The sequence below is a fragment of the Pseudoalteromonas sp. PAB 2.2 genome (genome assembly GCF_001938575.1).
In the GTDB taxonomy this organism is placed as follows: domain Bacteria; phylum Pseudomonadota; class Gammaproteobacteria; order Enterobacterales; family Alteromonadaceae; genus Pseudoalteromonas; species Pseudoalteromonas lipolytica.
In genome coordinates this window covers 173015-230685 of the sequence record NZ_LYPI01000011.1, presented here as the reverse complement: position 1 = coordinate 230685, position 57671 = coordinate 173015, and the positions used below count along the sequence as shown (strand labels likewise).

Below are 57671 nucleotides of genomic sequence, written 5' to 3'. Positions count from 1 at the left end.
ATTGTTGCAAAGTAACGCCTTGATATTAAGCACCTGTGAAACGCTGAATTCTGCATATTGAGGTCGTTTAGGTATATTGCTACAGACATCATCCAAAAAAAACACTAAAATGCTCGGCGATGAATACCAATACCGCAATGACTAACACCCCCGTTCGATCACCACAAGCCGTACTCAAACAAGTGTTTGGTTACAAGGATTTTCGTGATGGTCAAGAAGCGATTATAGCCGCAGCGCTTGACGGACAAGACTCGCTCGTCTTGTTACCAACAGGTGGGGGAAAATCACTTTGCTATCAAGTACCCGCCTTGATCCTTGATGGTGTCACTGTCGTCATTTCGCCGCTTATTTCATTAATGCAAGACCAAGTTGCACAACTCAAAGCACTGGGCGTTCAGGCCGCTTATATTAACAACAGTCTGCCATTCGAAGAGCAGCAAGCGGTGTACCAGCAACTGCATTACGGGCAAATAAAGCTGTTGTACGTTGCACCTGAAAAAGTCTTACAACACGAATTTTTAGAGCGCCTTAGTCACCTAAAACTCGCTCTGTTTGCTATTGATGAAGCGCACTGTGTCTCGCATTGGGGCCATGATTTTAGGCCTCACTATTGTCGGCTTAATGAGCTAAAACAGCGTTTTATGCATGTTCCGATGATGGCATTAACTGCCACAGCCGATAAAGCGACACGTTACGATATTATTGAGCAGCTACAGCTTAATCAGCCTTACGTACACACAGGCAGCTTTGATAGGCCCAATATTCGTTACACCATCGAAGAAAAATTCAAACCCATGGTGCAGCTGCTGCGTTATTTAAAAGAGCAGCAAAACCAAAGTGGAATAATTTACTGCACCAGCCGTAAACGTGTTGATGATGTTGCCGAAAAACTCGCTGATGCAGGCTTTAATGCCGCGGCTTATCATGCGGGGATGAGTAACGAACAACGACAATTTGTGCAGTCAGGTTTTGCCCGTGACGATATTCAAATTGTAGTAGCAACGGTTGCCTTTGGTATGGGAATTAATAAACCTAATGTACGCTTTGTTGTGCATTACGATATTCCTAAAAGTGTTGAAGCTTACTACCAAGAAACAGGCCGTGCTGGTCGTGATGGCTTAGCCGCTGAAGCGATAATGTATTTTGATCCGGCCGACATAGGACGCGTTCGTCGCTTTTTTGAAGATATCGAAGATGAGCAACGCCGCCGAGTAGAAGAGCAACGCTTTAATGCGATGGCCAGCTTTGCTGAAGCCCAAACATGTCGCAGACAAATCCTGCTCAACTATTTTAGCGAGTACAAACGTGAAACCTGTGGCAACTGCGATATTTGCTTAAATCCACCGACAAGCTTTGACGGCACGTTGGTCGCGCAACAAGCACTCTCGTGCGTATATCGTGCAGAGCAGCGTTTTGGTATTGGTTATATTGTTGAATTGCTGCGCGGGGCAAATACCAGCCGTATCCGCGATAATAATCACCACCAGCTGAGCACTTACGGTATAGGCAAAGATCACAGTGTGGAGTTTTGGCTGAGCATTTTAAGGCAGCTTATTCACCAAGGCTTATTAAGCCAAGATATAACTCAGGGCTCTTCACTGCGCTTAACCGAAGCAGCTCGTGCAGTACTTAAAAGTGAATACGCCCTGCAATTAGCCGAGCCACGCTTACAAGCCAAACACGTTTATCAAGATAAACTCGCGCAATTTAATTACGACAAAAAGCTGTTTGCTAGATTACGGGCTCTGCGTAAGGAATTGGCTGATGCGGATGACGTTCCTCCGTATGTCGTTTTCAATGATAAAACGCTGGCTGAAATGGCACAGCTCATGCCGACCAATGATAGCGAATTTTTAAAAGTATCAGGCGTGGGGTTTACGAAGCTAAACAAGTACGGTTCTCCTTTTTTAAACACCATTCGCGACTACCTCGCCGCCCACTAGGATTACGATGACTGACCTTATTTATGACGCCGAGTATGAAATAATTGTCATTAACTCACGCGACCTGCCTAACGACGAAGATTTTGAACTGTGGGCTACCCTCTTTTTGCACGCCCCCGCAATTAAAATTGCAGACTTTGATGCCGGTGCCGATCGTCATCAGTTAAGGTTTCACTTTACAGATCATAGTTTTAATCTAAACTTTGAACATTATAGCGAAAGTGTTTGGATAAACGCTGAAGGCGTTGAAGCGGCGAGTGTTTTGCCAAAACTTCATCAGTATTTAGTCATGCAGTTACAATAATAAGCTAGACTTTTTCTCACGCTTAGTATGTAGTAGTTGCATAGCAAATAAACAACTAAGGGTGTAAATGGGATTTAAGCAGTCGCACTTTGTTGCTCAGATTTTACCAATGGTGTTACTTAGCGTAACATCGCATGCCTATGCAGAGCAGGTACTCGCTGACAATAATAACTACTGTCACAACCAACGCACTCTTAAAACGCAAGACAACAACTTACGTCGCCAGCTCGATACTGACAATCCCCTCCCCGAAGCCGGCGATAACCGCAAAATCACTTCCATTAAGCTTGAACAGCTCAATGTGTTCAATACCGCACTTGAAGAAGAAAACAACGCGTTATTTCGCTTTGCGAATCGTGCTCATATGACAACCGAACCCGAAGTGATTCACAGTGTACTGCTGTTTTCAGAAGGGGATATTTATCAACCTCGTAAGTTACTAGAATCAGAACGACTCTTGCGTAAACAAGGTTATTTATACGATGCACGCATTCATGCTGAACTTGATTGCGACGGCAACGTGAATGTTAAAGTCGTTACGCGTGACTTGTGGACTTTGCTGCCCGAAATTAGCTTTAGTCGCAGCGGCGGTGAAAACGAATCAAGTATAGGCTTTCGTGAATCAAACTTTTTAGGCTGGGGTAAACGGGTGTCTTTCTCGCGTACGCACGATGCAGACCGCACCGGGTATTTATTTGTATACGATGACCCTAATATCTTTTCGAGTCGCTACCGTGGTCGACTCGAATATTCAGATAACGATGATGGTAAACGCCATTACATCGATGTTAGTTACCCATTCTACTCAATTGATACTCCTTACAGTTACGGTGCAACCAGTTACTCAGACCAGCGCCGTGAGCCACTTTATTATCGCGGCGAAGTTGTCAGTGAGTTCGAGCAAAAAACCACCCTCAATCGCGCTTACTTTGGACATTCAAGTCAACTTGCCCGAAGCTGGACACAACGAATCAGTTTAGGAATAGAAAACCGTGAAGACACCTTTAAAGCCATTGCTACCACCCAGTTACCTATCGCAGATGATCGCAGCCTAAGTTACCCGTTCATCAGTGCGCAATGGTTCGAAGACCATTATGTAAAAGTAAGAAATTTCGACAGTATTTATCGTACTGAAGACCTAAATCTTGGCTGGAATATTCAAGCATTACTGGGTTATTCAAGTAAAGATTTTAGCGATGATGCCAGCCGGACTATTTATTCTTTGTCTCTGTCAAAAGCCCATTACAGCGGAGATAATCAGCTATGGCGCTTTAAAGCTGATATAGATGGTTATTGGAACGAAGAACAAGACGATGTCGAAAATCTCATAACCAGTAGCCAAGTACAATACTATTTGAATACCAGTTTACAACAAAGCTGGTATGCCAAAGTGCGCCTGCAATATGCCAAAAACCTAACAGCCGATAAACAACTCACCCTTGGCGGCGAAAATGGTTTACGTGGCTACCCGCTTGATTATCAAATTGGCGATCGTAGCTTTTTAGTAAGTCTCGAAAAACGCTATTATTGGGAATATGACTTACTGCAACTATTTAAAGTCGGTGGCGCGGCTTTTTACGACATCGGCCGCGCTTGGTATAACGACAAAGATAACGGCACGAATGGTAATGTACTGCAAAATATCGGTGTTGGCTTACGGTTAGCACCAAGTCGAGCAAATGCCGGAACAGTCATTCACCTCGATATTGCTGCGCCTATCAACAAAAAGGACAGCGACATTGATTCTGTGCAATGGCTTGTCACCGTTAAAAATACTTTCTAAGATAGTGTTATTCGGTTAGTAAAGAGCTAAAATCTCGACGCTTAACATTAATGTAGGATCCCCCTTGGACTTCGAAACACTCTTTAACGAGCAATACCATTTAATCGTGACGATTATCGCGATTTTACTTTACCCATTACTAAGAAAAACCACAAAGAAACTGCTGTTAAAAGCCATCAAAGGTAAAGCAGACCCTCATCGTGTTTATCGTGCAGAACTGCTACTAAACATTATTCTCGCCATTGTAATGCTGTGCCTAGTGTTAGTATTTTGGGGCATTGAGCTGCGCGGTTTATTAGTTTTAGGTTCATCACTATTTGCTATGTTAGGTGTCGCCCTATTCGCAGCGTGGTCGTTATTGAGTAATTTAACCGCCTTTTTATTAATGTTCATTCAAAACGACTGTCGTGTGGGCTATTGGATACGTGTCATCGATGGCGCAAACTTTTTAGAGGGACGTATCATTGAAATGGGCTTGATGAATGTGGTGCTTGAGCATGTCGATGGTCACAAGGTTATTTACCCCAATAATATTTTTGTTACTCGCCCAGTAATGGTGCTCAATAAAGCCCCGACTCCGAGTAAAACGCAATCAACAAAGCGTATTCTGGGACCCAAAAAATAAAGCCGCAAATGCGGCTTTTATTTTATGTATTGACGATGTCAGCAACTAATTATTGAGTTCAGCCGTTTTAAGCTCGTCTTCAATATCGCTTATTTCGTCAATAAAGGTTTCTAGCTGTTGCTCTACCAAGCTATTCGCATGCGCAAAGTAAGCAAGATGGAATACCGCATCGCCCTCATTTACAAGCGGCATGGTTTGCTGGCCAATTACAATGCCACTTCGTGGCGCTAATAGCTCAAGCTCAGCATCACCAAGTGGACTGCTGATATAAGCGAGCACTTGCCCTTTCATGACGCGCTCACCAAGGGATACTTGCGCACGGACAATACCATCAACCTCTGCACGCACCCAACTTGTTGAACTTGCAATCACCGGCTCTGGGAGTTTTTTCGCCCGCTTACCGCGCACCATTTTTAAATGACGCATAACATAATCAACGCCTTGCACACCGGCTGCAATCGCAATGGGGTCAAATCGCAACGCTTCACCCGCTTCGTAGGTTATCACTGGGATACCTAAATTAGCCGCTTCGCTGCGTAAAGAGCCATTGCGTAATGAGGCGTCTATCACCGCTGGTGTACCAAATGCTTTTGCCATAGCCGCGGTATCAGGATCACTTAAGTTAGCCCTAATTTGCGGTAAGTTAGTACGATGAATCGCACCGGTGTGCAAATCAATAATGTGCGTACAGTGCATTGCCACCTGCGAGAAAAAGGCATTCGCCATTCGCCCAGCTAATGACCCCCGTGTTGAACCAGGAAAACTGCGATTCATATCACGACGGTCAGGTAAATAACGCGACTTATGGATAAAGCCAAATACATTCACTATTGGCACCGCTATAATTGTGCCGCGTAATTGTTCAGGCTCAATTTTTGCGAGCAATTGCCTTACAACCTCAACACCATTGAGCTCATCACCATGAATTGCCGCGCATACCATTAACACAGGCCCTTGCTGGACCCCATTAACGACTTCAATTGGAATATTAAGCGGTGAGTGGGTATAAAGCTTTGCTGCTTCAATAGAAAACGTTTTACGTTCACCCACACCAACCGTATCACCTAAAATTGAAAACGGAGTATTTTTCTTAACCTTTGCCACGCACTTTTCCTTTTACTAGAGCGCTTGTAAATCTTAGCCTTTACCACGTGTTGCAGTTCTTTTCGTTGCTGCATTTTTTTCAATAAAATCAACAATCATGCCTGCAATATCTTTACCCGTAGCGACTTCGATACCTTCAAGACCCGGCGATGAGTTAACTTCCATCACTAATGGTCCTCGTGCTGAGCGAAGTAAATCAACGCCCGCTACGTTTAAGCCCATTGCTTTTGCTGCAGCAACGGCTGTTTTTCTTTCTTCAGGGGTAATGCGAACCAATGTCGCACTGCCGCCACGGTGTAAGTTAGAGCGGAACTCACCTTCTTGTGCTTGACGCTTCATCGCTGCGATTACTTTATCGCCCAAAACGAAACAGCGAATATCTGCACCGCCCGCTTCCTTGATGTACTCTTGCACCATGATGTTCGCTTTTAAGCCCATGAAAGCTTCGATTACACTTTCTGCCGCTTTGCGCGTTTCGGCTAACACAACACCAATGCCTTGTGTACCCTCTAGTAACTTAATAACCACCGGTGTACCACCAACCATGCTTAGTAAGTCTTTAACATCATCAGGCTTGCTTGCAAACCCTGTGACAGGCATGCCTACACCTTTACGCGATAATAGTTGCAATGAACGTAATTTATCGCGAGAGCGTGAAATAGCCACTGATTCATTTACAGGGAACACACCCATCATTTCAAATTGACGTAATACTGCACACCCATAGAAAGTCACTGACGAGCCAATACGCGGAACAATAGCATCAAAATCTTTTAAATTTTCGCCGCGGTAATGAATTTCTGGTTGATCAGAATTAATGTTCATATAACAACGCAATGCATCAATCACTTTTACTTCATGACCACGTTGCTCAGCTGCTTCAATTAAGCGACGTGTTGAATATAAGTTTTGGTTGCGAGATAAAATACCAAGTTTCATAGTTAAAACCTTTACTGACAAACTCACACACTGAGCGTGCTATGAGCGCCTTTTATAATAAATGAGATAAAGCCGGATCGACGACTATGCGATTTTCCATTGCTGTACGCCCTAACAACATTCTAAACTTCATTGTTGAACGGTTACTTAAAGTCACTCTAACGGGCCAGCTTTGGCTTCCTGCGACTAACGTTGTTTCTATAAAGTAACGAAGCTCTCTTTGACCACTTGAACTGGTCACATACTTACGCTCCATCACTTTTGCACGACAGTGGACCACAGTATCCACATCATCCTGCAGAGGCTGGGTTGTGAATTTCACCCAGTTTTCGCCATTTTCTGAAAACTCTTCAATATCAAAAGCATGAATACACGATGTACGCGCCCCCGTGTCCACTTTTGCTTTGATTTTATCAATTCCTAAATCAGGAAGGCTTAGCCATTCGCGCCAGCCAACGATAATTTTTGCACTCATTAATGTGCCCTCTATAAAAAAGTGTCTTATACGCTACAGAGCTAGAAACACCAACAAAATATATTCATCTCATCGATAAATCGATTTCATTAATATAGTCTTGACTATACTAATGTATATACTCAACTATATCGCACTATTTGTAAAATGAGAGTTCAATATGATCAATGGGTTACTTCATGTCTTAATTTTAGACGAGCAAGGCGGTGCACGTGCTATTGACAATAGTACCGAGCTGGAGAATTGGCAACCCGAACATGGAAAACTTTGGGTTCATATGGATTACAGCCAAGCTGATGCTGTAAAGTGGCTTGCTGACAGTAATTTACTGACTGACTATGAATTAGCATCCCTGATTGCGGATGAGACGCGTCCACGCCTAACAAAAGTAACCAACGGTTCGATGCTCTTTTTACGTGGCGTTAATTTAAATCCCGCACAAAGCCCAGAAGACATGGTGTCTTTGCGCTTATTTATCAACGAAAACGTTATTATCACAACCCGCAAACGCCGTTTACTCTCAGTGCAAGATGTTGTTGCAACATTTGATGACGGTAACGGTCCATGTTCAATTTCAGAGCTTGTGTGTCAATTAGCGCAAAATCTTACATCGCGTATGCAAGGGGTCATTGATAGCCTTGATGACACGTTGGATATATTTGAAGACGAAATTGATGAGCCAAGCAAAGGTTTTGATAACCAAGCTTTAGCACAAATGCGCCGTCAGACCATCGCCCTAAAACGCTATTTAAGGCCACAAAAAGAGGCCCTTATTACGTTGTTAAACAACAAATACAAGTGGTTAGATGAAGACGACAAAGCCCGTTTAAACGAAACAACCAATATGTTGATTCGCTTTTTAGAAGAGCTAGACAGCTCAATTGAACGTGCACAAATTATTCAACAGACTATTGCTAACCAAGTGTCTGAACAACTTAATCAGCGTATGTATGTGATGTCGGTCGTTGCAGCATTGTTTTTACCATTAGGCTTCTTAACGGGCTTACTTGGTGTCAATGTGGGCGGCATTCCGGGCACGGAAAGTCCGTATGCATTTAGCCTATTTTTAATCTTCTTAGTGGTCCTTACCGTTGGTATTGGTATCTACTTTAAGAATAAAAAGTGGTTATAAGCCTACCTTAGCGTGGCTCAACAGATTTGATTAAATCAAGGCGAACGGCGTGTTCGCCTTTTTTTGTGCTCAAAATTAAGTGCTCACCTTCAGGACTTATAATCTGTAAGTTAATCGCTTTGCCATTTACTTGCTCGCCTGAGTGCAATGTAATCTGTAATTCTGTTGAGTGCATACACCACAATTCGAATTGGTCGTAATCACCACATGCAATGGGTTGATAAGTCATGTTTTAAAATCATGAAGATAAAAAGGATATAAACAGTGTAGAAAATAACAAAAAAAGGAGCAAATGGCGCTCTCGGCAGGGATCGAACCTGCAACTCAAAAAACAAACAAGTAACATTAGCTGACCTTTATGATTTTTGGATGCGCCCTCCTTTTGGTTTAACCGCAGGTTTATGCCGTATTTACGGCTTAGCTTTATTAAAGTCTCTCGAAGGGCAAGTTGCTTTTTACGATTGGGATTCTACAAATCAGTTTATATTCATTCCTGAACTTAATGAAGAGCTAGTAAACAAAATTTACAAACACCCAAATGAGGCAGGGGTTCGTTATTTCGATATATCTGAAATACAAAGTCACTTACTGGACAATTTAGCTCAGGCGACACTGGGTGACGCTAAAAATGATGCTGCTATTTTAAATATAGCTAAACATATTGTAGGGATTGTTCATAAGCTACCTGCATGGGTTAAAAAAACCAGTGGCGAAAGCTTTACTGGTGATAAAGGCAATGGTTTAACAAAGCAAGCTCGTGATTTTAGAAATAAAGTTATTGCAGCAAACGATCCTTACAAATTAATTTTAGATGATTTACCTGCTGTATTTGGGTTTAAGAAGGATGATCCTACCCTTGAAGATAAGCTTGGCAATTATTTAAAAACTGCTATTGAAGATTTAAGTGCTCAGCACGATATTTTATTAAGTGGTTTTAAGCAAATCATAGTTCAAATGTTAGGTGAAGACTTTAATCAAACTCTAAAAGAGCGTTGTGACTTTGTTGAAAAGATTGCTAAACGACCAAATGTAAAAGAGCTTGCAAAGCGTATTTCACAGCACATTGTTGGTAAAACAAAATTTGAATTTATTATTAATTTAGCCGCAGGCACACCAGAACGAAATTGGACCGATAAGCATTTACGTAATGGCCTTGATGAATTACAAAATTTATGTGTTCAGTTTAGAAGAATTGAGTCTTTTGGAAATATTCAAACTCAAGGAAATTCTAAGCCATTAGCATTTATTACCACCGATACTGAAGGTAACCATCAAGAATTTGGTGGTTTTATTAAGCACAATTTAGAGCAAGATAAAGACGTAACAGCTGCTGTTGATCATATTCAAACTACGATTGCTACTATGTCGAAAGAGAAACAGCTTGCAGCATTAACGAGTTTGTTAACGAACTTGATGGAACAGAGTGAGTCAGAGGTGGCTGATGACTGAAAAAGTTAAACACGTACTAGGACTTTCTGGCGGTAAAGACAGCAGCGCTTTAGCGCTTTTTGTAAAGGAAACATACCCTGAATTAGATGTAGAGTATTTTTTTACAGATACAGGGTATGAATTACCTGAAACCAATGAGTTTATCGACCAACTTGAAGAGAAGTTAGGTTATATACATAGGTTAAATGCTCGTTCATTAAATAATATTGAAGGGCGTGGTGAGAAAGATTTTGCACACCTTCTAAAAGAGCATGGTAACTACTTACCTTCACAAAGAGACCGCTGGTGTACCGTACAAATGAAGCTAAAACCATTTGAACAATGGTTAGATGGTTTTATAAAGGATGGATACAAAATAAAGAATTACGTGGGCATTCGTGCTGATGAACCTGAACGTACAGGTTACATGACTATAGAGAAGCCTATCGAGTCAGTATTCCCATTTAGAGAGCATGGCATTGTTCGTAGTGATATCGAAAATATATTACAACGTAATGGTTTAGAACTACCTGATTATTATAAGTGGCGCTCTCGCTCAGGATGTACTTTTTGTTTTTATCAAAGGAAAATTGAATGGGTTAAGCTTATGGAAAAGCACCCAGACCTTTTTGAAGAAGCTAAAGCATTTGAAAAAGGTGATGATGAAAATACTACTGTTGGCGAACGCTTTTATTGGATGGGCCAAGGTCAGCCTTTAGAGACTCTAGAAGATCCCGCTGTTCAAAAGCGTATTATTGAAAATCATGAGAAAAAAGTAGCTCGTTTCAACAAAAAGAAACGCCGAAATGCTTTGCTAGGTGATTTTGAAGGTTATTGCGAGTTTAATGAACTCGATGATATTTATGACGAAGCTGAAGGCGGTGGAGCCTGTGTAACTTGTTATAAATAATAGGAAGCGGCTCAATAAGCCGCTTTTTTTATCGCTGTGATTAAGAAATCAATATTAGCGGTTGTGATTTCATGGGTAAAACTAATTCTAAAGGTATGCTCAGCTTGCTCTCGAGTTAAGCCTAATGCGGTTAAAACATGTGAAGCTTCTATCTCTTTTGAAGAACATGCTGACCCTTGAGCAAGACAAACAGAATTCTCATTATCACGAACCAGTACACCTACATTAGTCTTCGGAAGAGATAATGAAAGTATGTGAGGTAAAATATTACCTTGCCCGTTTATGAGGTATTCGATTTCATTTTCTTGTAATTTTTTTAAGAAGTAAGATTTAAGGGCATCATTCTCAAAGTTGCTATACGCTTGTGGAAATACTTCAATTGCTTTACCAAAACCAATAATTAATGGCGCTGCAACAGTCCCACCTCTTAGGCCATCCTCTTGACCTGCGCCATGTGTTACAGGTAGAAGATTGCGTTTTCTGAGGTCACGAATATAAACAGCACCAATTCCTTTTGGTCCACCAACCTTATGAGCAGAAAATGACATTACATCAATATTCATCTCATCAACGTCAATATCTGTTTTACAGAAGCTTTGAGCTGCATCTGAGTGAAATATAATACCTTTTGAAAAGCAAAGCTCACCGATTTCAGCTATAGGATTAATTGTGCCAAGTTCATTATTCACATGCATTATAGATACAAGAGCTGTATCTTCTTTTATTAGTGCTTTAACATTTTCAGCTGTGATCACCCCATTAGCATTTGGTTTGACAAGTGAAATGTCATAACCTAGTTTTTGGAAGTAATCGCAGATTGCAAAAATACATTTGTGCTCTATTGATGAAATCACAATGTGTTTTTTAGTTTTTAGGTTTTCATCACCAAGCAATAAACTTTTAAAAGCTATATTGTTTGATTCTGTTGCACCACTGGTGAAAACTATTTCACTTGGAAAAGCCCCAATTTCATCAGCTAGCAGCTCTCTTACATCATTGACCTTGGCTAAGGCAGATTCACCTAAAAGGTGACTAGAGGCAGAATTCGCATAACAGTTTTCAAATGCCTGCATTAGTGATTCTTTAACTTCAGAAAGAAGTGGGTAAGATGCGGCTGAATCTAGGTATATCATAATGCAACTCCTTAGCTAGATGTAAAATGTGCTAGTTAAAGTATTAGATTAACACTTTTTAAAAATTAATGGTGCGTTTAAGTCAACGTTTTTAACTTGGTCACACTCAGGTCACCATTTACTTGGATGTTAGTATTTACTATCAAGAAAAGGTAAGGGAGCAAATGGCGCTCGGCAGGGATCGAACCTGCAACTTAGCCTTAGTAAAAACCTATACCCTGACAATCGATTATAGGAATAAAATATGCCTAACCTTTAAATTATTAATTACAGGTATACCCTAAATATTTAATACTTATGAGTCCCTTTTATTTGCATCACCACTTTGAGAAAATACTATAGTCAACCAATATTTAAAAGGGAAAAAGATTTTCCAGTTGTCGTAAGCTATTTTAACTTTTACAAAATAAGATACATTTTTTAAAAAGCTAAACTACACACTTTAAGCAAACACCTTAACCTGCTCTCTTATTATACCCAATTCAGATGTGGATTAAGAAACTTGAAGCTATAAAAATAATGCCCGAAAAAAGCCAAACTCCACAGTACTTCACCCAGTAATTACTATTCAGATAAGTGACATTAGGATTGTTAGAGTCAATTAAAATTGTACAATCAATCCCATTTTTAAACTGGGCTATAAGCTGATGATCAAATGCAATATAAACACTATAAATCTTGCTTTTAAATTCATAGCTGACTAATATTTTTTTGTAGTAGAAAAGCTCTAAATTGCGCACGTTATTATCAATTACATTGTTAATGTTTACAATTTTACAAACTCGCCAATGGTGCTTATCATAACGAATCCTGAGCCATCTTATAAATGTTAATAAGCTCAACATAACGAAACAAAGCCCTAATAATAAAAGTAATAAGCTACTCATTTTTTTAATGACTTATAAATATAATGTGCAGTTATAAGATCACTTAACGCTGTGCCAACAGACTTAAATACTGTTATATCGGATTCACATTTTCTCTCATAGTTATTTTTTTTAGCTAGATCCGCAAGCTCGCCGGATATATTAGCTTCATCAAAAACTCCCTCAGAAATAGGAATCAACAATTCACCAGCTTCAGCAAGAACATTCTCCTTGCTATCTACATATACCTTACTTTGTGCGATAGTAACACTGTCACATTCGCGCGAGTCGCAGCGATGATTACCAATCAAATCAACATGCGTACCAGGCTTTAACCAACCACCTTTAAATAATGGCGTTGGTGAACCTGTTGCGCAGCTGATCACATCGGCACTTTTAATAACTTTTTCACAACTTTGTCCGATAACAAACTTAATATCAGTAAATGCACGCTGTAAGCTATTGTGTAAAACAGCAACTTTATCTTGATTACGCCCAATTAACGTTACACATTTAAAATCGCGCACACTCAAGTGTGCTCGAACCATATACTCAGCTAAATTGCCGCTGCCAAAAAACACTAAATGCTGGCTATCTTTTCGCGATAAATAGTAGCTTGCCAAAGCAGATACTACAGCTGTGCGCCAAAGTGTTACACGTGTACCATCAACTAGAGCAAGAGGTTCACCATGAGCGCGAGAGAACAGCATTATTTTTGAATAAAGTGACGCATACTCACTATCAGTATTACTTGGAAAGTAGGTAAATGCCTTTACTCCAATAACCTGTTCATTCCATGCTGGTAATACGGCAAATGCGTCATGGTTTGTGTCTGTTTTATCTAACTCATACACATGACGCTTGGGCATAGTAAACTGCTGAGCAAACCCTTTTTGTAAAGCAATGCGAAGCGAGTCAAAATCTAGGACAGCATCAATTTGCGTTTGATCTATTACTTTCATCCTACCCCTCCAATTCGAACGGCTTAGGAGCCTGGGTTAATACTTCATAACCATTTTGAGTTATTAAAATATCGTCTTCTATTCGCACACCACCAAAATTCGGAATGTAAATACCAGGTTCAATCGTGATCACATTACCTGCCTCTAATACATGACGGCAATTTTTATTAATAAAGGGCAACTCATGTAAAAACAAGCCAACTCCATGGCCCAACCCTTGCCCTGCCCATTTACCAAAACCAGAGTCATCGAGTACTTGCTGTGAGATATTTTGTAAGTCTAGACAGTCAACACCTGCTTTGAGTAGGTTGATCGCTGCTTGCTGAGCATTACTTACGCTTTGATAGATTGCTGATTGTTTCTTTGAAGCTTTACCAAGTACATAACTGCGAGTCATATCAGAGCGGTAACCATTCACCACTGCGCCAAAGTCAAGAGTAATAAAATCACCTTTAGATAGAGTACGTTCACTCGGGCTGCCATGAGGCAGTGCAGAACGCTCTCCAAACATTAAAATAGTGGCAAACGACATTCCTTCAGAGCCTAGTTTTTGCATTCTGAATTCAAGTTCCAGCGCTAGGTCTCGCTCTGTTACACCTTCTTTAAAATAGGGTAATGTTTGTCTAAGCGCTTCGTCAGCAATGGCCGCAGCCGCTTTTATTTGCTCGACTTCCCAATCATTTTTAACCATGCGTAAACGTTCAACCATACCGGTAACTTGTGTAACTGTATGACTAGTTAACTCACTTGCCACTTGCTGCCAAAGTGCAACATCAATAAAAGCGGCATCAAAACCTAATTGACTATTAGTCGTTAAAAAACGATTTATGCACTGACCTAATGTTTCACTATCACGATCACGGCTGACAACCTCAAAGCCAATAGACTCTTCTTGAGCTCGGCCAAAATAGCGATAATCGGTTATTAGTACACTTTCCTCCGCAGTTATTAACGCGTAAGCAGCATTACCGCTAAAGCCACTTAAGTAACGAATATTTTCATGGCCTAATACGAGTAGCGCTGTTAACCCATTTTTTTTTAATGCCTGCTTTAGTAATTGTTGGCGAGAGGTAAATTGATTTTTCATCGAAATATAAATCCTTGCTTTAGGGGATCATTTGGATCAATTAAAAAAGTATGTTTGCCAGTGACAAAAGCTTCACCGCTCACTCTAGGTATTACTGCATGGGTATCAGCTAACATGCGTTGCGCTTTTAGCTCAACTGAAAATATAGAGCCTAAAATACTCTCTATTTTTATTTGCTGTCCTAATTTAAGCCTGCCTTTTGCAAACTCTAATGCAGCTCTGGCACTCACGCCGGTACCAGTAGGGCTGCGATCTAATTCGCCCTCAGCAAAAATGCAGACATGGCGGCTAAATACAGAATGACTTTTTTGTGAATTTGAATAGAAAATCACCCCATATAAAAAACTTAATGCATCATCGGTCGGGTGTTTTGGTTGGTAGTGGCTATTAACATCCTGCTTAATGATTTTTCCTAAGCTAATAATTTGTTCATGATTGTTGGGCGCCAAACTTACATCCAAAGTATCAGCATCTACAAAAGCATAATAAGCGCCGCCATAAGCAATATCACAATTGACGGTACCAAACAGAGGTATCTCTATTGGCATATCAAGTTTTTCTGCATAACTTGCAACATTATCAAAACAAACACTTATTAGTTGGTTATTTCGAAGAGTAATATACGCCTTGATAAGCCCTGCAGGTGTATCTATACGTAATTCATTAATGCCTTCAATAAAGTTGCAAATGCTGCTATCTTTAGCTGCTGTGGCAAGCGCAATGATAGCGTGACCACACATTGTGCTATAGCCTTCATTATGTAAAAACAGTACGCCAAAATGGCTATCTTTACGTTCAGGTTTTGTGATCAACGCGCCGTACATATCAGCATGACCTCGGGGTTCGAACATCAGTGCTTTACGTAGGTGATCGAATCTTGTTAGGCAATCAGCTCGCTTTTCAATCATGGTTTGCCCTTGTAGTTCAGCAAACCCATCAATGATTATGCGTAAAGGTTCACCGCCGGTATGCATATCAAGAGTATCCACTTGCAGCCAACCATCTTTAGGCTGTTGCCAATGAGAATATAAACTGTTCGTCATAGTTAACCTTAAAATTTATACGAAAAATGCCAAGCAGTTTCCTGCTCAGCATCAAGGCTGTATGGCTCAAATGAGCATGTGCTTAAACATCAAAACAACACACTAAATTACCCTAAGATAAATAGCTTAGTCCGCTGTTTTCAAACAGCTGTTTCACTAGGGAGTTAAAACTCTATACGTGCAAGTAAAGACACATAACGCGCGCCTTGACGCCCCGTCACGAGTCCATAGTCTGGATTCAGTTCTAAGCCATTATCACCGTACTGCGCACGCTCTTCATTGATTGACATAGCACTATCACCATCAAATAAGTTATAGACGGTGCCTTTTAAAGTCATATTGGTACCAAAAAAGTCCGTGTTATAAGTCAATGACATATCGACATTCGTTAACCAAGGTAGGTTTCCTTTGCTACCACGAGGAGCTGGATTACCATTTTCATCGTAATGTGATGCTTGATCATAGTATTGGCTAATACACGCATCCCAAGGATTCCCCTCTGCACAGCTATCTACGCCCGCTGGATGAACTGAAAAGTAACTTTTAGGACGGCCTGATGTAGTACGGGCAACAAGACCAATGGTCAGAGCTTCTGTGATGTTGTATGCACCACTGAATTTAAATGCATGGCGGTGGTCGTTAGGTAAGTTACCGTAGCCGTGATCCATCAAATCGCCATAGTCATAAGAGGTTGTCCAGCCTGGATCAGCTTGGTCGTTATCCGTTTTCACAAGCCCTTCGGTGTTACCATAACTATGTGACCAGGTATACGAAGTATTAATTCGTAAATCATCCGTCACATTGCCATCTAAGGTAAACTCAAGTGCTAAATACTTACGCTGCGCCTCTGGTAAAGCAAGTTCATCAGTACTTAAATTAACCTCATCAACCTGACCATCACCGTCAAAATCATATGACATTTGAATAGCTTCACCTGGGTTATTAAGCACATAGTAAGAACCTTGACCCACGTTATCGGTAATGCCCATTTCTGCAAGCTTTTTAGCTAATACTGGGCCGACATCAGTGTCTTCAACGCTGCGTCCAAGATCACGATAAATCGCTCGTACACCCGCTGACATAGTATCGAATACTTCTTGCTGATAGCCGATAGTAAATTCATCACTGTACATTGGTTTTAATGAAGATGAAGCAATCAACCCTGGTTCAGTAATACCACGCTGGCGCCAACGCCTATCTCGCAACATATCTCCTCTGCTTGGCGAGCCATCAGCCATTAAAGTTGGTGCACCGTTTGCATCTAGTTCATCTAACTCAAAGTACTCAAACCATTCAATCGAAGCAGATCCTTGGGTGATATTCATGTTCGCAGATACGGGTTGGAAATAACGTCCATATGTAGCAAAAATCTTAGCGCTGCCATCACCCGATATATCATAAATAGCTTGCAAACGCGGTGCTATTTGATTGTCAATATCAACGAAGGCACGACCATCTGATACCGTGTTTTCAAACTGGCTATAGCGTAGCCCCATGTTAAGCACTAAATTATCGGTTGCTTGCCATGAGTCGTTAATATAAAAAGCTAATGAAGTTGTATCTGAATCGACTTCGCGACTTCGAACTCGTCTTTCTATAAAGTCACTTCCTAAAGAAGCTCCCGATATATCATTATCACCGGCAGTTTTAACCGTCCACCAACCTTCTGCATCACCAATGCCGTTTTGGCCCTCAAAGTAATCAACTTTTACATTAGTGTAATCAACACCAAACTGGATTGAATGCATATCTAGATCCCAGTTGAAATCAATTCTTGCTTGGTCACGCGTAAATTCTTGTTCTGTTACCGATGAATTTGTGTGTTGACTTAAAGTGACAAAACCATCACGTTCATCCCAAACTCCAGGATTTGGAGATGCGACTACATTTTCAACGTTTTCAGTCACTCGGCCAACAACTGCTGAAACAGAAAAAGTATCAGTTAGGTAGCCATTATAATTTAAGCTATATACTTTACCGCCATCTTCCCCTGGTGCATCCACACCTTGTTGCTCACCAATCACATTCTCTTGCCAGCTGTAAGCAAAGGTTTTATCAGTCCAAGTGCGCTTATTGTTCATTGCTGAAAAACCCACTGAGTGATCTTCATTTATAAACCAATCTACTTTTGTAAACCAGCGGTCTTCATCGCGCTCAAAATCAGAATAAGTTGTTTGTCCTGCGCCAGTTGACTCTTCACGGCGCGGTGCAAACAAACCATAAAAAAACAAGGTATCTTCGATGATTGCACCACTAGCCCATAACTGAAGCTCTTTAAAATCGTAACTACTTTGCTTCGTATTAGTGCTAATAGTCCCATTTTCTTGATAAATAGAGTCGTGCTGGCTACGTAAACTATCAGGATCCCAACGTACTTCTGCACCGAAGTTAAAGTCATTATCACCAGACTTAGACACCGCATTAACAATACCGCCAAGTGCTCCACCAAACTCAGGGCTAACACCACCCGTTTTCACTTGCGTTTGTGAAATAGCTTCCCATGGCAAGCGAATTGAGCCTAAACCTGTACGGATACTGGTTACGTTTAAGCCATTAAAGTAATAACCATTTTCAGCTGCTGATGAACCACCAAAGCTTGAAGCACCATTAAAACTTGCGCCACCCGGTGCCGCTGTACCTGGAGCTAATAACGCAATACTTTCAAAACCAGTGTTTACTGGCATAGCTTTTAATTCAGCATCACTGAATGTTAGACCTGAAGTAGACGAAGCCATATCTACACGGCGAATGGCGGATCCCGTAACAGCAATTCGCTCAATATCACTACCGGCTTTATATAATTGTGCATCGAGAATAATTGATTGACCAATCGTCACTGCAACATTTTCTTCAACTAACGGCTCAAAGCCTTCTTTACTTATAGTGACATCATATGTACCAACTGGCACATTGCGCAGTAAATAGTCACCATCATTATTACTAGTAATGGTATACACTAAGCCTTTACTTTTATGTTTTAAAGTTATTGTAGCTCCGGTTAAATCGTTGCCAGCTTGTGCCACTACATGACCTTTAACAATGCTACTACCATCAACTGCTTTTGCTGTAGGAGTCATTATTAATGCAGCCGTTACCGCCGTTGCTAACAGCGATTTAATGCCTATTCCCCGAGTTTGCTTTTTATTATTTGTAAACATGTGAATGTTCCCTTGTTCCTGTTGATTTTATTGCCTATTTAACTTAGACGACAAAAAATATACACCTATTACATATTGTATACAATATTAAATATACACATAATTCATATTCATCTTTAAGCAACTGATCTTATTAGTGAAAAATTCTTATGAACTTTCGACCCAACAGAAAGGATCTATTTATGGTGCTAATTGGAATAATAAAAAGGGAGGGAAGGCATCACTTCTGTATTATTGCTGCTGGAAAGCGAAAGCAATGCCTAAAGTTATAAATTAGAGTTTAATAGCCTGTACTAGTTGCTAGGTATATTTTTTAATTACTTTTTTCACCTTCTAATTTTATTAGTAATTTTTTTATATCGTTTTTAGCTTTAACAATATGATTTTTTAGAAATTCACAGGCATTTTGACAGTCTTTTTTTCTGCATAACTCAAGTAAAGTACGGTGCTCTTCAGGAGCTTTTGTTAAACCACCTGCCAATAAAATATGCATACGTACATAGCGCTCAGAGTTTTTACTATACATATCAACCAGCTCACGGGTTTGTGGGCGCGCGGCGCGGCTGTATAATTTAGCATGAAACTGACTGTTTAAATCTCCAGTAGCTAAATGAGTATCGCCAGCGTCCATAGCGCTTTCAAGCTCAGCTAAAATTAATTCTGCATCAATTAAATCCTGATCAGTTAAATTATTTATCGAATGTTTTAGTAGTTCCGCTTCGAGCAATGCTCTTAAATCAAAAATCTCATCAATTTGAGATGCCGAAAGCTGTGTAGCAGTCGCACCTTTATGAGCTTCAAAGTTGACTAACCCTTCAGCTTCGAGTTGAAGCAAAGCTTCACGTACTGGAATCCGACTTACGTTTAGCTCAGTGGCTAATGCTGCTTGACGTAATGGATCTCCCGCTTTGATTTCACCTGAAAGAATTTTTTCGCGGATAGCTTCTGCAACAAGCTGAGTTCGAGTTTTATGTTCTATGGCCATAGTAATTTCTATAAATTGCATTTAATATGCATTATACCTATGAAAACACGCATGCCAAGTTAGAATCCTTCATAATAAAGAGATAGCGGGAAATGCAATTTCCACTCCCGCTACAATTAACTAAGACTGATAGCAAATTGGTCGCAAAAATCTCAACATTGCATTTAACCCAACAGAAGTGCTGCGAACATCTGTGGAGCTTGGAAAAGGTCCACCATGGTTCATTGAGCCACATACTTCTACGCCGGTTGGCATTTGATTGTGTATTAAACGCCCTACTTTGTATTTCAGCTCTTCTATAACGTGTTCAGCTTTAGCTAAATCATCAGCGCTGTCATGCACACTTGCCGTAAGCTGCCCTTCAAGCGCTGCTACTAGTAAGCTTAACTGCTCCATGCTTTCATAACGAACCAATAAAGCGGCTGGGCCAAATACTTCTTCACGTAACATTGGAGTTGCTAAATAAGTATCAACATTACATGCAAATACGTGGGCATTACCATGAAAGTCTTCTGTGAGTTCCCCTTTAGCAATAAGCTCTACGTTTTCGAGCTCACTGCGCTGGCTAACTTGCTTTTTAAAGGTCTTCACAATACCTGGGGTTAATAAAGTATCTGAGGCGGCTGCACTAATGCAGTTGGCTACCTCGGCTTCTAATTCATCACAGCCCGTTGGTACCAGCCATAAGCCAGGACTGGTACAAAATTGGCCATTACCCATTAGCATTGATTGGCAAAGAGCTTCAGCCATAGCTTTACCTTCATTTTGCGCTTTATTGGGTAAAACTATTTGTGGGTTTATGCTACCTAGCTCACCATAAAATGGAATTGGCTCTTGGCGTTTCGCTATAGTAGCCTGCAGTAAGTTAGCCACATTAAACGACCCAGTAAAACCGACTGCTTTAATGGCCGGAGCTGCGACTAATTGATGCGAAATATCGTAAACATCACTTTGCAGCATTGAAAATACACCTAGCGGCATATCACATTCTTTAATCGCAGCAAGCGCTGCACGGGCCATTAACTCCCCAGTGCCTGGATGCGCAGTATGATTTTTAACAACCACTGGGCAGCCTGCTGCAAGTGCGGCGGCGGTATCCCCCCCGAGTGTTGAAAATGCATACGGAAAATTAGACGCACCAAATACAGCTACAGGCCCAAGAGGTAAGTAATTAAGCTCTGTACGAGGTTTAGGTAATGGCGAGCGATTACTATCAGCTTCATCAAGCAGCTTTAAACCTAGTGGTGAGTCTGGGTTTTCACGCAGTGCACTGGCAAATGCTTTTAACTGATTAACCGTGCGCATTCGCTCACCTTGTAAGCGTGCCATAGGTAAATTGGTTTCTTGCGCGGTTTGCGTTAGTAAATCATCGCCAAGTGCTAAAATTTGCTCTGCAATACACGCTAAAAAATCTGCACGCTGACTAAAACTCGTTTTTCTGTACTCGATAAAAGCATTATTAGCAGCATCAACTGCCATATTTAACTGAGTACTCGTTACATTAAAGTAGCGTGTCGATAATGGTTGATTTTTAGCCGGTGAAAAGGCTTGAAATTCACCTTGCTCAGCGCGACCTTGCCATTGTCCGGCAATTAGGCTTTGTCCTGTTAATGTCATGCTTTTCTCCTCGTTAAATTACTTGAAACCCATAGGCATATGGGTCGTCGTCATCTACTGTAATGGTGCTCGTTCCGGTTACCCGAGACCAGCCGCGAATGCTAGGTAAAATAGCAGTTTGACCTGCCACTTCAGACACCTGCTCTATACAGCCAATAAACTGGCTGCCAATATAACTTTCATGAATAAATGCATCGCCTTGCTGCAATAAGCCTTTACTAAACAACTGAGCCATGCGGGCGCTAGTGCCTGTTCCGCATGGTGAGCGGTCAATGGCTTTATCTCCATAAAAAACCGCATTAGCCGCATCTGAGTTGGAATTTTTGGGTGAGCCTGTCCATAACACATGGCTAGCACCTTGAACGGTAGAGTCGAGCGGATGGATACATTGTATTTTGGCATTAATAGCATCACGCACTAATGGGCTGTATTTGATTAATTGCCCTGCACTAAAATGTTCAATACCTTTAAAGTTGCCCTGTGGTTCAACAATAATATAAAAGTTACCACCAAAGGCGATATCAACCTTTAATTCGCCCAGCTCTGGAATATTGATACATATAGACTGATGCGCTAAATAAGCAGGCACATTGTAAATTTTAACCCACTGCACTTTACCACCAGTCATTTCATAATTGACCTGAACTCGTCCTGCTGGCGTATCCAGTTTTAAAGTACCGGGGGTTTTAGCATGTAGCAAACCATGCTCTAAGGCGAAGGTAACAATACCCATTGTACCGTGACCACACATAGGTAAGCAGCCTGAAGTTTCTACAAATAAAATGGCTGCATCACCATCTTCGCTAGTAGGTGGGTATAAAAAACCGCCCGACATCATATCGTGACCTCTGGGCTCAAACATGAGCGCTTGACGGATCCAGTCATGGTTAGCTAAAAAGTCCTGGCGCTTTTCGCTCATGGTATTTCCCTGTAACAGAGGGTGGCCACTTGTTATAAGCCGCACAGGGTTACCGCAAGTATGGCCATCTATACAAAAAAATGTTCCTTTGCGCATCACTTAATCCAATTTAGGTTTATTTACATCAACACAATACGCTTTCGCAGTATCGTTAAGCGTTGATGAAGAAGTTTTTTCATTTACAACCAGTAGTTTAAAATCTGCTATAGCTTTTACTATAGCGCTGCCAACTAGTTGCCATGTAGAGCTAACTAACTCATCACTATTAAACTGAGCGGCCATTGCTGGGTTTATGCCATGCCAATTGATTTTCATTTGCCTATTCCGAACTGAATTTATGCTTGATATGATAGGTATATTGTATACAATAATCAATATCCTATTTTAATATTAAATTTATAGGTACACACCCTTAAAAGATCACAAATAACAAATTACACATAACTAATTGAAAGTTATAACTAAAATGAGTTAGAAAGAGCTTGTAGAGTTTTTTCTTACTACTTGTCAGTAAATACAATATCGATTTATTTTTTAAAAAACGTATAGCGTTTTACTTTTATCATCAGGGGAAGGTAATTTTGACCAATACAAGAACTCAAAGAGTCGCCGTGATCGGTGCCGGTGTAATTGGTATTTGCACAGCTTTACAGTTACAACAAGCTGGCTTTGCAGTGACGCTATACGATGAAAATGGCCTAGCGCAAGGCTGCTCAAAAGGTAATGCTGGGCACTTTGCCACCGAACAGGTATTTCCTCTAGCGCAGGTAGCATTATTAAAAAAATTACCTGCTATGCTTTTTAACCCATTAGGACCATTGCGCATTGATTGGCGCTATGCAATAAAAGCTCTTCCTTGGTTTTGGCAGTTTATTAAAAATATGCCTAGAGCCAGATTTATTGCACATACACACGCTCTCAAAGCCTTAAATGAACATGCAATTCATGCTTATGAAAGATTATTAGCAAACTATCAACTGGACCACCTGCTTACTAAACAAGGGAGTTTACTAACCTTTGAAAAAACCCCATTGGTTGATGTGCAGCGCACCTTGGCTATGTATCAAGCGCAAGGAATTAAAGTAAAGCTACTTGATACAAAGCAAGTACATGCTCTAGAGCCCAGTTTATCCGATAAAATAAGTCACGCTTTATTATTTGAAGACGTTGCTCATAGTATTGAACCACATTTATTTTGTATCCAATTAGCGCAAAAGTTCAGTTTATTAAAAGGGCAATTTCGTCAACAGAAAGTAGTTGCTATCACGCCTAAAAGTAAAGGTTTTATGGTGAGTGATGAACAAGATAGTCTCAATTTCGATAAAGTCGTGATCGCAGCGGGTGCTTGGAGTGTCTCTCTCATCGAGCCGCTTGGGTACACAGCACCTTTAGATACCGAGCGCGGTTACCACTGTATGGTTAATATTAACCATGGCCTAACACGGCCCGTAGCTTCTGCTGAACGGAGTCTTATCTTGACCCCGATGAGTCAAGGGTTAAGAGTGGCAGGCACAGTGGAGTTTGCGGGTATAAATAGAAAGGCTAACAATAAACGTGCATTAGCTTTACTGCCCCATGCACAAGCGTTATTAGCTAGCCAGCCTCTTAGTGCCACGACTACATGGATGGGCTGTAGGCCATCATTGCCTGACTCATTACCTATAATAGGCCAAGCCCCCAATCACAATAACCTGTACTTTGCCTTTGGTCATCAGCATTTAGGGTTGACACAAGGAGCCATAACTGCCGAGTTAATTACAGATTTGTGTCTCAATAAAGCCCCCTTCATAAATTTAGAGCCATATTCTATAAACCGGTTTATGCGCTAATTCTTTAAAAATTATAATTAAACAAATACATAGGAGAACCTAATGATGACCAAAGGTATTAGTACTCAAACGAAAGAACAAGCACTTGCTAGTCTTTCCAATATGACTCGCGATTTAATTCCCATTCAAGCTGATGAGCATCTAGCCCGTATTGCCCGTGCTCAAGAGTATATGCAAGCCAATAATATTGATGCTATTTACTTAAATGCCGGGACTAACCTTACTTACTTTACGGGTATGCGCTGGTACGCAAGTGAGCGCATGGTCGGTGCTATTTTACCCGCTAAGGGCGAAGTGCATTACATTGCACCCGACTTTGAAATAGGCTCACTAAATGGATTTAAAGTAATAGATGGCCCTATTCACGGCTGGCTTGAGCATGAAAATCCATACCTATTATTTTTAAAAATACTAACCGAGTTAGGTATTTCCTCTAATGGTACTATCGGGATTGACGAAAGCGCGCAGTTTTTCATTTTCGATGGCATAAATAAAGCGCAAACAGGCTTAAACCTTTTTAATGCACAGCCTGTTACTGCTCATTGTCGCATGCATAAATCAGCAAACGAACTAAAGCTAATACAACGCGCGATGGATATGACCTTAAAAGTTCATCAGGCCACTGCCAGTATGCTATATGAGGGTATAAGCACGACTGAGGTAGAAGAATTTATTAAACAAGCCCACCAAAAAGTTGGCGCGCCAGGTAACTACTTTTGCATAGTTTTGTTTGGCCTCGCGACATCATTTCCTCATGGTGTCAAAGAACCACAGATTCTTAAAAAAGGAGATATGGTTTTAATTGATACTGGCTGTAAAGTACACGACTACTTATCAGATATTACACGCACTTACGTATTTGGTGAAGCTACGGACCGCCAACGCCAATTTTGGAATTATGAAAAAGCCGCACAAATGGCCGCTTTTGATGCAGCTCAAATAGGTCAAAGCTGTGAAAGTGTCGACCACGCTGCCCGCGCTTACTTAGCTGAGCAAGGCCTTGGACCTAAGTATCAAACTCCAGGCTGCCCACACCGTACCGGGCATGGCATAGGCTTAGACATCCATGAATGGCCTTATTTGGTCGGCGGTGACAAAACACCTCTAGCCGCTGGTATGTGCTTTAGTAATGAGCCAATGCTCGTTGTACCTAGTGAATTTGGTGTGCGTTTAGAGGATCACTTTTATATTACTGAAAATGGTCCAAAGTGGTTCACTGAACCCGCTCATAGCCTCGAAAACCCATTTGGGTTATAAGATAAATATACTCATTGCTGCACGGCGAATGCTTACCGTGCAGCTAATTAGTACTTGAAAGAACTAGAAAACGAATTAGCCTAACAAGTCCAAAGCTTTGAGTCTCTCTCTAGCTAAAAGATATCTTGCACAAACGTCATCAATTTGCTGTTGAGTTAATTTATTACCGAAGGTACGAAGTCCACCATCCTTATCGTCATGATGAATTCCAAATGCGCACTTAAGGTACTCCATAAGTAGCGGTTGAGCATCCAAGTAAGAGATGGAATTCATAGCCTGAGAAATTTTGTTAGCCTCAGCCCATTCCCCTTTATTTACATACTCCTGCATCGTCACACTCGCTTTTGGAAAGATACAACCTACACCTGTGATCCCGCCACATGCTCCTGCTAGTCCGGCATGCACAGTGACTGTGTCTACACCTGCCAAAATTTTAGCATCTTTGTTTTCTAACATTATCGTCTCAATGATTGAAACGTCTGACGTTGATATTTTTAGTGCAGTAACTTCTGGAAGCGCAGCAAGATTTTTAAGAAGCTCTGTTGACAGTGCATGATAGCCCGCTGCATCAGGGTTATTATAAGGCATAATAGTGATCCCCGCCTCTTTTGCGGCTGTTGCACAAAGCGCATAATACGCATACATGTCTTCATCACTAGGTGCTTCTTTGGTTTTTGGCGGCATAACCATAACGGTATCTACGCCAACAGATGCTAGTTGCTTTACAATTTCAGCTATTTCTTCTTTCGTTTCTGCCGCTGCGCCACTGATCAGTGGGACACCATATTCTTTTGCAACATCAGAAAGAGCTTCAAGTAAAGAAAGACGCTGATCAACACTTAGATAACTATTTTCACCTAATGTGCCTGAGCCAACAAGCCCCCCCATTCTACTACCGCCTTTCCCTTGCACTTTTAAAATTTCTGCAGCATATTTCTTTGTTGTATCAAAGTCTATTTCAAATGATCCAGATTCAGACTCTTTTAGCCATGTGAATACGGCCGGCATAACTGAAAAGCGCCAATCTGTGTTCGTTGTTTTCATCATATTTCCTGTTGCTTAAAGGTAACTCCTATAAATATTAACACAAATAGAATATTGTATACAATATTCTATTTGTGTTAATTCTCTTGTAATTTGTGAAGCTTAAGCAGTGGTGATTAATTTATCCCATAGTGTGATTAGTCTGGTGAACTGAATTAAACAGTGCCAATTATTGGCACCATTTACCTTGCTTTTGAGCAATTAGTAATAAATGTGCTGCGCTCCATGAAAAGTTAGGCGCTCCTTGTTGCTCACCATTAAGCGGATTATAATTCTCACGTATTGGCGCATTAGAAAGCAAACCATTGGCATGATTTAATAGCTTTTCACTTAATTGTTGAGCTTGTTTGCAATAACCGTAATGACTCATACCTACTAACCCAAAGTAAGTTTGATCAAGCCATACTCGTCCACGCCAATAGATATCCGCACCGAAAGCCGGATTAGTCAGCGCAGCACTGCCAAGCGGAACGTAAGTATTAAACTCATTGTTATCAAGCATTGTTTTTACCACATCACTGGCCTGTTCCATACTCGCTACTTGATTAAACAACGGTGACCACCCTTCAGGACCTTTGCCTCTTTTTACTAAAGGCCTCCCAGCGCAACCATTCGCTAAGGGGGTATCTGCTATTTCAATGTCGTAGTAGAAGCCTGTATTTTTATCAAACATGCACCGATTGATATAATCCCTTAACCGAGCGGCTTGCCTTAAAAAGTAACTTGCTTGGTGCGGTAACTTAAGCTGCTTCGCTATTTTACTTAAATAACGGTTATCAGCAGCCATATAAGAGGCTTGATCCACAGATTCTTGCAATAATGAATACCCAACTAATGTACCTGTATCATTACGATTTTCTGCAAAACCAACGTACCAGTCACCACGAATCCCGCCGTTTTTTATATAACGATTTAACTGTTGATTATTTATAAAACCAAACACAGCAGCATCATCACGACCAGATTCCCAAGATGCGGCTGTTTGTGCCGGAACTTTAATTTCTAAGGTTGCTTCATCGCTTAGGTAAGTCCTATAGTTTTTTAAGCCACTTCTTGTTCGCCAACCTGCCAAGGTTTTTACTTTAAATAATAACTTGCCGTCACGAGTATTATGAGCTTTATCAACAGTGGCACCATACTCTGGCACACCGTTTTTATTATGATCACGATTGCGTAGCCACCATTCACGATAAGCAACTAGTTTAGGGTATATGTGCGCGAGCCACTGAGTATCGCCTGTATTTTCAAACACCTGCCACACAGCCCAAGCTGCCAAGCTTGGCTTAGTATTACGCTCATTCCAATTTGTGCCGTCCCCACCGCGGTTTGCACTAAAATTATAGGCCACTAAGTCAGGTATAAATCCAGCATCCCATGACCTGACAGCATCGTTTGGCGTTATTTGATGCTCAAACACAGCATTCAAATTTTGTTTTGCAAGCTCTGGATTAAATGTTACCAGTGCATATGCCTGCTTGTAGCTATCCCAAGGCCAAGTTTGATTACCTGAAAACCAGCGACCGGTCACGGCTGGACTAACGGTATCAAAACCTACTGCACCAGCTTTACTGCGCCAATTTCCAATTAACGTTTCAACACTTTTTACTGCAAGTTTTTGTAGAGCTGGTTGCTTGTTACTAATTGGCTGTGTGGCTTTATTTATATACTCTTGCCAACGTAATTTACTAAGTGATAAATGATGTTCGGGTTGCTTTAAAATTTTATCAATAACCTCTTTTTCACGTACCGCTTCTTGATTATTTAATAAATATGAATAGCTTGTGTAGAATGTACGATTGTTTTTTATGTGCGTTGTGCTTGAGTAACTTAGGTCGTCATGACGTGTTCTAACCGCTAACGTTTTTTTAAGCAATAACTGTGAGCTCCCCGAAGTGAGTATGTGTCCATGCGCCCTTACTTTGCCAAAACTAATCGCAATACTATTGTTGGTGACTTGCCATTGGGGATTTAATTCCGGATAAACCACAAATGGCGAACGCCCCTCTCTTTCAGTGCCATTGTTAGCACGTAAATGGTTTATAAGCTGTCCTGTGAAATGTAATGTAACAGGCTCAGTGGTTTTAATCTGTGTTTTAACTAATGAAGTGCGATTTGTCACAAAGCGCAAAGTAAGCGTTATGTTTACCCCATCACCGCTTAGCTCTTGCACTAACGCGCCGGGTTCGCTGTAAGCCCGCATTGCTAGCTTCACTTTATTGGCCTCATCGACTTTCAGGCCTTTATAAACAGTCAGCTTTTCTAGATAAGGCGCTATAAAATTTAAATACTCCTCAGTAACAATAGCAGGCCCGGTGAACGCGCCGACGTTTTCATCCGTTGGTAGCAAATGTCCATGCCACGCGCCTAGATCAAAAAGAGGGCTAAAACGTTGGTGGCCGCCTTGCTCAAAGTCCTGCATATAATATGGGCTTCCGGTTCTATCTATTAAGTTTTTATAATCAACCACCTCACTAGCAGCAGCCTCACAATGACTGATTAAAAGCACGGTGATTAAAATAAACAGATTTTTAAAAATCATTTATTTAGCCCTTTTTGTATCGCGCTAATAAATAAAAACCAAACCCAGTAGCTAGTGCAATGCCTGCAAATAATAACCACATGATTTCAGGTGACTTTATCTCTTTGACCAGGTAGCCGTAGCTCCACCCAGACAAAAATCCAGCAAATAAAAAGCCTAATGCCATAGACACAAAGTAATAACCCATAAACATCGCAGCACTGCCTTTTGGAGCTATGCTGGCAACATACTCTTGGCTTTTTGGTGAGGTGAGCATTTCACCAAAAGCAATTAATAATATAACCGTTACCACTACTAAACCTCCCAACTGGCTTAGTAATACCCCCGCACTCATTAATAACAACACTAAAAAAGCACCTGCTGTGACAATTAAACCGCTTATTAAGACAGATATAACTTTAAAATGCTGACATTTAACACTTACTATTATTTGTAACAGAACAATAGCTGCAAAATCTAAATTAATCAGGTATTCAGGGTTTACCTGTCGGTATTTAAGCCACTGCTGCGCCACTTGCATACTTTGCTCAGCTGAAAAGTTAGAAGCACTAGCTTGTTTAAAAAATAACGCTATTTCAGCAACAGGAACATTGACTTTTAGGTGGACTAACTCTAGACGCACTGCCTCTAAATTTATCTCTTTGACTGGTGTTAGACTTTGAGTAGCAGCCAGTGTTTGCAGTTTGTTACTTAAAGCTTGAATATCAACATAAGCAAAAAAATCCACTGCTGATTGACCAAAGTAACTCAAGAGTGCAACTAAATCTTGAGTATCAATATAGTCACGTATAAACAGAGGTAGAGTATAAAAAAGTTGGTTATATACCGTCCAAAACCCCGTTAATATTGCTAAATATAGTGCAAAACTACGATTGCTAACCCTCACCGGTTGTAGATACCATTTAGACGCTTTTTGCACGCTTACGCACTTATCCCATAACCAGTTCGCAGCTAACCAAATCGTAATTAGTGAAAAAGCTTGAGTGTATGTTAACCAGCTAACTCCCCCCGTCATTAAAATAATTACACTGGTAAACAGTAATAATGCGAAACGGCTGTTACCCAAAACATGTTGAGCTTGCTGTAAAACCGCTGCCGCACCTATGCTGCTACGTAGTTTACTGCTTGACTCACGGTAAAAAAGCAATGGAATAAAATTAATAACAATCCAAGATGCCGACATAATAAATACCGCATCCCAACTAATAGTCCTTAAATACCCAGCCACTAACGGGCCAATGAAGCCCCCCAAATTAACCATAGTGTAAAAAATACCAAAGCCTAATCCTCGGTTACTGTCGTTAGTATTTTGACTAATAGTGCCTACTACCACAGGTTTAAAGCAGGATGCACCAAAAGCGACTAACATTAAAATCATAAAGAACGAATTAAAATCAGTCACTTGACCTAAGAAGTAATAGCTTGGCGCCATCACAACAAATGAGCATGTAAACATTTTTTTATAGCCATAGCGATCGGCAAAAGCCCCAGTGATCACAGGTAATAAGTATAAAAAAAACGGAATTATCCCCTGTACGGCGCCTCGCTCTGCATCACTAAATCCGACCCCCCCTTGCTCAATGGGTGTGGTCATATACACCGACGATACTGCAAAAAAGCCATACCAAGCTAAACGCTCAAAAATTTCCATGGTATTAGCCAAGTAGAAACCTAACCCAAAGCTACGCCAAGTTTGTTTATTTTTGCCAGTTTCCTGCTGTGCTGCTGATTGTAATTGTTGGTTATTATTCATAGTTTACTTTTTCAATTAAACGCAGTATTTTATATTGCATACAATATACAAACAAAGCAACTAAAATGACAAAAATTATATCTCTCACATTATTAACTTTACTACTCACTGCCTGTCAGCCCACGCCTAATACTAGTGCGAATAATAAACCTGATATCGGCAACATAAAAAGCGGCCCAAGTAAAATGCAAGCAAACATTACCGTCCAGGGCTATACCAGCACACTCAATAATATCGATATTGAGTTTTTAGGAAAAACAATTCCATATACATACAGCGATGGCAAAATAGGAAATAGTCGGGGCTACAACTGGTGGGTAAGTAAGCACTTTGCGCTAAAAAGTGATCTACCCAAAGAGAAGGTCACGCTATACTTAGAGCTACTTGAAATGGCATATCCACATTATGTTGCTTTATTTGGTATGGCTCCCCCAAATATTGAGCGCCAACGCATTGCAGTTGTTTATGGTAGTAGTCGCTCCCGTGTACGAGAAGCCATGCTTGATGATGGTTTTTTACGTGGGGTACATAAAACGGCTGGTGGTGAAACCATGTTTTATAACCGTGCCGGATATAATTTCCCCAGCCACCGTGAGCACCATCAGCGTTATATAGTTATTCACGAAACCATGCATGCTTTTCATATGGCATTAAACGGCCATTCAACGTGGGCACCTAATTGGATCACCGAAGGTTTAGCTGATTCGATTGCTCACCATGTCTATGATCCTAAGCAAAAACAACTCACCGTCATGGTATTTGATCGCGCCCCAATGAATTACATTGAAACCGGTTTAAAACAATATTACAGCGCAAATAAACCTACAATTGAAGAAATAAATGACGATCCAGCACTAAAACGTGGACTTAATTTTTTTATTATTCATTATCTTTTAAGCTCTCCTGAACGGGCACAGTACTTTGCTCACTTTATTGAAGAGCTCAGATTAGCGAACCCACACAGCGAAGCCACACTTTCAACAGCTAACTCACTGCTTAAAAGTACTTTTAAAAATTGGTCGGAAATAGAACAGGGTTTTGCTGATTTTGTAGAAAATATCCAACCTAGTTTCCATATTGTATCAGGGCCTTGGGAGCAAGACGGTAACGCTTACTGGCTACGTAATACTCAATCAACGGCGTTATCACGATTAGATATTAATCCCCCCTCAGCTGCCAACCACCCAGTCATGGACTTTCCAGCGCCAAAACCGAGTTCACTCATTGATGTAGCAAATAAAAACCAAGTGGCCGCGCTAATCGAGTTCGAAGCTGCTCAATTACATCGAGGAAACATTGGCATAGCACTACAAGGAAAGCGTAACCAAAAAAACCAAAAATATCGCCGTACTTTTGTTGGTGAAGAGCAGGCAAGTGATGATCAATTGCTGATGCTGCTTATTGAAGATGGCAGTCACTTAATTATAAATGCACAAAGCTACGATAACTTTAAAGCAAAGCAAATAGCCCTGACACCTGAGATAAAAAGTGCATTAATCGCAGATAAGAAACTTGCAATAAACCTAACGCTCGAGCAAGCACAATTAAGCATTAACTTACACGCTCAAAGTGATAGTCAAAAAGTAACCCAACAATTTTCTATTCCCCTGAATAAGCAAATGATTTCAACACTTAACAGCGAAAAGATCAGCTTATTAGGTCAAAATAACAACCATAAAATCACCCCGTACTTATTTAACCCTACCCCCACTCGCTTGGTGTCTGTCACAGCAGAGAATGCGCTTACAAACCCTTGGCTTTTTAAAAATTATGCTCTATTAAACCGAGTGTTTAAAACCTGCCAGCAACACGCGAGATTTATACCACAATGCGATCTTGAGTTGAGTAATATTTTGGCAAAACTCCCCTCTATAGAGCTGCACGATGAAGCCAGTTCTGAACTAGAGTTCTTGGAAAATAAATATATAGCCACGTTAAATAATGCTGGTTTTAGTACACTTTCAGGGATTAAATCTGATATTTATTATCACCAACAGAAGCCTTTTTTAAGAGTGGTCAATCCAACTGGTTCCCCTTTAGAAATTACTGCACAAGTGACACTCACAAATAGTGCTAATAAACCAAGCAAAACTCATCAGCTAAAACGCAGCTTGAGCTCAGGAACACATAATATCTCACTGCCAACAGAAATAAATGCTGATAAGGTTACTATTGCGCAAACTCTCAAATGGAAGTCGTTAACGCACCAATCTACGCTCTCAAAGCGAGTAACCCCGTTTAATGGCGTTGAGTTTAATGTAATTAAAACGAAAGAGCATGAAGACTATTGGTTAGTAGAGCTTAATTTATCTGGGCCTTATTCTGGAGATACAATTGGTGACATTATTCTAACCTCGACATCATTCGAGCAAGCCACCCCCGCAAAATCTCAACAGAAAAGTGTTGATATAGCACCTTATGAACAAAAAACATACACCTTCAAAGTAACAAAAACTGACAAACCACAACAGATTTCTGTAAAGGCCATTTTAAATGTTGATGGTGAGCCTATTCGTCTTATTCAAGAGCTAACTTTGTCCTAAGCTTAACAATAGGACAAACGCCACTTTCGCAAGAAAGTGGCTTTAAGCTTCTCTTTAGATAACCATTATTTAGTCCAGCGTTAACTGAGTTGCTTCCTTTCTCTTCATACTCAGCCACCTATGCCCTAATTTAATTACCTTTCAATGCACTCATCAATATTGAAGTTGTCAGCTTTATCGACACTTTTGCAACGTAAGTACAATTGAATGTTTATTTAGCAACTTTACATCCAAGTAGTTCAATTTATAGTTAGTGTAAAACACCAGAAAAAAGATAAAGGGGTGTTTTGACTTTGAAGAAATGAACCTTTGCATTTGTTTCTTTATAAAAAAAGAGCCACCAGAAAACTGATGACTCCATTATATAAAGTACGTGAGATCACACTTTAAGTTTATATATTTACTAACGACACCCCTGACTGTTAAAGTCGACGACTAAGCTTGCACCAGTGCTATTACCAGCTACTTTTAGGTAGCCCCAGTATTCACTCTGGCCTGAAATATAAATACACTCTCCATTTCCGCTATTATTTGACTCAGCCACTTCATTGTTACCATTTGGCCAACCACTTGCAGCGTAGCTTAGACTTAAATCACCACTACCATTAGCGGTGGTGATCGCAATACCATTTTGGCCTTGAACATCTGCAATGCTAAACCACATAGGATCGCTATTACCTAGACAAATTACTTCGCCATCATTTAAGCGGCCACTGCTTCGGCTACCTTGACTAGCACACACATCTGGCACGTTAGAAGTCACTTGGGTAAATGATGCTGTTAACTGAACGTTATCAAATGCATTATAACCTCTAACCATCACATGGTATCGGCCTACTTGTGCAGGATTTATAGCACACGACTCTTCGTTACCACCAATGTAAGGGCGACAATCATATATAGCTTCACTCGGTGCTGCTTCAAAACTTACATATAAATCCGCATCACCTGTACCACCAGTTAAATTAAACATAAGGTCGCTGGCGCCTGAAGGAACATCAAAAGTGAAATATAAAAATTCATCTTGAGCGCCACTGATGTTAATTGGCTGGCTATTCAATAGCACACCATCATCAACACTACTGTCAGCTTCGATAGTTGCTACTGTAGTGACAGTTTGGCTTGCACCTTCATTATCAACCACAGTTAATGTTATGGTGTATTCTCCTGCACTTGTGTAACTATGAGTAGGATTTGCCAGATTTGAACTGCTACCATCGCCAAAGTTCCATTGATAACTGGCGATACTACCATCGCTATCATTACTACCATTACTCGTGAAGCTAATATTGTTATTTTGCATGCCTGAATATGGACCATTAATTTGTGCTATTGGTGGGGTATTAGTGCTCGTACCTGCAACTAAGTCATCGCACCACTGTACAAATTCATTCTCATAGTTATTGGCCCACTCTACAGTTTTTGATTTATAGGCACTCCAATTACCAGTGCGGGTATGAGCCAACATGGCATCAAGTTCGTTGTTGTGACGTTCAAACATAAAGCGAACAGCTAAGTAACCCCAGCGATAAATTCGATCTTGATCAAATCCATCATAGGTGGTGTCAAAAATTTGCGCTAGTGTATAGCGCGAGCCATCACTAATAGTGGCTTTTGCAGCATCGTTGTTATTTAAATTAGCAACATACTCTGCAACCCCCTCTGACCACCAGACAATATCTTCTGTGGGTGCGTTAAAGTCACCATATAAGTCGAAACGGCCATCTAAATAGTGAACATACTCGTGCTCTAAGTTCCATACATAGTGCTCTGCATTGGCATAACTTGCTTCATAAGCTATAAAATTAGCTTGGTTGCCAGCTACAGATGGGTCACCTTCTAAATACATACCGCCATTGTTAGTATTTATACCAAAGATAGCACCTGCGTACTTGCTATAATCGTCACTACTGTCAAAAATATTTACTTGTAAAAAGTTATTGTTGTCATCAGCAACAGGGGTGTTATTTGTGGCTAGCTTATTATGAAAAAGCCCTTCTTCAGCGCCCATAGCATCACATGCTGCTGCATGTTGAATAGCCGTCATATTTTGCGAGCGAATTTTTATAGTACTACTACAGCTATAATTTTGTGACAACGCTTGTTGAGTTAGTTCATCAACAAAGCCACAAATACCGTAGTCATTACAATCTGCGTAATAACTTACAGAATCAGCTGCTGCAAGCCATACTGCATCACCATAGCCAAAACTGTTATAGGTGCTAAAAATAGCTTTCAAACCAGTATCAACACTTGCTTGTATTGGCGTGCCTGAATATTGTTTTAAACGAGCTAGTTCACTGGCAGCGTTAACAATCAAGTATTGTGCATCTGAGTCTATCATCCACTGCTTTTGAGTAAATGCGCTTAGCTTAGCAACTAAGTCAGTATCAGTGCCGATAGCGGTTACAAATGCATCATTCCACTGGCCACGATAAAGTAGCGTGAAAATACCATTAACAGCACTACGCATATTCCATTTTGCAGCATAACTCTCATTGAAGCGCGTTAACCACTGCTTTACCACGTTTAAGTAACGATGCTGCTGCTCAGCACTATCCATAGTTATGATAACTTCAGCAAGTGTTTTACCGTGTCCATCATTATCATCATAAAAGTGGCTATTGTTTACAAATGCATCTATAGCATCAACTACTGCAGGTTGTACCCAAGAGCTAAAATTCACGTCAGCATTATAAAACTCAACATAAAAACCCGCACGCAAATATAAAAACAGCGCTTCTAAATCAACATCTCCACCACCAGCATAAGTCTGTGAGAGTGACTTAGCATGATTTGCAACGGCATACATGTTATCTGAACTATAAACCTGACTCTGAATAGAAGATGGCGCACTAAAAAGTTCATTAATGCAATTAGTACCTTGGCTCTTAAGTTCAGTGATAATTGCACTAGTGCTTGCACTTGCCATCGCACTTAAATCACAAGTGACAACGGCAGCTTGGCTGCGCATCATGAACTGATTAAGTTGTTGTGGCTGTTTTTGCAACTCAGCTATAGGGGCTTTTTCATTATGTTGGTGATCTACACCGTGATGATGTGTGCGCTCAACTTCTGCATTTTTTGGTGTAAACAAGCGCTCTTGCAGGTTAGCTGATTGAGCTAAAGAGCTTGCTCCAAGTATAGGTAGCGCCAGAATTAATGTTTTAATTTTCATAATTTACCTTTGATAATTATTGTTTTCTCTATCCAACTCGGAAAGAGAAACACTTTTGTAACATAAAATTATCACTGTATACAATATATTTTATATTTACATAACAGTGTAAGTAGATCCTGTTGATGGTTTGACGAAAGAAATAAGGTCTGAAGTTAATCTATATTTCAACTAAGAAAACAAAGTCATTAAATATTTAGGATGAGAAGTATGGCTAGAAAGGACAAGGCTGTAGATATGCGTAAATGTAAATACACCATAAACTTGTATTATGTAAAAGTAACGAAATTAACAGCTCTAAAAATTAAAATAGTTTTAAGTTGGTCACACTCAGGTCACCATTTTTGATATGTTAGTAGATACTATCAATAAAGGAAAGGGACCAAATGGCGCTCTCGGCAGGGATCGAACCTGCAACTTAGCCTCCGGAGGGCCACGTGATATCCATTTCACCACGAGAGCACATTTGTCGTTGTCAGTACCAACTCGCGATATCAGCATGACAACCCGGCAATGATAATGGCATCTTGCTATAAATGCTAGCATTGAACACTTTACATGCTTATAAATTCAGCAATTTTCATTAAAACACTTCACATTAAGGCAGAACCACGGTATTAACGTATACTTATAAAATTAATAACAAGGTGGGAATTTGATCATGAGTTTAATGTCAACAGAGCAAGTTGCAGAATTTTTAGGTGTAAAAGTAGAACGCGTGAAACGACTTGCTCGCGAACATTTACTGATCTCGAAATCACAAGATGACAAAGGTGAGCCTTTGTTCGAACACGATGATGTAAAAAAATACAAAGAGCTTGCCGAGCGAATTGGTGGCCTTTAGCGTTTTTGCTGTTTAATGAAGTGGTGAAGCTGCACAAGCAGTGGCGCCACTTTATCCATTGCCCCTCTTTGCTCGTACCAACAAATACACAATAATAAAAATAGCCCCTGAAATGCCGCCAGCTTGTTGAGCGAAAGGGTAAATTCGTGGTGGGCTGATACAAGTGTTCGGTATTGTTCAAGCAAAGCTTGCTGTTGTTCAGTATTCAGCTGAAAACTGACCACTAAGGCTGCCAAATCAAAATAAACATCATTACTTTTGGCATATTCGAAGTCGATTAAAAACATACCGCTATTATTCACAATGATATTTTCTTTAACCAAATCATTATGGCAAAAGCCCATATCTTTTGGTGCATTAGCAATATAAGCGAGTGACTCTTCTATTAATGTAAGATGCTGTTGGTAGCGAGTGGTGTGTTGATAACAATTAATTTCATAAGCGATGTCCATTGGCTCTGTGAGCAAGGGATACAGGTGCAGATTGACTAAATCTGGCAGTAAACTGTCACAAAAATCGCCGCTGGCAATACGACCTTCAACATAATCGAAAATAGCCGTGTCTGTGGCTTGTTCTAGCCAAAGAGGCGCTGGGCAGCAACTTTGTTTAGCAAAATGTGTTTGAGCAGCCAAGCCTACCGCAGGCCAATGGTCGCGATAATGTTTTACCAAATAGCTATTGGTCGCTGTTTTTACTAAGTAATTATCGTTACTTAACCCTTCAACCAATGGACTGATTGACGTAATCGTTAACGCGGGATCAAAACGCGAAAATAGCGCGTTTATTTGTTGTTCTGTTTTCATTTAAAGTTGAGCTAATGGCTTAGCTTGATGTTGCTCATACTCTTCATACCAGGTTTTAAACCCCCACGCTGCCATAATGGTATAAAACACAAACAGCACCAAGGTCGGGTAATACCCTTTTTCAAAGTACAAATACATGGAAGCCGCATCTATAACAATCCAGTATAGCCAATTTTCAAGAACTTTTTTGGCGACAAGGTAGGTTGTAACCACAGCAAAACAGGTGGTAAAGCTGTCTAAATATGCAAAATCTGCATGCGTGTAATTGGTCATGATGAAACCAATCACCACCGAGGCTAATGAGGTAGTAAATAAGATCACGACATGCTTTTTTAATGACCACGAAACAATCGGCAACCGGTCTTTATGGTTTAAACCTCGTCGCCAAATTACCCACCCATACACAGCCATGTACATGTAGTATAAGTTAAGCAGCGACTCCATTAATAGCGCGCCGTTCCAGTACATTACGGTGTAAATAAAGGTGCTTGCAAACGCGGCAGGCCAACACCATAAGCTCTCTTTAATCGCGAGCAACAAGTACGCCATCGACAACGCCACTGCAATATATTCCCAGTGCGACATTGCCGTAAAGCCAGAGAAAGTTTCGGTTAAAAATTCCATATCACGCCGTCGTTATCGATTACTTAATCATCGCTTGGCGACAAATCACCGTGTAAAAATTTACAAACAAAAATTGCTTTACCAAACTCTTCATAAGAGCGCTTAATTTCAGTGTTAAGTACAGACATGACTAAGTCGTAATCACCAAAAATTTGTGTAGATAGCGTATTAGTAATCACTTTAAGGCCATCATAGCTGTTTACGCGGTCAATAAAGCCTTTAATAAATGGAATGTAATCTTGATGAAGTGGGTATTTACTAATCTCTACAGAAAGTTTCATTTTAAGCTACCGAGTTTTTTAACAGTGTCGCATTGTAACCCGCTTATAGCGACAAGTCATGGCTAAGGCTCGTATTTAGTGTAAAATCAGCCCTATAAATTAAGAGGAGTCATTATGGCACGCCGCATTACATACACATTTAAAAACCAACCTCGCGAAATCAACTTTTCTAAAGACAAGTACCGCGACATGTACCACGCCATTGCGGCAGCTGAGGGAATTGACTTAAGCAATTATTTAAAGATGGAACAACAAATAGAAATGACCTCAAAAGGCTCTGCGGCAGTGCGTAATTTTCGTGACCAAGAGTTTGCAAAAATGGGCTTTAGCGACATCTATTTTATTAAAGAGTAACGTGCCTCGTTACTCTTGATACTCATAGCTGACTCGCGGAGTAATATTACACAGTAGCTCGTAAGGTATGGTACTAGCACACTGCGCTATTTCTTCGACAGGCAGCTCTGGGCCCCACATGATTACTTCGTCACCCACTTGAATATTGTCGCCATTATCGCCAATATCAACTGTTATCATATCCATCGCGACGGTGCCGACAATACCATAGCGTTGTGATTTAATGATCACCGGTGTGCCTTGTCGTGCATGGCGAGGATAGCCATCACCATATCCCATCGCGACAACCGCAAGCTTGGTTGGCTTATCACTGCACCAACGGCCTCCGTAACCAACACACTGATGCGCATCAACATCGCGAATTGCAATAACGCGTGTTGTTAAACGCATCACTGGCGCTAAACCGTGTTCTTTACCCACACCATTTAGCATCGGCGAGACACCATAAAGCATTAACCCTGGGCGAACCCAATCACCATGCCCATGCGGCCATGCTAAAATACCCGCTGAGTTTGCTAAACAGTGCTGCTGAGCTTTGCCATCCGTTAATGAATCAAATAACGCTATTTGCTGGGTGGTTTTCTCATCGTTTACATCATCAGCACACGAAAAATGCGTCATTAATTTAATATCATCACGTGCATTGTCACTTGCTTTTAAACGATGATAAAACGATTCAAATTGTGATGGTGCAATCCCTAAACGGTGCATCCCTGTATTAATTTTTAACCAACACGCTATCGGTGCATCCAACGTGGCACTTTCAAGTGCAGCCAATTGATTTTCATCATGAATAATGGTCTGAAAGTTATTCGCGAGCAAAATAGGTAAATCGTCTTGATGAAAAAAGCCTTCAAGTAAAACGATTGGTTTTGTTAAACCTCCCGCCCGCAGCGCTAATGCTTCATCAATACGTGCCACTGCAAATGCATCAGCGGCACTTAGGTGCTGGGCAATTTTAACCAAACCGTGGCCATATGCATTGGCCTTTAACACCGCCATCACCTTGCAATTGGGCGCAAAGTGCTTCACTTGCGCTAAGTTATTAGCCAGTGCTTTTAGATTAATTTCGGCGATGGCTAAGCGCATTAATATTCGTCATCCATAGCTGGGCCCGCGTAGTTATCAAAGCGTGAGAATTGACCTTGGAACGTAAGACGCACTTTACCGATAGGCCCATTACGTTGCTTACCGATTATGATTTCAGCGACCCCTTTCTCAGCACTGTCTTCGTTATACACTTCATCACGATAAATAAACATGATTAAGTCGGCATCCTGCTCGATTGAGCCTGATTCACGTAAGTCAGAGTTGATTGGGCGTTTATCAGCACGTTGCTCTAGCGTACGGTTAAGCTGCGACAGGGCAATTACAGGGCATTGTAGCTCTTTGGCAAGGGCTTTTAATGAACGCGAGATTTCGGCAATCTCTAAGGTACGGTTATCAGATAAGCTCGGAACGCGCATTAGCTGCAAGTAGTCGACCATGATCATACTAATACCGCCATGATCGCGTGCGATACGACGTGCACGCGAACGTACATCGGTCGGTGTAAGGCCTGATGCATCGTCAACATACATCTTCCCTTTTTCCATCAATAAGCCCATGGTTGAAGAGAGACGAGCCCAATCATCATCATCTAATTGGCCTGTACGTACTTTAGTTTGGTTAATACGACCGAGTGAGGCAAGCATCCTCATCATAATTTGTTCTGACGGCATCTCTAGTGAGTAGATCAGCACGGGTTTGTCTTGCGTCATTGCCGCATGTTCAGCTAAGTTCATCGCAAACGTGGTTTTACCCATTGATGGACGTGCAGCAACAATAATCAGATCTGAAGGCTGCATACCCGCCGTCATTTTATCTAGATCGGCATACCCTGTACTTACACCCGTTACACCATCTTGTGGCGATTGATATAACTCTTCAATCTTATCAACCGTTTTTTCTAGAATGCTGTGTAAGCTTTGTGGACCTTCGGTACTTTTTGTACGTTGCTCTGCAATTTTGAATACTTTACTTTCTGCAAAATCGAGCAAATCATGGCTTGTGCGTCCTTCTGGACTAAAGCCCGCTTCGGCGATTTCGTTTGCAACACCAATCATTTCACGAATAACGGCACGTTCACGAACGATATTTGCGTATGCGTCGATGTTGGCAGCACTGGGAGTATTTTTTGCGATTTCAGCAAGGTAAGCAAAGCCACCCACATTGCTCAGCTGATTATTTTTTTCTAAGCTTTCAGAAATGGTGATCAAATCAATCGGGTCGCCTGCCTCTGCAAGACTTACCATCGCTTCAAAAATCAACTTATGTGTGCGGGTATAAAAATCCTGCGAGACAACCAACTCAGCAACACGGTCAAACGCTTGATTATCAAGCATTAAACCACCTAAAACAGATTGCTCAGCTTCAATTGAATGGGGAGGAACTTTTAACGTATCGACTTGCTTATCTGGTTTAGCCATATCTTCACAAAACTTAAATTGAATGGCTCTATTCTATCGACTTGCAAAGGCTGTGCAAATAGAAAAGCGGGAAATCTTCCCGCTTTATTGTAATTAAGCTAAACCTTGGTAACTAGACATATTACTCAGTGCTTAGATTAATGACGCTCACCTTAGTGATTATTTTTGTTTGCGCAGTTCTATGCGGCCACTAATGGTATCCATTTCAATATCAGCGTTCCCGCCATTAACACTAAACTCAAGATCACTCGATGGTCCATACTTCGCTTTTATTGCTTTATCATCACTTAGCTCATTAACAATTTTGCCGTTTGCATGTGCTTCTATTTCAAACTGGGCTGATACGTCAGCTGGGAAGTAAAACTCCGCATCTCCACTGACAGATTCAAAGCGCACATTTGCACCGGTGAGCAATTTATTAATATGTACTTCGGCTTCGCCGTTTACCGTATTGATACGTAGTTTTTTAATTGCATCAAATGCAAAGTCGATATTACCGTTTACATTTTCAAGACGCACATCTTCGGCTTTGGTTTTTGACTTGATATCGCCATTTACTGCTGTAAAACGCAGCGTACCTTGTGAGTTTTTATCATTAATTTCACCATTCACCGTTTCAAAACGAATATCACCGTTTAGATCAATCGCATTGACATCACCATTCACCGTTTCAAAACTCATGTTACCGCTAATATCCTGCACCGTTATATCACCGTTCACAGTATCAATGTCGGCGCCTGCTGCCAGCTCTTTGGCACTGACGGTCACATTCACCCCAGCAAATTCGAGCTCACTGCTTTTTGGCATATAAATCGTTAAACGTGAACCGTCGCCTTTGTTCCAGCCACTTATGTTACGTGGCATTTTGACAATAAACTCGACGCGGCTTCCTTCCACATCTAAACGATAGCCGTCGGCTTTATCATCTAATTCACCTTCGATTTTTAATACCGGTTTATCCCACCCTTCAATACGCACATCACCACGTTGGTTTTCAATAAAAATGCGCTTATTCGCAGGTATATCAACCTGTTCATTGATTGTTTGTCCTGCCATTGCCATCAGTGGCAGTAATCCTAATGTTAATGCGAGTAGTTTCATGGTTATCACTCCTAAATCGTTTGCCACTTAGGTGCATGCACCTTATTAATTAAATCAAGTTGTTGCTGATAAACCTGCGACAGCATTTGTAATAACGCAGGATTTTCAGGTTCATTTTCCAGTGCTTGCTTAATGGCACTCTCTGCTTCTTCTAATTCTTTAAGCTGCTGCTGCCAATTGTCGGTAAGTGCAGGTTGATTCTGATATTGCACCAACAAGCCCTGTTTTTGCTTCGTAAAATAATCACTCATGGCTATCATCGTATTCGGCTCGGTCTGAGCAACAAACAATTGCACGCTAAGCAGTGCCGCAACACAGCATGCAGCAACGGCTGCAAGCTTATTCCACGTAAAACGTGACTGTTCAGCTTGTTGCTCTGTAGGGTGAGCAATTGCACGCTCAATACCCGGCCATAAGTTTTTATCTGGGCCGATATCTTGCTTAGGTTGATTAAGCGAGTCATTTAAAAACTGTTCAAAATCTAGCTTACTCATTTTCATACCACTCTTTTAATAACTGCCTTGCACGGTGAAACTGCGATTTACTTGAACCAACGGCCATATCAAGCATGCTGGCTATTTCTTCATGGCGATAGCCTTCAATTGCATGGAGTACAAACACCATACGCGCTCGTTCGGGCAATCTGAGTACTAATTTATCAAGGCCATTTAAACCCTGACAGTCCGCTGCACTTTGTTCATCCATGCCACTTTGCTCAAAGCTCACGACTTTCTGTAACCAGTTTTTATGTTTACGAATATAGCTAATCGCAATATTACTCGTCACGCTGTGTAACCAGGTCGTAAACTGTGAGCGCCCATCAAAATTGGCGATTTTGTGCCACAACTGTACAAACACTTCTTGTGTTGCATCTTCGGCGTGCTCTTTATCTGCAATAAGTCGCAAACAAAGGCTGTAAACACGTTTCACATGCAACTCATAAAGTGCTGCATAGGCAACTTGATCGCCGCTTTTTACGCGCTCAATCAAGGTGTGCTCACTTTGCTGTGCAAACGCTTGCTCTGCATCTATCAACATCCTGGATGTTGTCCTTTATGATTATTGTTGTGAATTTAGTGTATTAGACGTAAGGGGGGATTCAAAAGGTTTAAATGAAACTAAATATTTTTTTGAGCAAGTATCACCTTGCTTGAATTAGGTCATTATTGTGCGGGGCTCGGTTCACTCTGTGGCGGTGTTTTGTAGCTCCAGCCTAAAAACACAATCCGTGCAGGGGTAGACGGTTTCCCCCCATTTTGTACTTTAAGTAGACCCGCATCATAGTGCGCCCCACTGCCGCCTGTTGAAGTGATCACCGCACCACGAACACTGCCAAATAGCTCGCCACTTCCCGACAATTTTACCGTGGTAAGCGGCGCATAAATTGCGGCATACAAGTTTGCAGCGCCACTAAATTGCACACCATTCACACCGTTAAATGACGAGTAAAACGACAGCGATGGATGCCCACTGGTCGTTAATCCTTCTTGTTCAGTGATCACTTTAGCACCGGCACCAATATTAACTTTTCCCGTTATTAATACGGTAAGACTGCTGTCTTTTTTGATCGTCAGGGTGGTATCACCCCCCATTGAAAAATCACCATCTATCAATAAGATGACATCGCCCCCTGAGACCTCCATTTTGCCATCACTGGTCATTTTCAAACCATCTAAAGCAAATACATACTCTTTAGAATGGCTCCCATGAGATTGATTTTGAATCTTCTTATCAAACAAAAATACATCAGCTAAGGTCGGCACAATAATTTGGCTGCCACCATTGCTGTGAAACCCTTGTTCAGTATTAAACTTAAATAGTTGAGTAGGCCCAACCGAAATAGAATCATACCCAGTGATACCAGCCATTATGTCAGTCATTTTTTCGGGCAAAATTAAAGGGTCACAGTTGGTATCAGGGTTACTCGGATCGTAATCAGGTGCCGTGGGGTCGGCCACAGTGACGGGTTCAACATTCGGGTTTATATTAAATTTACTATTACTGTAATGTACGCCGTCTTGCTGGTTATTATAGGTGTCTTTAAAGTCACCAGTACCGCCATACATGATATCGAGGGTCTCACCTTGAGTATTATCAATGTAAGTAGACCATTGCATTGTGGCATCACCATTTGCTCTTACTACACCTGAAATGCGGCCTCCTCGGTGTTTATAGTAGCCCCGGGTATACACATTTCCATCGACTCGCAGACCACTACCTGGAGAAATATACACCCCCGTATTAGAGTGAATATTACCTATAATGGGCGATGACCCGTTTAAGTAAATTACACCACTGGCTTTTACATCACCTCTAATTGGCGAGTGTCCTGAAAGCACTACATCAGAGTCACCGGCAATAGTTGATACATCACCGTCGTTCGATTTAGTTTCTTCGTAAGTACCTTGGCTTGAATCATAGCTGTCGATACTTCCACTGCCCGACAAATTAACCCCTTTACAGCCAACCATCGCATTGGTAAATACCGAGCTGCCTTTGGCACCTTGAATGCCAAAGCGTGCGACTAAATTACTCTGTGCATCGCCTTCAAAGCGCTGCCCTAGGCTGGCAATTTCAAGCTCGCCATCAGGGTTTTTAGTAAGGGTTGCACTAAAGGTAGCATCACTCGCAATAATGCCAGTACCAGACGCTAAATTCGTTTTATTAATTAAATCATCAACCGCTAATACGCCTTCACGATTCAGTGTTTGTTGTAATAGTTTAGCTTGCTCAAACACCCCTTTTTCGGCTAGCAAACGGCTGTTTAACTTTTTCTGAAAATTACCGCTCAAACGTTCTTGCACAATATTTTCACGCAGTGAGCTCAGCACCACAAGACTGGCCATGCTCGTTAAAATCAGCACTGTAATTAAGGTAAAACCATGTTGCTTATTAAACACTGCCACCACCATATGCCTTCAGTAAGATTGTGTTTGTGAGCGCAATATCGATATTTATACCATTGCCGAATTGCCCAGGTAATTGCTCTGGTTTCACACTCACCGTCACTAATTCACCCGCGATATCAAACGATAAGCTCTCGACCCCTGTTAACAAACGCTCCGCAGCCGCGCCATTCAGTGAGCACATTAAGTTATTATCGTTTAAGCTATAAACTTCAGTAACTTGCACTGCGGTAACTTGACCATCACAGGCAATGACACCAGCAGGCTGAGTGATGGTTATCATGCTTTTATCAGCACTAATAACCGGGGTTATTTGAGTTTGCTTAATGCTGCGATTAAACACTTTACTCGTGTAACGAAGCACCTCTTGTGCATTTTCGAGCTCTTTGCTCACCTGAATCGTGCCTTTAATCGCCGAGTAAGACAAACTAATCCCAGCAAGTAAAAATGCTCCCGCAGCCAGCGCCACCATTAACTCGACTAAGCTAAACCCTTTTGTATGTTTTATCATTAACACACCGCCGACAAATCAGGGAAACTCGCATTCAAACTGATCTGGTTCTCAGCATTATCAGTCATGCGTTTATCGACCCAACTAACATTAATTTGCATGTCATTATTGTATACAGCAGGCAGAGTTAGTTCGTAGTCACTAACCTGTGGAGAAAGACTCGCTCTAAAGGTCGCATCTTGAAATAAGCCGGGGTTGGTTTTTTGAATATCACAAATATGCGGCCAAAGTCGCTCTATGCTGTTTTGACCTTGAATAAGCGACACCGTGTAATGAAAACTGTTAGTAGCATACTGAAGCGATTTAAGTTGAGCAGCAGCCAACCCTAATAAAGCGATTCCGGCGATTACCACAGATATCATGACTTCTAGTAATGAAAAACCTTGCTGCTTAATCATGCACATCCTCGCTCTGAACTTTCAACTAACCAGTTTTGGCCACTTTTTAGTACACACATTACATAGTCAGTGGTGTTGCTGTGATTGTCTTTAATATCTATTTGCGCTTGCTGGTTAACCTCGCCACTGGCACTCACGGTCAAGGCTGCTAAATCAACCGTTATGCCAGATTTGGTTACACTAAATTCTTTAAGAACCGTGGCCACGCCCGCTTCATTTAGCGTTACCTGCCAGCGGTTATTATTAACGACTAAGTTAATTTGCCGCTCACGCTTTACTGCTTCACTGCGCGCATATTTATAGACACTATTTAGTTGATTTGCGGTCGTTACAACGCGATCTTGCAAGATTTGCTGGCTAAATGACGGGAAAGCAAGACTAGCCATAATACCAATAATAACCAGTACGACCATTAATTCTATCAGTGTAAATCCGGCCTTTCGTCGCACTTCAACTACTCCCAACAATCATTCTCTGAGGCGGTGTAACTGCCATTATGTTTCACAGTGAGATCACCACAACGATCACTTGCTTGCGCCGAACCAGACTTTGGTGATGCTTTTAAACTATAACCACGGTTTTTAAAGTCACTGATTGCACCGGCGACTTTATCTGTAGGGGTGTAAGTGAAAGTATAAAAATCAGTATTTTGTGCCGTAAATGCGTTAGGGTAACCACCATTTCTTGAATAAATACGCTCAAGACTCGCGCTATATTGCAATAACTCTTGTTGTATGTCGGCACGGCGACTGCGTTGCATTTGTTCGGTATAAACAGGTAACGCTACGCTATATAAAATACCTAAAATAGCGATAACGATCAGTATTTCAACAAGTGTAAAACCACGGTGTTTTCCCGATGATGATGTCTCCTTCAACTTTCATTCCTTACAACTTTTTTATGAAACCACTATAAATGACAGCGCTGTCGCTGTCAATTTAACCAACTCTAACTAACTAGCCTGATTATACTAACTAAAAATAAAAAATTAAGACAAAAGACTGCCTGTGTTTAAAATAGGTAAACAAACCCCCATTCCATTAAACATTAATGCAAATAACACAACTATTAACAGGAAAGCAAAGCAAAAAGAGCCGTAAGGTAGTAAGTAAGTAAGTAAGTAAGTAAGTAAGTAAAATTTAGATACAAAAAAGCCGCGCTTAATAAAGCACGGCTTTTTTTCTACTTAATATTGCTATTAAGCTTCAGCGATAACGATTACTTTGATAGTAGCCGTAACGTCTGAGTGTACTGCGATTGCAACGTCAAATTCGCCAGTCTCACGGATAGTACCTAGAGGTAAACGAACTTCTGATTTTGCAACTTCAACGCCAACAGCTGAAATAGCTTCAGCGATGTCGCGAGTACCGATAGAACCGAATAACTTGCCTTCGTCACCAGCTTTAGAAACTAGTGTAACTTCAGCTAATGCTTCTAACTTGTCAGCGCGAGCTTGAGCAGCAGCTAGATCTTCAGCGATCTTAGCTTCTAACTCAGCACGACGTGCTTCGAAAGTTTCGATGTTAGCTTTAGTTGCAGGAACTGCCTTACCTTGTGGGAAAAGGAAGTTACGTGCGAAGCCAGATTTAACTACAACCTGGTCACCTAGGCCACCTAGGTTTGCGATCTTGTCTAGTAGAATAACTTGCATGTCTCTACACCTTTTAAAAACTGTTAATCCGCTGCTTACTTATGTAAGTCAGTGTATGGAAGAAGGGCTAAGTAGCGAGCACGCTTGATAGCAGTTGCTAGCTGACGCTGATATTTAGCGCTAGTACCTGTGATACGGCTAGGTACGATTTTGCCACTTTCTGTAACATAGTTTCTAAGAGTAGCTAGATCTTTATAATCGATTTGTTGTACGCCTTCCGCTTTAAAGCGGCAGAACTTACGACGTCTGAAATAACGTGCCATGAGTTTAATTCCTCAAAAAATTCTTTCTATATGCTGAGCATGCAAGACCAATTGGCTTAAACCATTTCGGCCTTCGTGTCGGTTTAAAAAACCCGTCACTTGCACTTGTTGCCCAACGTGCAATTGTTGAGTCTGTTGTTGCATTGGCGTGCCACTGGCAACAACTTGAAGCCTGACATAACTATTACGGTTAAGGTCTGCTTCAACTTGCATCGATTTGTGTTCAAGAACAAAAATACAATGCGGTATACCAGCAGGGCTTTGACTATATTTTGGGGTTTTACATACAACCCCAGATAACGTCAGCTGATTCATAAAAGGATTAACCGGTTGGCTCATCTTAGTGTCTCAACTGCAAGCGCCATGCTTGGACTCAAAACGATTAAGCAGCTGGTGCTTCTTTCTTCTCTTCTTTCGCAAGAGGAGATGCTTCAGTTACAGCGTCTTTAGTACGCATAACTAAGTTACGAAGCACTGCATCGTTGTAGCGGAAAGTAGTTTCTAGCTCGCTGATTACTTCAGTAGGTGCTTCAACGTTCATAAGAACATAATGAGCTTTGTGAAGCTTGTCGATTGGGTAAGCCAATTGACGACGGCCCCAGTCTTCAAGACGGTGGATAGTACCACCAGCTTCAGTGATAGAACCAGTATAACGTTCGATCATACCAGGTACTTGCTCACTCTGATCAGGGTGAACCATGAATACGATTTCGTAATGACGCATGGATATTCCTTACGGTTAATAGAGCCTTCTACCGTTTCGGCCAGTCGGTTTAAGGCAAGGAATTAAATTTAATAAGCCGAAATGAGCGCGCATTTTACGCTTAGATTGATAATTAAGCAAGATAAAACAGCAAGCCAAGTTACAATCTTATAAATATTTGCAATAGCCTAATTTTCTAAGGTAGTTAAGCATAAAACAAAAAACCCAGCCGAGGCTGGGTTTTTGAGATTCTGAAAAACTAAAATTACTTGATTTTAGCTTCTTTGAAAATCACGTGTTTACGAGCTTTAGGATCGTATTTTTTGATTTCCATTTTTTCAGGCATGTTACGCTTGTTCTTGTCGGTAGTGTAGAAAAAACCAGTACCAGCAGTTGAAACTAAACGGATCTTATCGCGCATGATTCAGTTCCTTAAACTTTTTCGCCACGAGCACGGATTTCTGTAAGAACCGCGTCGATGCCTTTTTTATCGATAATACGCATACCTTTAGTCGTAGTGCGTAATGTTACAAAACGTTTTTCACTTTCAACCCAAAAACGGTGAGTTTGTAGGTTAGGTAGGAAACGACGTTTAGTCGCGTTTCTCGCGTGTGAACGGTGGTTACCAACCGCTGGACGCTTACCTGTAACTTGACATACTTTAGACATGTCTATATATCTCCAATAACTTCGCTCGAGCTTAATTTTCCCTTAGGCCATGTATTTGTGCCCCGGGATAAATCGAAGGGCGCTCTTTATACAGCTTATACAGGCAAAGATCAAGTAACAGATCTTATCCAATCAGCTCATGTGTAAATTTGATAGCGGCTAATTATAATGATCGAAAGCCCTTAGGGAAAGTAAAAACTGCATTTAAATTAAACTAATTTCTAAAAACAGCCTAAACTGCTCATTTTTAACACACTCTCTCGGGCATACAGCCTTATATAAGCCCTCGCTCGGCAAAAGAAACACAATTTTTACCGCCCACAATGATGTGATCCAGCACATTTATGTCAACCAACGACAGCGCTTGCTGTAATTTTTGCGTTATGAACTTATCGGCTTGACTGGGTTCTGCCACACCACTTGGGTGGTTATGAGCCAAAATAAGTGCCGCTGCATTATTTCTTAATGCGGCTTTAACCACTTCGCGAGGATAAACAGATGCGGCATTAATTGTGCCATAAAATAGCACTTCATCTTTAATCAACTGGTTTTGGCTGTCTAAGTACAGCACCATAAACACTTCTTGCTGTAACCCCCGTAGTTTAATTGTTAGGTAGTCGTACACCGACTGAGGCGAATTAAATACAGCCTCTCTATGGCATTGCTCGAGCATGTATCGCCGGCTAAGCTCTAACACGGCTTGTAATTGTACATACTTTGCAGCACCTAGGCCCCTTTGTGCACAAAACTCATGTTCTGTGGCATTAAACAAGTTGTGCAATGTACTATTTATACGCAATAGATGCTCAGCCAACTCAACCGCGTTCATGCCCGGCACGCCAGTACGTAAAAATATCGCTAATAACTCAGCATCTGAAAGCGCTTTAGCTCCCTGTAAAAGCAGCTTCTCACGTGGTCTCTCTGCCAATGGTAAATCCGTTAATGGCATCATTTGTCCCTAAAAACATTACTTTGGTCATTAAACTGTAATATAAAATCCAGTTTTTTCCTGTCTTTAAAAAAGAAAACTTCATGCAATCGGCAAAGATTTGCTATCGTTAGCCCATATCGACAAAGGTAAAATTTCACGTAATGACAAAATCAGTTAATAAAAAAATCCTGTTAGGTATGAGTGGTGGCATTGCAGCCTATAAATGTGCAGAACTTGTTCGTCGTTTAAAAGACGCGGGCTGCGACGTTAAAGTGGTCATGACCGACTCAGCCAAACATTTTATAACACCACTGACAATGCAAGCTGTGAGTGGAGAAATTGTCTCTGATTCATTACTTGACCCTGCAGCCGAAGCAGCAATGGGACACATTGAATTTGCCAAATGGGCTGACCTGATTTTAGTCGCCCCCGCAACCAGCAATATCTTAGCGAAAATGGCGATGGGCATTGCCGATGATTTACTGACTACGTTATTGTTAGCCACACCTGCTAAAGTAGCGGTTGCTCCTGCAATGAACCAACAAATGTATGCTCACCCAGCGACTCAAGCAAACCTTAGAACTCTCAAAGATCGCGGCGTCGCAATTTGGGGACCCGGTAAAGGTGAACAAGCCTGTGGTGATGTAGGTGCCGGAAGAATGTTAGAGCCTCATGAACTAGTGGCGCTGTGTACGCAACCAGACATTGAGCCATTATTGGCAGGTAAAACAATCACAATTACCGCTGGCCCCACGCGTGAAGCCCTCGACCCTGTGCGTTATATTTCGAATCATAGTTCAGGCAAAATGGGTTATGCCCTTGCAGAAGCAGCGCTTGCTTTAGGTGCTAAGGTCAACCTTATTTCAGGGCCCGTCGCAATTACAGCACCCGCGAATGCAAAGCTCACCAATATTGAAAGCGCTGAGCAACTTTTAACTGCGTCGATGGAACTTGCGGTGCAGTCTGATGCTTTTATTGGGTGTGCTGCCGTCGCCGATTACCGCGCAGCCGCAATTCAAGATCAAAAAATGAAAAAACAAGGTGACGAAATCACGCTCACTTTAGTCAAAAACCCTGATGTGATCGCAAACGTGGCAGGGCTTAGTAAAAACCGTCCTTACACTGTTGGCTTTGCAGCAGAAACGCAAGATGTGGCTAGCTACGCCCAAGGTAAATTAAAAAACAAAAACCTCGACATGATCTGCGCGAATGATGTGTCAAAAGAAGGTCTTGGCTTTAATTCTGATCATAATGCTTTAACACTGTTCTGGCATAATGAGCAGCTAGATTTAGCCATAGGTAGTAAAAAGGATCTCGCGATGAGCGTAATGACTGAGCTTGCCAAGCGTTTGTAAAAATGCTGGAAAGAAGCTGAATAAAACATTAACATAAGCGCCTCATTTGCACAAAAAATGGCTTGTCTGACTCTACTGAGCACAAGTAATAAATTATAAGAAAGGAATGGTCATGCCTGCGACAAAAAGAAGTAATCGCAAAGAGCAGATTCTGCAAGCACTCGCACAAATGTTAGAAACCAGCCCAGGTCAACGTATCACCACCGCAAAATTAGCGGCTGAAGTGGGCGTGTCTGAAGCTGCGTTATATCGTCATTTTCCGAGTAAAGCACGGATGTTTGAAGGCCTAATAGAATTTATTGAAGATACGCTGTTATCACGCATTAACCTCATATTAGAAAATGAGAAAGAAAGCCAAACCCGTGTTTATAATATCTTGCTGTTATTGTTAGCCTTTGCTGAGAAAAACCCAGGAATTACTCGCATATTAACCGGCGATGCCCTGCAAGGTGAGCAAGAGCGTTTACGCGAACGAGTGCAAGGCTTATTCGAAAAACTTGAAACACAATTTAAGCAAGTATTGCGTGAGCGAAAACTACGTGAAGGCAAAGCATTTCAATCAGACGAAACCACGTTAGCCAACTTCTTACTTGCCTATGTCGAAGGTAAGATGAATCAATTCGTGCGTAGCGACTTTAAAGCAAAGCCAAGCTCACAATTTGAAAAGCAATGGCCAGAATTACAAAAAATCTGGTTGTAAAACAAGCTTTATAAGCGCGATGTCATATCGCGCTTAATCCCCCACCTTTTCATTGTCCCCCATAAGCAAGTCCTCGTAGCTCATTTCTCGTAGCGCGTTTCACGTAAGTAATAACTTTAACCCACCTTAGGAAACTGGCAACTTATCGTATCTACTCGAATTGTTTATTAAAAACGCTACACTGGGGCATAAACTTAAAAACAATGAGAAAGGTAAATGAAAGCGCAATTATCACTTTTGAGCTTAGCCTTGGTGACTAGCCTAGGCAGCACACAAGTCAGTGCTAAGGAAGCCCTGCAATTTAAAGACGTATTTGATTTTAAATACGCAAAAGGCACACAACTGTCTGAAGATGGCCGTATTTTAACCTTGAGTGCAGACCCTTATCGCGGCAATGCACAAGGCCAAGTATACACGCTTAATAACAATGCCTTACTAAGCACCGTTGAACGCGGTACGCGCCCTACTATTAATAAAGCAGCAAACTGGGTCACGTTTACACAAGTACCAACCCTACTTGAAAAAGAAACCACCAAGAAAAAAGATGAGCTAAAAAACAACCTAGTTTTAGTGAATACTAAAGACGGTGAACAACAAACGTTTAACGATGTAAAAGATTATGCGTTATCAGATGATGGCGTATGGCTTGCTTACCGTCTTGATCAAAAAGCAGATAAAACTGAGACCAAAGACGACCAAGAAAAAGACGAAAACAGCAGCGAAATCAAGCCAGACAAAAAAGATAAACGCTTTGATTTAGTGCTTGTTAACCTTCAAGACAAAACCACTCACACTATAAATAATGTATTTAGCTATGCGATTAGCAGCACTGGCGAGCAATTATTAGCAAGCCAAAGCTTTAGTGATGGTGCCGACAACCAAATTGTATTAGTCGACTTAACAAATAGTTTTAATACCAGTGTATTAATTGATGAGCCAGGTGTGGTTGCAAACAAAATTGCATGGCGACCTAACAGCAATACCGCAGCGCTTTTAGTGGGTAATTATGTAAACGATGATACAAGACGTCGCGACCACAGCTTACAGCTTTTAGAAAACGGGGCTCTATCAACCATTAACTCTGCAGATAGCAGCTGGACTATCGGTAAAACAGCCTCACTCACATGGTCTGAAGACGGTAAGCGTCTATATTTCGAGAATCACCCAAAACTGGCTGATAAAGTAAAAGCCAAAGAGTATACAGACGAAGCCTCTTTATATGATTTCGATACAATTCGCGACCATAAAGGCTTAAATGTTTGGCACAATAAAGACGTTGAAATTAAACCTCGTGAAGAACAACAGTGGAATGAGGCTAACAAACTTCGTCACTACCAAGCGGTTTACCACGTAAACGGTAAACAGGTTGTACAATTAAGTACACCCAATATGCCCGAGGTATCACTTAACACTAATCGTGACGCGCTTTTAGGCTACTCAGACCTGCCGTATTTAGAGCGTGTTATGTATGGTGGTTTCTTTGCTGATTACTTCAGTGTTGACGTTAAAACAGGTAAACAAACACCTATCGTCAGTGACTACCCCTTTAGACCCAGCCTTGCGCCAAATGGTCAATACGCGGCATTTTTTAAAGACAGCCACGTTCAGCTAAAAGACCTAGGTAACAACAAAGTTTCGACGTTATCTAAGGCAATTAACGCTATTTTTGCCGATGATAAGCATGACTACCCATCACCTCAACCGGGTTATGGTTTTGCAGGCTGGTTAAACGACAGCAGCCAAGTACTGGTTTACAGCAAATTTGATATTTGGGCTTTTGATGTCGCAACACAAAAGGCAACGCGCTTAACACAAGGTAAAGAAACAAATACCCAATATCGTGTTATTAAACTTGATAAAGACCACGTTGGCTTTGCTAAAGACGACACATTATTACTAAGCGCAACTAACTTACAAGATAAGCAAACCGAAATCGCTAAGCTTGACTTAACAAGCAATAAAGTAAGCAAAGTACTGTCGGGTAAAAAGCGCTATGATGTGGTGAAAAAAGCTAAAAATGCCGACAAATACCTCTTTACTGCGCAAACGTACCAACAATTCCCTGATTACTACCAAGCAGATTTTAGCTTCAAAAAACCTCAGCGTGTGACGAACCTGAACCCGCAAATTAGCAACTTTGCTTGGGGCGAAAAACCTGAACTTATTAGCTATAAAGGCTTTGATGGTGAAGACTTACAAGGTGTTCTAATCAAGCCGGCAGGCTACAAAAAAGGCGACAAAGTGCCCGTCGTTGTGTACTTCTATCGCTATATGAGCCAGCGCATGTATGACTTCCCGAAAATGGAGTTAAATCATCGCCCTAACTTCCCTATGTTTACTTCGAATGGTTACGCCATTTTCTTACCGGATATCCGCTTTGAAATTGGTCACCCAGGTAAATCATCGACCCAAACCATGATTAACGCGACTCAAAAACTGATTGATTTAGGCATTGCCGATCCTAATAAAATTGGTTTACAAGGTCACTCATGGGCAGGCTACCAAAGCGCCTTTATGATCACCCAAACAGATATGTTTAAGGCGGTTGTATCGGGTGCACCTGTATCTAACATGACCAGTGCTTACAGCGGTATTCGCTTAAAATCAGGTCTTGCGCGTCAGTTCCAATACGAAACAGGGCAAAGCCGCATTGGTAAAACATTATTTGAAGCACCTGAACTTTACATCGAGAACTCACCGGTATTCTTTGCAGATAAAGTAAACACACCTATTTTAATTATGTTTGGTGACAAAGATGACGCCGTACCCTGGCACGAAGGCGTACAGTACTATTTGGCACTGCGTCGTGCAGGTAAAGATGCTACGTTCTTACAGTATGAAGGCGAGCCACATCACTTGAAGAAATTCCCTAACCAGGTGGATTTTTCAATTCGCATGATGGAATACTTTGACCATTATCTAAAAGGTAAACCCGCCGCTGAGTGGATCAAAAACGGCGTACCCTTTATTGAAGAATAAACAATAAGCTGAATATCAGCTTATCTTCCCCCTTCCAGAGCCAGCATTGTTGCTGGCTTTGTTCTATAAAATCAATCATTCCATCTATTTTTTCGATTTTATCAATCGATTTAAACCCCAGTTTGTAAGTGGAAAGTTAACCAGAACAGCTCTATATTTCACGCAACTTCCAACTGGAGACAACACAATGTTAAAAAAATCAACCTCAGCATTTTCAAAAGTCGCTGTTGCTGTTTCATTACTCATCGCAACAAATGTACACGCCACTAACGACATCAAATCAAACCAATTTTGGTGGCCAGAGCAACTCGACTTAAGTCAACTGCGCGCACACGGCGCTGAATCAAACCCAATGGGTCCTTACTTTGACTACAAAAAAGAATTTTTAAAGTTAGACCTTAATGCAGTGAAAGCCGATATTGAAAAAGTGCTTACTGACTCTCAAGACTGGTGGCCTGCCGACTACGGTCACTATGGTCCATTCTTCATTCGTATGGCGTGGCACGCATCAGGTACTTACCGTACATTCGATGGCCGTGGTGGCGCTGGCGGTGGTCAACAACGTTTCGACCCACTAAACAGCTGGCCAGATAACGCCAACTTAGACAAAGCGCGTCGCTTACTTTGGCCAATTAAACAAAAATACGGTCGCAGCATCTCATGGGCTGATTTAATGGCGCTAACAGGTAACGTGGCACTTGAATCAATGGGTTTCAAAACATTCGGCTATGCCGGTGGTCGTGAAGACGATTGGGAGCCAGATTACGTTTACTGGGGCCCTGAAGGCAAAATGTTAACTGACGAGCGCCGCGACAAAAAAGGCAAACTAAAAGGCCCATTAGCAGCGGTTGAAATGGGTTTAATCTATGTGAATCCAGAAGGTCCACATGGCAACCCAGACCCACTTCTTGCGGCTGATGATATTCGCTTATCGTTTGGTCGTATGGCAATGAACGATGAAGAAATCGTTGCACTTATCGCAGGTGGTCACAGTTTTGGTAAAGCACACGGTGCGAAAAAAGCGACTTGTTTAGACAAAGAACCCGCCGCAGCCGCTATCGAAGAGCAAGGTTTAGGTTGGAAAAACAAGTGCGGTAAAGGTCACTCAGAAGATACTGTTACTTCAGGTCTTGAAGGTGCATGGACCGTGACGCCAACGCAATGGTCAATCAACTACTTACAAAACTTATTTGCATTTGAGTGGGTTAAAACAAAAAGCCCAGCAGGCGCAACACAATGGATCCCAGAAAATGGTCAAGCGTCTAACCTAGTGCCAGATGCGCACATTAAAGGTAAGCGTCATGCGCCTATCATGTTCACAACTGATATCGCGTTAAAGGCAGATCCCGCGTTTCGTAAAATTTCAGAGCGTTTCTTAAACGACCCGAAAGAGTTCGAACTAGCGTTTGCTAAAGCATGGTTCAAGCTAAACCACCGTGACATGGGCCCTCGCGCTCGTTACTTAGGTGACTTAGTGCCAGAAGAAGTGCTAATTTGGCAAGATTACATTCCTGAAGTTGACCACAAGCTAGTTGATAGCAAAGACATCGCGTCACTTAAAGCAAGCATTTTAG

53 protein-coding genes and 1 tRNA gene (1 of these 54 cut by a window edge) are annotated in these 57671 nt (G+C 41.2%); 16 read left to right on the top strand and 38 right to left on the bottom strand.

What is annotated here, in order from left to right:
• Positions 1-119: 119 nt before the first annotated feature.
• From recQ to BWD47_RS11010, 4 genes are all read left to right on the top strand, one after another.
• Positions 120-1943: a DNA helicase RecQ gene (gene recQ / locus BWD47_RS11025; RefSeq protein ID WP_036973074.1), complete on the top strand. Its 1824-nt coding sequence runs from the start codon at positions 120-122 to the stop codon at positions 1941-1943.
• Between the two features lie 7 nt (positions 1944-1950).
• Complete coding sequence (locus BWD47_RS11020) at positions 1951-2247, top strand: DUF3630 family protein (protein WP_075593984.1); 297 nt, start codon at positions 1951-1953, stop codon at positions 2245-2247.
• 67 nt (positions 2248-2314) lie between these two features.
• Positions 2315-4030 carry a BamA/TamA family outer membrane protein gene (locus BWD47_RS11015; protein WP_075593983.1) on the top strand — a complete coding sequence of 572 codons (1716 nt, stop codon included), beginning with the start codon at positions 2315-2317 and terminating at the stop codon, positions 4028-4030.
• 64 nt (positions 4031-4094) lie between these two features.
• Positions 4095-4655 carry a mechanosensitive ion channel domain-containing protein gene (locus tag BWD47_RS11010; RefSeq protein ID WP_036973077.1) on the top strand — a complete coding sequence of 187 codons (561 nt, stop codon included), beginning with the start codon at positions 4095-4097 and terminating at the stop codon, positions 4653-4655.
• Positions 4656-4700: 45 nt separating this feature from the next.
• Here the strand turns inward: BWD47_RS11010 and BWD47_RS11005 are convergent, their stop codons facing one another.
• The 3 genes from BWD47_RS11005 to BWD47_RS10995 are packed head-to-tail and all read right to left on the bottom strand — an operon-like array spanning position 4701 to position 7173.
• The gene (locus BWD47_RS11005) at positions 4701-5759 is read right to left on the bottom strand and encodes a succinylglutamate desuccinylase/aspartoacylase family protein (RefSeq protein WP_036973078.1); all 1059 of its coding nucleotides are present in this window, start codon (positions 5757-5759) and stop codon (positions 4701-4703) included.
• Positions 5760-5792: 33 nt separating this feature from the next.
• A complete protein-coding gene (gene rimK / locus BWD47_RS11000) occupies positions 5793-6698 on the bottom strand; it encodes a 30S ribosomal protein S6--L-glutamate ligase (RefSeq protein ID WP_036973079.1) in 906 nt (301 codons plus the stop codon).
• A 52-nt stretch (positions 6699-6750) separates the two neighbouring features.
• Positions 6751-7173, bottom strand: coding sequence for an ATP-dependent zinc protease (locus BWD47_RS10995; RefSeq protein ID WP_036973081.1), 423 nt, complete (start codon positions 7171-7173; stop codon positions 6751-6753).
• A gap of 160 nt (positions 7174-7333) precedes the next feature.
• Between BWD47_RS10995 and zntB the strand changes: the two genes are divergently transcribed.
• Entirely contained in the window at positions 7334-8305 is a 972-nt protein-coding gene (gene zntB / locus BWD47_RS10990; RefSeq protein WP_075593982.1) for a zinc transporter ZntB, read from the top strand.
• A gap of 7 nt (positions 8306-8312) precedes the next feature.
• On the opposite strand, the gene BWD47_RS10985 is transcribed toward zntB, so the two are convergent.
• The gene (locus BWD47_RS10985) at positions 8313-8534 is read right to left on the bottom strand and encodes a Rho-binding antiterminator (protein WP_036973086.1); all 222 of its coding nucleotides are present in this window, start codon (positions 8532-8534) and stop codon (positions 8313-8315) included.
• Between the two features lie 140 nt (positions 8535-8674).
• Here BWD47_RS10985 and BWD47_RS10980 point away from each other — a divergent pair, with 140 nt between their 5' ends.
• Positions 8675-9754 (top strand): hypothetical protein, encoded by a 1080-nt coding sequence (locus BWD47_RS10980; protein ID WP_256719361.1) that lies wholly within the window; start codon positions 8675-8677, stop codon positions 9752-9754.
• Positions 9747-10643 carry a phosphoadenosine phosphosulfate reductase family protein gene (locus BWD47_RS10975; protein WP_065978338.1) on the top strand — a complete coding sequence of 299 codons (897 nt, stop codon included), beginning with the start codon at positions 9747-9749 and terminating at the stop codon, positions 10641-10643. The genes BWD47_RS10980 and BWD47_RS10975 overlap by 8 nt, the downstream gene beginning before the upstream one ends.
• Positions 10644-10654: 11 nt before the next feature.
• On the opposite strand, the gene BWD47_RS10970 is transcribed toward BWD47_RS10975, so the two are convergent.
• The 9 genes from BWD47_RS10970 to BWD47_RS10925 form a co-directional block, all read right to left on the bottom strand.
• Positions 10655-11776, bottom strand: coding sequence for a cysteine desulfurase family protein (locus tag BWD47_RS10970; RefSeq protein ID WP_075593981.1), 1122 nt, complete (start codon positions 11774-11776; stop codon positions 10655-10657).
• Between the two features lie 883 nt (positions 11777-12659).
• On the bottom strand, positions 12660-13604 hold the full coding sequence (locus tag BWD47_RS10960) for an ornithine cyclodeaminase family protein (RefSeq protein WP_075593979.1): 945 nt from the start codon (positions 13602-13604) through the stop codon (positions 12660-12662).
• Between the two features lies 1 nt (position 13605).
• Positions 13606-14691 carry a Xaa-Pro peptidase family protein gene (locus tag BWD47_RS10955; RefSeq protein ID WP_075593978.1) on the bottom strand — a complete coding sequence of 362 codons (1086 nt, stop codon included), beginning with the start codon at positions 14689-14691 and terminating at the stop codon, positions 13606-13608.
• Positions 14688-15734 carry a proline racemase family protein gene (locus BWD47_RS10950; protein WP_075593977.1) on the bottom strand — a complete coding sequence of 349 codons (1047 nt, stop codon included), beginning with the start codon at positions 15732-15734 and terminating at the stop codon, positions 14688-14690. The genes BWD47_RS10955 and BWD47_RS10950 overlap by 4 nt, the downstream gene beginning before the upstream one ends.
• Positions 15735-15898: 164 nt before the next feature.
• On the bottom strand, positions 15899-18892 hold the full coding sequence (locus tag BWD47_RS10945) for a TonB-dependent receptor domain-containing protein (protein WP_075593976.1): 2994 nt from the start codon (positions 18890-18892) through the stop codon (positions 15899-15901).
• Positions 18893-19205: 313 nt separating this feature from the next.
• Positions 19206-19877: a GntR family transcriptional regulator gene (locus tag BWD47_RS10940; RefSeq protein ID WP_069439272.1), complete on the bottom strand. Its 672-nt coding sequence runs from the start codon at positions 19875-19877 to the stop codon at positions 19206-19208.
• Between the two features lie 120 nt (positions 19878-19997).
• The gene (locus BWD47_RS10935; protein WP_075593975.1) at positions 19998-21494 is read right to left on the bottom strand and encodes an aldehyde dehydrogenase (NADP(+)); all 1497 of its coding nucleotides are present in this window, start codon (positions 21492-21494) and stop codon (positions 19998-20000) included.
• A 13-nt stretch (positions 21495-21507) separates the two neighbouring features.
• Positions 21508-22509, bottom strand: coding sequence for a 4-hydroxyproline epimerase (locus BWD47_RS10930; protein WP_075593974.1), 1002 nt, complete (start codon positions 22507-22509; stop codon positions 21508-21510).
• 3 nt (positions 22510-22512) lie between these two features.
• A complete protein-coding gene (locus tag BWD47_RS10925; RefSeq protein ID WP_075593973.1) occupies positions 22513-22728 on the bottom strand; it encodes a hypothetical protein in 216 nt (71 codons plus the stop codon).
• A gap of 266 nt (positions 22729-22994) precedes the next feature.
• Between BWD47_RS10925 and BWD47_RS10920 the strand changes: the two genes are divergently transcribed.
• Both BWD47_RS10920 and BWD47_RS10915 read left to right on the top strand, forming a co-directional pair.
• Complete coding sequence (locus BWD47_RS10920; RefSeq protein ID WP_075593972.1) at positions 22995-24242, top strand: FAD-binding oxidoreductase; 1248 nt, start codon at positions 22995-22997, stop codon at positions 24240-24242.
• Positions 24243-24284: 42 nt separating this feature from the next.
• Entirely contained in the window at positions 24285-25499 is a 1215-nt protein-coding gene (locus BWD47_RS10915) for a Xaa-Pro peptidase family protein (RefSeq protein ID WP_075593971.1), read from the top strand.
• 75 nt (positions 25500-25574) lie between these two features.
• Here the strand turns inward: BWD47_RS10915 and BWD47_RS10910 are convergent, their stop codons facing one another.
• The 3 genes from BWD47_RS10910 to BWD47_RS10900 all read right to left on the bottom strand — a co-directional run bounded on the left by BWD47_RS10910 (position 25575) and on the right by BWD47_RS10900 (position 30835).
• Positions 25575-26543 carry a dihydrodipicolinate synthase family protein gene (locus BWD47_RS10910; RefSeq protein ID WP_075593970.1) on the bottom strand — a complete coding sequence of 323 codons (969 nt, stop codon included), beginning with the start codon at positions 26541-26543 and terminating at the stop codon, positions 25575-25577.
• A gap of 169 nt (positions 26544-26712) precedes the next feature.
• Positions 26713-29082, bottom strand: coding sequence for an alpha-glucosidase (gene ygjK, locus BWD47_RS10905; RefSeq protein WP_075593969.1), 2370 nt, complete (start codon positions 29080-29082; stop codon positions 26713-26715).
• Between the two features lie 4 nt (positions 29083-29086).
• Entirely contained in the window at positions 29087-30835 is a 1749-nt protein-coding gene (locus BWD47_RS10900) for an MFS transporter (protein ID WP_075593968.1), read from the bottom strand.
• Positions 30836-30900: 65 nt separating this feature from the next.
• Between BWD47_RS10900 and BWD47_RS10895 the strand changes: the two genes are divergently transcribed.
• Positions 30901-33378, top strand: coding sequence for a hypothetical protein (locus BWD47_RS10895; RefSeq protein WP_075593967.1), 2478 nt, complete (start codon positions 30901-30903; stop codon positions 33376-33378).
• A 403-nt stretch (positions 33379-33781) separates the two neighbouring features.
• On the opposite strand, the gene BWD47_RS10890 is transcribed toward BWD47_RS10895, so the two are convergent.
• Together BWD47_RS10890 and BWD47_RS10885 are read right to left on the bottom strand one after the other, a co-directional pair.
• Positions 33782-36556 (bottom strand): collagenase, encoded by a 2775-nt coding sequence (locus BWD47_RS10890; RefSeq protein WP_083633659.1) that lies wholly within the window; start codon positions 36554-36556, stop codon positions 33782-33784.
• Positions 36557-36943: 387 nt separating this feature from the next.
• Positions 36944-37018 (bottom strand) — tRNA-Arg (locus BWD47_RS10885).
• Between the two features lie 199 nt (positions 37019-37217).
• Between BWD47_RS10885 and BWD47_RS10880 the strand changes: the two genes are divergently transcribed.
• Positions 37218-37400 (top strand): hypothetical protein, encoded by a 183-nt coding sequence (locus tag BWD47_RS10880; RefSeq protein WP_036973088.1) that lies wholly within the window; start codon positions 37218-37220, stop codon positions 37398-37400.
• Here BWD47_RS10880 and BWD47_RS10875 read toward each other — a convergent pair.
• The 3 genes from BWD47_RS10875 to BWD47_RS10865 are packed head-to-tail and all read right to left on the bottom strand — an operon-like array spanning position 37397 to position 39108.
• The gene (locus tag BWD47_RS10875) at positions 37397-38203 is read right to left on the bottom strand and encodes a phosphotransferase family protein (protein ID WP_075593965.1); all 807 of its coding nucleotides are present in this window, start codon (positions 38201-38203) and stop codon (positions 37397-37399) included. The genes BWD47_RS10880 and BWD47_RS10875 overlap by 4 nt on opposite strands.
• On the bottom strand, positions 38204-38827 hold the full coding sequence (gene pnuC, locus BWD47_RS10870) for a nicotinamide riboside transporter PnuC (RefSeq protein WP_036973092.1): 624 nt from the start codon (positions 38825-38827) through the stop codon (positions 38204-38206). It abuts the gene before it with no gap.
• Positions 38828-38850: 23 nt separating this feature from the next.
• Entirely contained in the window at positions 38851-39108 is a 258-nt protein-coding gene (locus BWD47_RS10865; RefSeq protein WP_036973093.1) for a YkoF family thiamine/hydroxymethylpyrimidine-binding protein, read from the bottom strand.
• A gap of 114 nt (positions 39109-39222) precedes the next feature.
• On the opposite strand from BWD47_RS10865, the gene BWD47_RS10860 reads away from it, so the two are divergent.
• Complete coding sequence (locus BWD47_RS10860) at positions 39223-39462, top strand: DUF2960 domain-containing protein (protein ID WP_036973096.1); 240 nt, start codon at positions 39223-39225, stop codon at positions 39460-39462.
• Between the two features lie 9 nt (positions 39463-39471).
• Here the strand turns inward: BWD47_RS10860 and alr are convergent, their stop codons facing one another.
• The 17 genes from alr to radC form a co-directional block, all read right to left on the bottom strand.
• A complete protein-coding gene (gene alr / locus BWD47_RS10855) occupies positions 39472-40551 on the bottom strand; it encodes an alanine racemase (RefSeq protein WP_074989353.1) in 1080 nt (359 codons plus the stop codon).
• Entirely contained in the window at positions 40551-41930 is a 1380-nt protein-coding gene (gene dnaB / locus BWD47_RS10850) for a replicative DNA helicase (protein WP_036973100.1), read from the bottom strand. Before dnaB ends, alr begins: the two co-directional genes overlap by 1 nt.
• Before the next feature lie 159 nt (positions 41931-42089).
• On the bottom strand, positions 42090-43031 hold the full coding sequence (locus BWD47_RS10845) for a DUF4097 family beta strand repeat-containing protein (protein WP_036973102.1): 942 nt from the start codon (positions 43029-43031) through the stop codon (positions 42090-42092).
• 11 nt (positions 43032-43042) lie between these two features.
• The gene (locus BWD47_RS10840) at positions 43043-43531 is read right to left on the bottom strand and encodes a hypothetical protein (RefSeq protein ID WP_083633658.1); all 489 of its coding nucleotides are present in this window, start codon (positions 43529-43531) and stop codon (positions 43043-43045) included.
• The gene (locus BWD47_RS10835; protein ID WP_036973104.1) at positions 43518-44069 is read right to left on the bottom strand and encodes an RNA polymerase sigma factor; all 552 of its coding nucleotides are present in this window, start codon (positions 44067-44069) and stop codon (positions 43518-43520) included. Before BWD47_RS10835 ends, BWD47_RS10840 begins: the two co-directional genes overlap by 14 nt.
• Before the next feature lie 125 nt (positions 44070-44194).
• Entirely contained in the window at positions 44195-45931 is a 1737-nt protein-coding gene (locus BWD47_RS10830; protein WP_244886997.1) for a polymer-forming cytoskeletal protein, read from the bottom strand.
• Complete coding sequence (locus tag BWD47_RS10825; RefSeq protein WP_118844648.1) at positions 45924-46448, bottom strand: prepilin-type N-terminal cleavage/methylation domain-containing protein; 525 nt, start codon at positions 46446-46448, stop codon at positions 45924-45926. Before BWD47_RS10825 ends, BWD47_RS10830 begins: the two co-directional genes overlap by 8 nt.
• Positions 46448-46846 carry a prepilin-type N-terminal cleavage/methylation domain-containing protein gene (locus BWD47_RS10820; RefSeq protein ID WP_036973106.1) on the bottom strand — a complete coding sequence of 133 codons (399 nt, stop codon included), beginning with the start codon at positions 46844-46846 and terminating at the stop codon, positions 46448-46450. Before BWD47_RS10820 ends, BWD47_RS10825 begins: the two co-directional genes overlap by 1 nt.
• Positions 46843-47295 (bottom strand): GspH/FimT family pseudopilin, encoded by a 453-nt coding sequence (locus BWD47_RS10815; protein WP_036973108.1) that lies wholly within the window; start codon positions 47293-47295, stop codon positions 46843-46845. The genes BWD47_RS10820 and BWD47_RS10815 overlap by 4 nt, the downstream gene beginning before the upstream one ends.
• A gap of 5 nt (positions 47296-47300) precedes the next feature.
• Positions 47301-47723, bottom strand: coding sequence for a type IV pilin protein (locus BWD47_RS10810; protein WP_075593964.1), 423 nt, complete (start codon positions 47721-47723; stop codon positions 47301-47303).
• 321 nt (positions 47724-48044) lie between these two features.
• A complete protein-coding gene (gene rplI, locus BWD47_RS10805; protein ID WP_036973111.1) occupies positions 48045-48497 on the bottom strand; it encodes a 50S ribosomal protein L9 in 453 nt (150 codons plus the stop codon).
• Positions 48498-48532: 35 nt separating this feature from the next.
• Complete coding sequence (gene rpsR, locus BWD47_RS10800; RefSeq protein ID WP_002962753.1) at positions 48533-48760, bottom strand: 30S ribosomal protein S18; 228 nt, start codon at positions 48758-48760, stop codon at positions 48533-48535.
• A 12-nt stretch (positions 48761-48772) separates the two neighbouring features.
• The gene (gene priB, locus BWD47_RS10795; protein ID WP_036973732.1) at positions 48773-49075 is read right to left on the bottom strand and encodes a primosomal replication protein N; all 303 of its coding nucleotides are present in this window, start codon (positions 49073-49075) and stop codon (positions 48773-48775) included.
• A 67-nt stretch (positions 49076-49142) separates the two neighbouring features.
• Positions 49143-49484: a 30S ribosomal protein S6 gene (gene rpsF, locus BWD47_RS10790; RefSeq protein WP_036973113.1), complete on the bottom strand. Its 342-nt coding sequence runs from the start codon at positions 49482-49484 to the stop codon at positions 49143-49145.
• 244 nt (positions 49485-49728) lie between these two features.
• Positions 49729-49884, bottom strand: a complete 156-nt coding sequence (gene rpmG / locus BWD47_RS10785) for a 50S ribosomal protein L33 (RefSeq protein ID WP_022946036.1) — start codon at positions 49882-49884, stop codon at positions 49729-49731.
• 11 nt (positions 49885-49895) lie between these two features.
• A complete protein-coding gene (gene rpmB, locus BWD47_RS10780; protein ID WP_036973115.1) occupies positions 49896-50132 on the bottom strand; it encodes a 50S ribosomal protein L28 in 237 nt (78 codons plus the stop codon).
• Between the two features lie 274 nt (positions 50133-50406).
• A complete protein-coding gene (gene radC / locus BWD47_RS10775; RefSeq protein WP_036973117.1) occupies positions 50407-51081 on the bottom strand; it encodes a DNA repair protein RadC in 675 nt (224 codons plus the stop codon).
• 143 nt (positions 51082-51224) lie between these two features.
• Here radC and coaBC point away from each other — a divergent pair, with 143 nt between their 5' ends.
• The 4 genes from coaBC to katG form a co-directional block, all read left to right on the top strand.
• Positions 51225-52418, top strand: coding sequence for a bifunctional phosphopantothenoylcysteine decarboxylase/phosphopantothenate--cysteine ligase CoaBC (gene coaBC / locus BWD47_RS10770; RefSeq protein ID WP_075593963.1), 1194 nt, complete (start codon positions 51225-51227; stop codon positions 52416-52418).
• A 112-nt stretch (positions 52419-52530) separates the two neighbouring features.
• Entirely contained in the window at positions 52531-53118 is a 588-nt protein-coding gene (slmA, locus tag BWD47_RS10765) for a nucleoid occlusion factor SlmA (protein ID WP_036973120.1), read from the top strand.
• Between the two features lie 216 nt (positions 53119-53334).
• Positions 53335-56097, top strand: a complete 2763-nt coding sequence (locus BWD47_RS10760) for a S9 family peptidase (protein ID WP_075593962.1) — start codon at positions 53335-53337, stop codon at positions 56095-56097.
• Positions 56098-56284: 187 nt separating this feature from the next.
• A protein-coding gene (gene katG, locus BWD47_RS10755) for a catalase/peroxidase HPI (protein WP_036973125.1) crosses the window boundary here: on the top strand, positions 56285-57671 show its 5' portion. Its footprint extends 827 nt past the window's final position; only the first 1387 of its 2214 coding nucleotides appear in the window; its start codon is at positions 56285-56287; its stop codon lies off the right edge, out of view.

Coding starts and splice junctions, on each gene's coding strand:
- slmA (WP_036973120.1), top strand. CDS start 52,531: ATGCCTGCGACAAAAAGAAGTAATCGCAAAGAGCAGATTCTGCAAGCA.
- BWD47_RS10825 (WP_118844648.1), bottom strand. CDS start 46,448: ATGATAAAACATACAAAAGGGTTTAGCTTAGTCGAGTTAATGGTGGCG.
- BWD47_RS10970 (WP_075593981.1), bottom strand. CDS start 11,776: ATGATATACCTAGATTCAGCCGCATCTTACCCACTTCTTTCTGAAGTT.
- BWD47_RS10860 (WP_036973096.1), top strand. CDS start 39,223: ATGGCACGCCGCATTACATACACATTTAAAAACCAACCTCGCGAAATC.
- rimK (WP_036973079.1), bottom strand. CDS start 6,698: ATGAAACTTGGTATTTTATCTCGCAACCAAAACTTATATTCAACACGT.
- recQ (WP_036973074.1), top strand. CDS start 120: ATGAATACCAATACCGCAATGACTAACACCCCCGTTCGATCACCACAA.
- BWD47_RS10955 (WP_075593978.1), bottom strand. CDS start 14,691: ATGAAAAATCAATTTACCTCTCGCCAACAATTACTAAAGCAGGCATTA.
- BWD47_RS10940 (WP_069439272.1), bottom strand. CDS start 19,877: ATGGCCATAGAACATAAAACTCGAACTCAGCTTGTTGCAGAAGCTATC.
- zntB (WP_075593982.1), top strand. CDS start 7,334: ATGATCAATGGGTTACTTCATGTCTTAATTTTAGACGAGCAAGGCGGT.
- BWD47_RS10945 (WP_075593976.1), bottom strand. CDS start 18,892: ATGTTTACAAATAATAAAAAGCAAACTCGGGGAATAGGCATTAAATCG.
- BWD47_RS10820 (WP_036973106.1), bottom strand. CDS start 46,846: ATGATTAAGCAGCAAGGTTTTTCATTACTAGAAGTCATGATATCTGTG.
- BWD47_RS10925 (WP_075593973.1), bottom strand. CDS start 22,728: ATGAAAATCAATTGGCATGGCATAAACCCAGCAATGGCCGCTCAGTTT.
- radC (WP_036973117.1), bottom strand. CDS start 51,081: ATGCCATTAACGGATTTACCATTGGCAGAGAGACCACGTGAGAAGCTG.
- BWD47_RS10835 (WP_036973104.1), bottom strand. CDS start 44,069: ATGTTGATAGATGCAGAGCAAGCGTTTGCACAGCAAAGTGAGCACACC.
- BWD47_RS11020 (WP_075593984.1), top strand. CDS start 1,951: ATGACTGACCTTATTTATGACGCCGAGTATGAAATAATTGTCATTAAC.
- rpmG (WP_022946036.1), bottom strand. CDS start 49,884: ATGCGCGATAAGATCCGTTTAGTTTCAACTGCTGGTACTGGTTTTTTC.
- BWD47_RS10935 (WP_075593975.1), bottom strand. CDS start 21,494: ATGACATTAACAGGACAAAGCCTAATTGCCGGACAATGGCAAGGTCGC.
- rpsR (WP_002962753.1), bottom strand. CDS start 48,760: ATGGCACGTTATTTCAGACGTCGTAAGTTCTGCCGCTTTAAAGCGGAA.
- BWD47_RS10950 (WP_075593977.1), bottom strand. CDS start 15,734: ATGACGAACAGTTTATATTCTCATTGGCAACAGCCTAAAGATGGTTGG.
- BWD47_RS10895 (WP_075593967.1), top strand. CDS start 30,901: ATGACAAAAATTATATCTCTCACATTATTAACTTTACTACTCACTGCC.
- BWD47_RS10985 (WP_036973086.1), bottom strand. CDS start 8,534: ATGACTTATCAACCCATTGCATGTGGTGATTACGACCAATTCGAATTG.
- dnaB (WP_036973100.1), bottom strand. CDS start 41,930: ATGGCTAAACCAGATAAGCAAGTCGATACGTTAAAAGTTCCTCCCCAT.
- ygjK (WP_075593969.1), bottom strand. CDS start 29,082: ATGATTTTTAAAAATCTGTTTATTTTAATCACCGTGCTTTTAATCAGT.
- rpmB (WP_036973115.1), bottom strand. CDS start 50,132: ATGTCTAAAGTATGTCAAGTTACAGGTAAGCGTCCAGCGGTTGGTAAC.
- rpsF (WP_036973113.1), bottom strand. CDS start 49,484: ATGCGTCATTACGAAATCGTATTCATGGTTCACCCTGATCAGAGTGAG.
- BWD47_RS10930 (WP_075593974.1), bottom strand. CDS start 22,509: ATGCGCAAAGGAACATTTTTTTGTATAGATGGCCATACTTGCGGTAAC.
- BWD47_RS10845 (WP_036973102.1), bottom strand. CDS start 43,031: ATGAAACTACTCGCATTAACATTAGGATTACTGCCACTGATGGCAATG.
- BWD47_RS10840 (WP_083633658.1), bottom strand. CDS start 43,531: ATGAAAATGAGTAAGCTAGATTTTGAACAGTTTTTAAATGACTCGCTT.
- BWD47_RS10910 (WP_075593970.1), bottom strand. CDS start 26,543: ATGAAAACAACGAACACAGATTGGCGCTTTTCAGTTATGCCGGCCGTA.
- BWD47_RS10960 (WP_075593979.1), bottom strand. CDS start 13,604: ATGAAAGTAATAGATCAAACGCAAATTGATGCTGTCCTAGATTTTGAC.
- BWD47_RS10975 (WP_065978338.1), top strand. CDS start 9,747: ATGACTGAAAAAGTTAAACACGTACTAGGACTTTCTGGCGGTAAAGAC.
- priB (WP_036973732.1), bottom strand. CDS start 49,075: ATGAATCAGCTGACGTTATCTGGGGTTGTATGTAAAACCCCAAAATAT.
- BWD47_RS11015 (WP_075593983.1), top strand. CDS start 2,315: ATGGGATTTAAGCAGTCGCACTTTGTTGCTCAGATTTTACCAATGGTG.
- BWD47_RS10875 (WP_075593965.1), bottom strand. CDS start 38,203: ATGAAAACAGAACAACAAATAAACGCGCTATTTTCGCGTTTTGATCCC.
- coaBC (WP_075593963.1), top strand. CDS start 51,225: ATGACAAAATCAGTTAATAAAAAAATCCTGTTAGGTATGAGTGGTGGC.
- BWD47_RS10900 (WP_075593968.1), bottom strand. CDS start 30,835: ATGAATAATAACCAACAATTACAATCAGCAGCACAGCAGGAAACTGGC.
- rplI (WP_036973111.1), bottom strand. CDS start 48,497: ATGCAAGTTATTCTACTAGACAAGATCGCAAACCTAGGTGGCCTAGGT.
- BWD47_RS10890 (WP_083633659.1), bottom strand. CDS start 36,556: ATGAAAATTAAAACATTAATTCTGGCGCTACCTATACTTGGAGCAAGC.
- alr (WP_074989353.1), bottom strand. CDS start 40,551: ATGCGCTTAGCCATCGCCGAAATTAATCTAAAAGCACTGGCTAATAAC.
- pnuC (WP_036973092.1), bottom strand. CDS start 38,827: ATGGAATTTTTAACCGAAACTTTCTCTGGCTTTACGGCAATGTCGCAC.
- BWD47_RS10865 (WP_036973093.1), bottom strand. CDS start 39,108: ATGAAACTTTCTGTAGAGATTAGTAAATACCCACTTCATCAAGATTAC.
- BWD47_RS10995 (WP_036973081.1), bottom strand. CDS start 7,173: ATGAGTGCAAAAATTATCGTTGGCTGGCGCGAATGGCTAAGCCTTCCT.
- BWD47_RS10980 (WP_256719361.1), top strand. CDS start 8,675: ATGCGCCCTCCTTTTGGTTTAACCGCAGGTTTATGCCGTATTTACGGC.
- BWD47_RS10760 (WP_075593962.1), top strand. CDS start 53,335: ATGAAAGCGCAATTATCACTTTTGAGCTTAGCCTTGGTGACTAGCCTA.
- BWD47_RS10915 (WP_075593971.1), top strand. CDS start 24,285: ATGATGACCAAAGGTATTAGTACTCAAACGAAAGAACAAGCACTTGCT.
- BWD47_RS10880 (WP_036973088.1), top strand. CDS start 37,218: ATGAGTTTAATGTCAACAGAGCAAGTTGCAGAATTTTTAGGTGTAAAA.